Origin of the sequence: Vibrio sp. vnigr-6D03 (assembly GCF_002835515.1) — a bacterium.
GTDB lineage: Bacteria > Pseudomonadota > Gammaproteobacteria > Enterobacterales > Vibrionaceae > Vibrio > Vibrio penaeicida.
In genome coordinates this window covers 1-57,671 of record NZ_PIZL01000003.1, presented here as the reverse complement: position 1 = coordinate 57,671, position 57,671 = coordinate 1, and the positions used below count along the sequence as shown (strand labels likewise).

The 57,671-nt window shown below is 43.7% G+C and carries 56 protein-coding genes (1 of these 56 running past the window's edge); 21 read left to right on the top strand and 35 right to left on the bottom strand.

Annotation, left to right across the window (positions count from 1 at the left end; translation table 11 throughout):
* The 3 genes from CW749_RS04945 to CW749_RS04935 all read right to left on the bottom strand — a co-directional run.
* Positions 1-705: the 5' portion of an alpha/beta hydrolase gene (locus tag CW749_RS04945; protein WP_101110937.1), read on the bottom strand. It extends 132 nt beyond the left edge of the window; only the first 705 of its 837 coding nucleotides appear in the window; the start codon lies at positions 703-705; its stop codon lies beyond the left edge, outside the window.
* A gap of 110 nt (positions 706-815) precedes the next feature.
* On the bottom strand, positions 816-1,286 hold the full coding sequence (locus tag CW749_RS04940) for a DM13 domain-containing protein (RefSeq protein ID WP_201796992.1): 471 nt from the start codon (positions 1,284-1,286) through the stop codon (positions 816-818).
* A 26-nt stretch (positions 1,287-1,312) separates the two neighbouring features.
* Positions 1,313-2,074 (bottom strand): 1-acylglycerol-3-phosphate O-acyltransferase, encoded by a 762-nt coding sequence (locus tag CW749_RS04935; protein ID WP_101110935.1) that lies wholly within the window; start codon positions 2,072-2,074, stop codon positions 1,313-1,315.
* Between the two features lie 315 nt (positions 2,075-2,389).
* On the opposite strand from CW749_RS04935, the gene CW749_RS04930 reads away from it, so the two are divergent.
* Positions 2,390-4,483, top strand: coding sequence for a hypothetical protein (locus CW749_RS04930; RefSeq protein WP_101110934.1), 2,094 nt, complete (start codon positions 2,390-2,392; stop codon positions 4,481-4,483).
* A gap of 53 nt (positions 4,484-4,536) precedes the next feature.
* Here CW749_RS04930 and CW749_RS04925 read toward each other — a convergent pair whose 3' ends face one another.
* Complete coding sequence (locus CW749_RS04925; RefSeq protein WP_101110933.1) at positions 4,537-4,953, bottom strand: VOC family protein; 417 nt, start codon at positions 4,951-4,953, stop codon at positions 4,537-4,539.
* Between the two features lie 351 nt (positions 4,954-5,304).
* Between CW749_RS04925 and CW749_RS04920 the strand changes: the two genes are divergently transcribed.
* The 4 genes from CW749_RS04920 to CW749_RS04905 all read left to right on the top strand — a co-directional run bounded on the left by CW749_RS04920 (position 5,305) and on the right by CW749_RS04905 (position 8,303).
* On the top strand, positions 5,305-5,613 hold the full coding sequence (locus CW749_RS04920; RefSeq protein WP_101110932.1) for a ribbon-helix-helix domain-containing protein: 309 nt from the start codon (positions 5,305-5,307) through the stop codon (positions 5,611-5,613).
* Positions 5,614-5,788: 175 nt separating this feature from the next.
* The gene (locus CW749_RS04915; RefSeq protein ID WP_101110931.1) at positions 5,789-6,184 is read left to right on the top strand and encodes a VOC family protein; all 396 of its coding nucleotides are present in this window, start codon (positions 5,789-5,791) and stop codon (positions 6,182-6,184) included.
* A 24-nt stretch (positions 6,185-6,208) separates the two neighbouring features.
* A complete protein-coding gene (locus CW749_RS04910) occupies positions 6,209-6,739 on the top strand; it encodes a twin-arginine translocation signal domain-containing protein (RefSeq protein ID WP_101110930.1) in 531 nt (176 codons plus the stop codon).
* Entirely contained in the window at positions 6,732-8,303 is a 1,572-nt protein-coding gene (locus CW749_RS04905; RefSeq protein WP_101110929.1) for a GMC family oxidoreductase, read from the top strand. Before CW749_RS04910 ends, CW749_RS04905 begins: the two co-directional genes overlap by 8 nt.
* Before the next feature lie 50 nt (positions 8,304-8,353).
* Here the strand turns inward: CW749_RS04905 and CW749_RS04900 are convergent, their stop codons facing one another.
* From CW749_RS04900 to CW749_RS04840, 13 genes are all read right to left on the bottom strand, one after another.
* A complete protein-coding gene (locus tag CW749_RS04900) occupies positions 8,354-9,157 on the bottom strand; it encodes a phosphodiesterase (RefSeq protein WP_101110928.1) in 804 nt (267 codons plus the stop codon).
* Entirely contained in the window at positions 9,135-10,223 is a 1,089-nt protein-coding gene (locus CW749_RS04895) for an ABC transporter ATP-binding protein (RefSeq protein WP_101110927.1), read from the bottom strand. Before CW749_RS04895 ends, CW749_RS04900 begins: the two co-directional genes overlap by 23 nt.
* The gene (locus CW749_RS04890; RefSeq protein ID WP_101110926.1) at positions 10,224-11,015 is read right to left on the bottom strand and encodes an ABC transporter permease subunit; all 792 of its coding nucleotides are present in this window, start codon (positions 11,013-11,015) and stop codon (positions 10,224-10,226) included.
* A gap of 2 nt (positions 11,016-11,017) precedes the next feature.
* Positions 11,018-11,809, bottom strand: coding sequence for an ABC transporter permease (locus CW749_RS04885; RefSeq protein ID WP_101110925.1), 792 nt, complete (start codon positions 11,807-11,809; stop codon positions 11,018-11,020).
* Between the two features lie 73 nt (positions 11,810-11,882).
* Positions 11,883-12,908 (bottom strand): ABC transporter substrate-binding protein, encoded by a 1,026-nt coding sequence (locus CW749_RS04880; protein WP_101110924.1) that lies wholly within the window; start codon positions 12,906-12,908, stop codon positions 11,883-11,885.
* A gap of 69 nt (positions 12,909-12,977) precedes the next feature.
* Positions 12,978-13,991, bottom strand: coding sequence for a substrate-binding domain-containing protein (locus CW749_RS04875; RefSeq protein ID WP_101110923.1), 1,014 nt, complete (start codon positions 13,989-13,991; stop codon positions 12,978-12,980).
* Between the two features lie 449 nt (positions 13,992-14,440).
* Entirely contained in the window at positions 14,441-15,307 is an 867-nt protein-coding gene (locus tag CW749_RS04870; RefSeq protein ID WP_101110922.1) for a hypothetical protein, read from the bottom strand.
* A 12-nt stretch (positions 15,308-15,319) separates the two neighbouring features.
* Positions 15,320-15,970, bottom strand: coding sequence for a polysaccharide deacetylase family protein (locus CW749_RS04865; protein ID WP_180958329.1), 651 nt, complete (start codon positions 15,968-15,970; stop codon positions 15,320-15,322).
* Positions 15,971-15,983: 13 nt separating this feature from the next.
* Positions 15,984-17,309: an MFS transporter gene (locus CW749_RS04860; protein WP_180958328.1), complete on the bottom strand. Its 1,326-nt coding sequence runs from the start codon at positions 17,307-17,309 to the stop codon at positions 15,984-15,986.
* A 15-nt stretch (positions 17,310-17,324) separates the two neighbouring features.
* Positions 17,325-18,194: a glycosyltransferase gene (locus CW749_RS04855; protein ID WP_180958327.1), complete on the bottom strand. Its 870-nt coding sequence runs from the start codon at positions 18,192-18,194 to the stop codon at positions 17,325-17,327.
* Positions 18,195-18,207: 13 nt separating this feature from the next.
* On the bottom strand, positions 18,208-22,944 hold the full coding sequence (locus CW749_RS04850) for a non-ribosomal peptide synthetase (RefSeq protein ID WP_180958326.1): 4,737 nt from the start codon (positions 22,942-22,944) through the stop codon (positions 18,208-18,210).
* Positions 22,945-22,946: 2 nt separating this feature from the next.
* Positions 22,947-31,058 carry a non-ribosomal peptide synthetase gene (locus CW749_RS04845; protein WP_101110917.1) on the bottom strand — a complete coding sequence of 2,704 codons (8,112 nt, stop codon included), beginning with the start codon at positions 31,056-31,058 and terminating at the stop codon, positions 22,947-22,949.
* A 666-nt stretch (positions 31,059-31,724) separates the two neighbouring features.
* Positions 31,725-32,738, bottom strand: a complete 1,014-nt coding sequence (locus CW749_RS04840; RefSeq protein WP_101110916.1) for an AraC family transcriptional regulator — start codon at positions 32,736-32,738, stop codon at positions 31,725-31,727.
* Between the two features lie 594 nt (positions 32,739-33,332).
* Here CW749_RS04840 and CW749_RS04835 point away from each other — a divergent pair.
* From CW749_RS04835 to CW749_RS04810, 6 genes are all read left to right on the top strand, one after another.
* Positions 33,333-34,904, top strand: coding sequence for an NAD(P)/FAD-dependent oxidoreductase (locus CW749_RS04835; protein ID WP_101110915.1), 1,572 nt, complete (start codon positions 33,333-33,335; stop codon positions 34,902-34,904).
* Positions 34,905-34,990: 86 nt separating this feature from the next.
* Positions 34,991-36,523, top strand: a complete 1,533-nt coding sequence (locus tag CW749_RS04830; protein WP_101110914.1) for an ABC transporter substrate-binding protein — start codon at positions 34,991-34,993, stop codon at positions 36,521-36,523.
* A gap of 49 nt (positions 36,524-36,572) precedes the next feature.
* Positions 36,573-37,580, top strand: a complete 1,008-nt coding sequence (locus CW749_RS04825) for an ABC transporter permease (protein ID WP_101110913.1) — start codon at positions 36,573-36,575, stop codon at positions 37,578-37,580.
* A complete protein-coding gene (locus CW749_RS04820; protein WP_101110912.1) occupies positions 37,573-38,424 on the top strand; it encodes an ABC transporter permease in 852 nt (283 codons plus the stop codon). Before CW749_RS04825 ends, CW749_RS04820 begins: the two co-directional genes overlap by 8 nt.
* Positions 38,421-39,296, top strand: a complete 876-nt coding sequence (locus CW749_RS04815; protein ID WP_101110911.1) for an ABC transporter ATP-binding protein — start codon at positions 38,421-38,423, stop codon at positions 39,294-39,296. Before CW749_RS04820 ends, CW749_RS04815 begins: the two co-directional genes overlap by 4 nt.
* Complete coding sequence (locus CW749_RS04810; RefSeq protein ID WP_101110910.1) at positions 39,286-40,101, top strand: ABC transporter ATP-binding protein; 816 nt, start codon at positions 39,286-39,288, stop codon at positions 40,099-40,101. The genes CW749_RS04815 and CW749_RS04810 overlap by 11 nt, the downstream gene beginning before the upstream one ends.
* Before the next feature lie 85 nt (positions 40,102-40,186).
* On the opposite strand, the gene CW749_RS04805 is transcribed toward CW749_RS04810, so the two are convergent.
* The 5 genes from CW749_RS04805 to CW749_RS04785 all read right to left on the bottom strand — a co-directional run bounded on the left by CW749_RS04805 (position 40,187) and on the right by CW749_RS04785 (position 43,659).
* Complete coding sequence (locus CW749_RS04805) at positions 40,187-41,092, bottom strand: dienelactone hydrolase family protein (protein WP_180958325.1); 906 nt, start codon at positions 41,090-41,092, stop codon at positions 40,187-40,189.
* A 166-nt stretch (positions 41,093-41,258) separates the two neighbouring features.
* Entirely contained in the window at positions 41,259-42,041 is a 783-nt protein-coding gene (locus CW749_RS04800) for an SAM-dependent methyltransferase (protein ID WP_101110908.1), read from the bottom strand.
* A gap of 103 nt (positions 42,042-42,144) precedes the next feature.
* Entirely contained in the window at positions 42,145-42,495 is a 351-nt protein-coding gene (locus CW749_RS04795) for a hypothetical protein (RefSeq protein WP_101110907.1), read from the bottom strand.
* 104 nt (positions 42,496-42,599) lie between these two features.
* The gene (locus CW749_RS04790) at positions 42,600-43,037 is read right to left on the bottom strand and encodes a GNAT family N-acetyltransferase (protein WP_180958324.1); all 438 of its coding nucleotides are present in this window, start codon (positions 43,035-43,037) and stop codon (positions 42,600-42,602) included.
* 58 nt (positions 43,038-43,095) lie between these two features.
* Positions 43,096-43,659: an AAA family ATPase gene (locus CW749_RS04785; protein WP_145997823.1), complete on the bottom strand. Its 564-nt coding sequence runs from the start codon at positions 43,657-43,659 to the stop codon at positions 43,096-43,098.
* 232 nt (positions 43,660-43,891) lie between these two features.
* On the opposite strand from CW749_RS04785, the gene CW749_RS04780 reads away from it, so the two are divergent.
* Positions 43,892-44,293 carry a YkgJ family cysteine cluster protein gene (locus CW749_RS04780; RefSeq protein ID WP_101110904.1) on the top strand — a complete coding sequence of 134 codons (402 nt, stop codon included), beginning with the start codon at positions 43,892-43,894 and terminating at the stop codon, positions 44,291-44,293.
* Between the two features lie 95 nt (positions 44,294-44,388).
* Here the strand turns inward: CW749_RS04780 and CW749_RS04775 are convergent, their stop codons facing one another.
* Positions 44,389-44,886: a GNAT family N-acetyltransferase gene (locus tag CW749_RS04775; RefSeq protein ID WP_101110903.1), complete on the bottom strand. Its 498-nt coding sequence runs from the start codon at positions 44,884-44,886 to the stop codon at positions 44,389-44,391.
* A gap of 161 nt (positions 44,887-45,047) precedes the next feature.
* Positions 45,048-45,857, bottom strand: coding sequence for a sulfite exporter TauE/SafE family protein (locus tag CW749_RS04770; protein ID WP_101110902.1), 810 nt, complete (start codon positions 45,855-45,857; stop codon positions 45,048-45,050).
* 356 nt (positions 45,858-46,213) lie between these two features.
* Between CW749_RS04770 and CW749_RS04765 the strand changes: the two genes are divergently transcribed.
* The gene (locus tag CW749_RS04765; protein ID WP_101110901.1) at positions 46,214-47,191 is read left to right on the top strand and encodes a DUF1852 domain-containing protein; all 978 of its coding nucleotides are present in this window, start codon (positions 46,214-46,216) and stop codon (positions 47,189-47,191) included.
* A gap of 28 nt (positions 47,192-47,219) precedes the next feature.
* Positions 47,220-48,248 carry a methionine synthase gene (locus tag CW749_RS04760; RefSeq protein ID WP_101110900.1) on the top strand — a complete coding sequence of 343 codons (1,029 nt, stop codon included), beginning with the start codon at positions 47,220-47,222 and terminating at the stop codon, positions 48,246-48,248.
* A 206-nt stretch (positions 48,249-48,454) separates the two neighbouring features.
* Here CW749_RS04760 and CW749_RS04755 read toward each other — a convergent pair whose 3' ends face one another.
* The 10 genes from CW749_RS04755 to CW749_RS04705 all read right to left on the bottom strand — a co-directional run bounded on the left by CW749_RS04755 (position 48,455) and on the right by CW749_RS04705 (position 54,340).
* Positions 48,455-48,718: a hypothetical protein gene (locus CW749_RS04755; protein ID WP_101110899.1), complete on the bottom strand. Its 264-nt coding sequence runs from the start codon at positions 48,716-48,718 to the stop codon at positions 48,455-48,457.
* Positions 48,719-48,821: 103 nt separating this feature from the next.
* Positions 48,822-49,217: a hypothetical protein gene (locus CW749_RS04750; protein ID WP_101110898.1), complete on the bottom strand. Its 396-nt coding sequence runs from the start codon at positions 49,215-49,217 to the stop codon at positions 48,822-48,824.
* A gap of 310 nt (positions 49,218-49,527) precedes the next feature.
* Positions 49,528-49,779, bottom strand: coding sequence for a TIGR03643 family protein (locus CW749_RS04745; RefSeq protein WP_101110897.1), 252 nt, complete (start codon positions 49,777-49,779; stop codon positions 49,528-49,530).
* Between the two features lie 96 nt (positions 49,780-49,875).
* Entirely contained in the window at positions 49,876-50,283 is a 408-nt protein-coding gene (locus CW749_RS04740) for a GFA family protein (protein WP_101110896.1), read from the bottom strand.
* 540 nt (positions 50,284-50,823) lie between these two features.
* The gene (locus CW749_RS04735; protein WP_101110895.1) at positions 50,824-51,435 is read right to left on the bottom strand and encodes a pyridoxamine 5'-phosphate oxidase family protein; all 612 of its coding nucleotides are present in this window, start codon (positions 51,433-51,435) and stop codon (positions 50,824-50,826) included.
* A gap of 157 nt (positions 51,436-51,592) precedes the next feature.
* Entirely contained in the window at positions 51,593-52,060 is a 468-nt protein-coding gene (locus CW749_RS04730; protein WP_101110894.1) for a GNAT family N-acetyltransferase, read from the bottom strand.
* Between the two features lie 165 nt (positions 52,061-52,225).
* Positions 52,226-52,528, bottom strand: coding sequence for a type II toxin-antitoxin system RelE/ParE family toxin (locus tag CW749_RS04725; protein ID WP_101110893.1), 303 nt, complete (start codon positions 52,526-52,528; stop codon positions 52,226-52,228).
* Entirely contained in the window at positions 52,516-52,773 is a 258-nt protein-coding gene (locus CW749_RS04720) for a type II toxin-antitoxin system Phd/YefM family antitoxin (protein ID WP_101110892.1), read from the bottom strand. Before CW749_RS04720 ends, CW749_RS04725 begins: the two co-directional genes overlap by 13 nt.
* 453 nt (positions 52,774-53,226) lie before the next feature.
* Positions 53,227-53,508 carry a hypothetical protein gene (locus CW749_RS04715; RefSeq protein ID WP_101110891.1) on the bottom strand — a complete coding sequence of 94 codons (282 nt, stop codon included), beginning with the start codon at positions 53,506-53,508 and terminating at the stop codon, positions 53,227-53,229.
* Between the two features lie 469 nt (positions 53,509-53,977).
* Positions 53,978-54,340 (bottom strand): helix-turn-helix domain-containing protein, encoded by a 363-nt coding sequence (locus CW749_RS04705; protein WP_101110889.1) that lies wholly within the window; start codon positions 54,338-54,340, stop codon positions 53,978-53,980.
* A gap of 125 nt (positions 54,341-54,465) precedes the next feature.
* Between CW749_RS04705 and CW749_RS04700 the strand changes: the two genes are divergently transcribed.
* The 5 genes from CW749_RS04700 to CW749_RS04685 are packed head-to-tail and all read left to right on the top strand — an operon-like array spanning position 54,466 to position 56,078.
* Entirely contained in the window at positions 54,466-55,098 is a 633-nt protein-coding gene (locus CW749_RS04700; RefSeq protein ID WP_101110888.1) for a glutathione binding-like protein, read from the top strand.
* On the top strand, positions 55,095-55,466 hold the full coding sequence (locus CW749_RS04695) for a nuclear transport factor 2 family protein (protein WP_101110887.1): 372 nt from the start codon (positions 55,095-55,097) through the stop codon (positions 55,464-55,466). Before CW749_RS04700 ends, CW749_RS04695 begins: the two co-directional genes overlap by 4 nt.
* A 7-nt stretch (positions 55,467-55,473) precedes the next feature.
* Positions 55,474-55,674 carry a 4-oxalocrotonate tautomerase family protein gene (locus CW749_RS04690; RefSeq protein WP_101110886.1) on the top strand — a complete coding sequence of 67 codons (201 nt, stop codon included), beginning with the start codon at positions 55,474-55,476 and terminating at the stop codon, positions 55,672-55,674.
* A gap of 32 nt (positions 55,675-55,706) precedes the next feature.
* A complete protein-coding gene (locus CW749_RS28055) occupies positions 55,707-55,850 on the top strand; it encodes a DMT family transporter (protein ID WP_145997821.1) in 144 nt (47 codons plus the stop codon).
* A complete protein-coding gene (locus CW749_RS04685) occupies positions 55,851-56,078 on the top strand; it encodes a DMT family transporter (RefSeq protein WP_101110885.1) in 228 nt (75 codons plus the stop codon). It abuts the gene before it with no gap.
* Between the two features lie 269 nt (positions 56,079-56,347).
* On the opposite strand, the gene CW749_RS04680 is transcribed toward CW749_RS04685, so the two are convergent.
* The gene (locus CW749_RS04680; RefSeq protein WP_101110884.1) at positions 56,348-56,710 is read right to left on the bottom strand and encodes a VOC family protein; all 363 of its coding nucleotides are present in this window, start codon (positions 56,708-56,710) and stop codon (positions 56,348-56,350) included.
* A 220-nt stretch (positions 56,711-56,930) separates the two neighbouring features.
* Between CW749_RS04680 and CW749_RS04675 the strand changes: the two genes are divergently transcribed.
* Together CW749_RS04675 and CW749_RS04670 are read left to right on the top strand one after the other, a co-directional pair.
* Complete coding sequence (locus CW749_RS04675) at positions 56,931-57,212, top strand: type II toxin-antitoxin system RelB/DinJ family antitoxin (protein WP_101111040.1); 282 nt, start codon at positions 56,931-56,933, stop codon at positions 57,210-57,212.
* A complete protein-coding gene (locus tag CW749_RS04670) occupies positions 57,212-57,490 on the top strand; it encodes a type II toxin-antitoxin system RelE/ParE family toxin (protein WP_101110883.1) in 279 nt (92 codons plus the stop codon). The genes CW749_RS04675 and CW749_RS04670 overlap by 1 nt, the downstream gene beginning before the upstream one ends.
* Positions 57,491-57,671 lie beyond the last annotated feature (181 nt).

Here is a 57,671-nt window from a genome sequence, read left to right as displayed (position 1 = left end):
AAGGGCTCGCTCGCACCCCTCAAGGCTCTGGGTTCCCCAAAAATAAGTAGTGGGTATTGATAGGTTTTCGAATATTTGCCCCCAACTTACAACACCACGGCTATCCTGAGTATCATGTTGAGCATAGATCTCACTCGCCGTTGCTCCCAACACTAATGGGTCACAACGCCTAAGCGAAGATAAATACTTAACCCCGGCACCATGATGCCATTTAAGGGTAAACCGTTTTGCGAACCCTTCACCTTTCACCCACTCTGAGAATTCCGCTTTTGTTAATCCCGAATACTGTTCCGCAATGATTTGAGAAAGAATGATGCTCTCTTCATGAAGCCCGCCTTCGGCATTAATGAACCCCTCAACGATACGATTCGTATCAAACTGGCAGACCAGCGTGGAAATGTCGCCTCCCCATGAATGCCCGAGTAGGTAGCATCCATCAATGCCCATTTGATCTAACGCTTTTAGAATACGCTTTGCTTGCGTTTCCGTGGAATGGGAAGAGCAAGAAGCAGGTGAATAGCCATAACCACACATGTCAAACATGATTAGGTTGTAGTTGGGCAGCCAATCAATGGCATCAGCGAAACATTGATGAGACTCCCCTAAACCATGGATAAGGACGAGTGTTTCTTGAGTTTCTACCTTTTGCGTGGATAAGCAATACAGGCTATCCCCATCAATTTGTAACCATTTTTCGACTAACACTTATTTTCATGCTCCCTTTTGATATTGCTTAATCTTAACCAAACCAACGCCTATTGAAACAAAAAAAAGTGCGCGATAAGCACACTTTTATAAAATATTCATGGGATAAATTATTGGTATTTTGCTGCTGTAATAAATTGCCCAAAAGACTCACACCAAACTATAACGCTATTAAAGTTTTCTGGCTTGATGCCTGCTGGTACTTCAACAACGAAATTCTCAAAAGTTTTCACGTCTCCCACTTGAACCATTTGCGATTTTATCCGATTGAAATCCGATTCCGTCTCTACAAATTCTGGCGAAAGATAGAGCTTGTAGTCTGGCCCTGGAGCAAGTTCTCCTTCCAGAGTGATAAATTCTGAACCGATAGAAACGGCTCCTTCCCCCCAATGAAGTGCATCACTGTCTTCGAGTTCTTTTATAAATTGAGCAGTAAACAGTGTTTCAAGGGATTTCTCTTCAATCACAGATGTACTTGGGGCTGGCGGCGCAGTAAGAATAGGAAGTGCATAGATACCGGCACCAAAACCCAACGCCCCAACAACGCCGTGAGTAGCAATAAGTAGGGCCAACGTACGTATTTTCATTATATTCACCTGAGTAAAGATTAAACCTGTGGTTTTGAACTAAGCTGATTATTGCTAGACGCCTCTAAGCGCTCTACCTCTTTGTTAAGTTCTGCAATTTTTTCACTCATTAGCTTATGACATCTATCCGCCAGTTTTCTAGCATCCGCTAGCTGATAATCCGACACATCAATGGGTTCCAGCATTTCAGTAATCACTATGCCATTGTTGATCCGGTTAAGTGAAAACTTATTATGAGCATTGCTGACACACATTGGCGTAATAGGCACACCCGCTTCGATTGCTGTGCGAAACGCCCCTGTTTTAAAAGGCAACAAACCACGCCCTTTGCTTCGGGTTCCTTCTGGATAAATCCATACAGATAAATCACGTTGATGAATGGCTTCCGACACTTGTTTAATTGTGTTTCGGGCTTTGGACTTATCTTCACGATTAATCAAGATATTGCCGGTAATCCAGTAAAGCTGACCAAAGAATGGAAGCCACAACAAATCCCGTTTTCCCAAAGTCACCGTTCTTGGGCGCAACATGCCGGGAGAAGTGACAAAATCAAACACGTTCTGATGATTGGAAATGTAGACACTATTATCAGGTGTTGGTGCATTCTCTAACCCACGTTGTACCAGCTTTATGCCAAAGAGCTTATGAAGCTGATTAAACCAACGGCAAAATGTATAAACATGCTTAGGGTTTCTGGGGTTAAAAGCGCAGTATAGACAGGCACATATAGTAATAACGACCAAAAACACCCCAACTAACAATAATCGTAGAACAGCAAGCAAAACTCTCTCCTTATCGAGTATGGCGGCTAAAACCGCACTAATTCAGATTGTTATACTCAAGCTAACTCAATATGAAAAGTTCGGTAACCGTTAATTGAGTGCAGAGTTAGAGTTTTCACTCAATTTCAATCAAATGCAACTTCTGTACAGCCACCCTCTTTATGCCTAAGTAACCTCATTGATTGCAAAAAGCGCCTCAAAAGGTCAACAGACCCTAATTACGATCATATTAATACCCAACATATTATTCTCCGCTTACTTCTACTCTAACAATCTCTAATTATTAACAATTCCTCGAATAGGTAAACTCGGCTTATGTTAAATAAAACAGTATTGGCGCTGGCAGTGACCGTTCTGCTTAGTGCCTGCGGCGGCGGCAGTTCTTCTACCAATGAACCCGTACAAAAACCAACACCGACACCAACAAGCAAAACGATAACCGTCATCGACGGCTACCTTAGTAATGCCGCCGTATGTATTGATAGAAACAAAAATGGTCAATGTGATAACGGCGAGCAACTGAGCACAACGACGGATGCTTCTGGAAAGATAACCATTGATAAAGCGGATTTTGCCTACCCAATCATTGCACAAGTGATTGCAGGTCAAACTCAGGACTCAGACACTCCGGGTTACCTAAGCCATTCCTATGAAATGATTGCTGCCGCAGGTGAAGAGACCATTACGCCATTTACGACGTTAGCTAAGATCCACAAAATGGACATGTCGGCGTTAGCTGCAAGCTTAAACCTTCCTTTAGATGCTTTCACCGGAGATTATGTCGCTAAAAAGACGTCAAACAACGACTCCGCCAAAGCACATTTGTTTGCACGCGCCATCACTCAACAATTTAGTGAAAACCTTTCAGATGCGGATGCCAACGAACTGCTCACAATGTCTGGCAAGTTAACGGCAGAAATAGCAAAGCTTGTTAACGAAGGTAAAGATCTGGATAGCGTGGATCTGGGCTTCGATTCTGATGGTAAGGTCAAAAGAAAAGACAAATACCAAGGCTTAACGAAATATCTCGAATCTGGAAAGTTTTGGGTATCAACACTCAACAACAATGATTACCTGCTGCAAACAGCGAATTTTGCAGATGGCAAAATGAATGGATCTCTATTTGGCGCAACAGACAAACCTTATGAAATAGCAGGTAAGTCTTTAACGTTCACTGACTCGAATACGTCTATGGACTTCTTCTATGTCACGCCAGAATTTGCATTAAGCTTTTCTTCCATCAACCATTTACCACTGATTTGGAGTAAGCAAGATTTTGTTTCCGGTGTTGAAGCTGATGTAAAGGCATCGGATTTAATAGGTAAACGCTGGTACCACATCCGCGATATCATCGACGTTGACCAACACGCACAACTTCAATTGGTTGAACTTCACTTTAAAGATGCTCAAACCGTTTCAGTGAAGCCTTATAAGGAAGAAGCGTTTGATGCAAGTTGGACGTTCACAGAAGGCACGCATAGTAATGGTGCAGCGAAGCAAACAATAGCGATCTCCTTTACTAACAATGCGCAGCACGACAGCTTGAATAGAGAGGCTGCACTCACACTCGTCACCCAGCTCCAAAGTAAAGGGGTTATTCTTGTCGACAACACTTCGAGTCAGTTGAACTCGGATAACCTGCTTATAAAAAGTAAAAAGTTTGCACACTTTATCTATGAAGAATGGGCACGAAATACTGCACAACCTATTTCAAATTTGCATGCTTATCTTACAAAAAGACGAATGTATATTAGTGAATTTCGTAATAGCGCGGGCAGTCATTTCGACACCATTTTCTTTAGCTCTGGTAACCAACTTTCAACCAGTTATTGTGGCGGGTCTTCTGGGTGTAAAAATACCCCGTACACAATAGCAAACCAAACTCTCGATTTTGACCAATATCAGTTTGAATTTATCGATACGAATACGGCCTACATGTTAAGTTTCGATAAAAACGATGAACTGGCAATTTGGACAACGCCAAAATTTTGGAGAGCATCCAAGAATATCGATGATTCATTTGTTAGGGGAAATACTTTCTATCACCTTCGAGATATTACCTCTTCCACCCAACATGCTATCCCTGTTTTAACCACACTAGCGTTTGGCGATGATAACACCGTCACCGTTACTCCAGAGGGCGAAACAGGGTTTACGGCAACATGGGAAGTCAAAGATTGGAAAGATCACAATCAAAGAGAGTACCGCATAATTGACATTGTTTTCCCTGAAGGAGAAAAGGATAGACCGAGTTTGCGCAAAGAAAACGGAATGAGACTAGAGGTTTACTTCTCAACACCTAACCTGTCTTTAACCGACAACCACGCAAGCATCGCTATGAATCGGGATAACATGCTCTTCTCTAACGAAGCCCTAGCGAGATCAATTTATACTCGTTGGAAAAAGTAAATTCTTTGAGAATGTCTTTATTTATAAAGGCTGCGTTTTGCAGCCTTTTTAGATTAACGCTGCGCCATCGGATGATCGGGATTCATTTGAAGCAAATCCCAAAGGTTTCCGTACAAATCTTCAAATACGGCAACGGTGCCATAATCTTGTTCGCTGGGTTCACGAACAAAATGAATGCCTTTTTCTTTCATGCTATTGAAGTCTCGCCAAAAATCATCAGTGCGTAAAAACAAAAATACCCTACCGCCCGCTTGGTTTCCAATAAACGGTCTTTGCTCAGGCTTTGATGCTTTCGCCAGTAGTAATGCTACGCCATCAGACCCCGGAGGAGATACCACAACCCAACGTTTATCCTGTTCTGGTTGATAGGTATCTTCTACTAATTCGAAGTTGAGTTTATTGATATAAAAGTCGAGCGCGTCATCGTAATCATCAACGACGAGAGAAATATGGATGATACTTTGTTTCATGTGACTGCCCCTGATATTAAGAGGCTACATGTTATCAAACCGTATTCGAGAACAAAGAGAATATTAGGACTAACCAGGATTCCATTCAGTCATGACCGAGCTAACTTGAATCAAATATGAGACTTGAGGTGACTCTTCATCCCATAACCTCATCGCCACATTTGATTGAAGTAGTGTTTACGCTCTATTTTTCAGAGGATTAACAACCAACGGACTTTGGTTTCGGCTTTTAAGGTAGTGGTTGTAATTGCACCATTATTGAACAAATATTAACCTACCTTCTAGGGCTTTTTTATTTGGCTCTGGTTGATGATCCAATTTCTCGAATGCTGGTATGAGAGGGAGGAACCCATGTGCTATATATTTGCTGGTCAATCGCCAGAGAATTACCAATTTGTCTCGCGCTCTGTTCGATTAGGTGGTCATTCCACCAGTGTTCGGCTTGAGTCTAAGTTTTGGACGGTTATTGATGAAATAGCCACAGTTCAACATATGACAACGGGTCAGTTTCTTTCATTACTTTATGATGAAGCCACCGACTTACATGGCGACATATCCAATTTTGCCTCATTGCTCCGATGCTCCTGCGTGATGTACCTTTCTCAGCCAGAAAAAGTACTCAAAACCGCCAAGCAGCAACTTCACGCTCAGGCTCATTGATCGAGTGAAGCACTATACTTAAGCTACCTAATACTGCTCCCCTAATATCGGTATAGGTGCGAGCACACGTCAATAAAGTTACATTTTTTTAACATGTGGTAGCATACTACCACCACCACTCAATGGTTCGCGTTTATATTGATTTAAGAATCAATAACAGCAAAGTGAGCCACAAATGACAAAAGCCATTCACACCATGATTCGAGTACTTAACTTGGATCGCTCCATTCAATTTTACTCGACCGCCCTTGGGTTAGAACTCGCGGATCAATATGAATTTGAAGGGTTTACCTTAACCTATTTGCGCGATCCGAATTCCGGATTTGAAGTCGAGCTGACCCTGAATCACGGTCGAGATTCTCCCTATGAACATGGCGATGCCTATGGTCACTTAGCGGTATGCATCGACAATATCGAGCAAACTCATCACTCGTTAACTGAAGCGGGATTTACCCCTACTCCCGTTAAGTCGATGCAACATAACAACAAAACCATGGCGACGTTCTTTTTCTTAACCGATCCCGACGGTTACAAAATTGAATTTTTGCAAAAACATGGACGATTCCAATAACGGATTACACTGGAGGTCGTAAGGATGAACGATCAAAACCTAAGTAGAAGAAAGTTTCTAAAACTCTCTTCGGTTAGTGCAGCAACAGCGCTAACACTCAGCCTTTCTGGATATTCGCTTGCTGGACAAAAATGGCAAATGAAGGTCTCGAAACTCAATACCGAAGAAGCCAACTTACTATTGGCATTATGTCGACGTATCTACCCTCACCCGCACCTTGCCGATTTCTTTTATGGCGCGTGTGTGGAAAGCCTCGACGGGCAATTGTCTGGCGACAGCCTTGCTTCCTTCAAACAAGGATTGTCGACGCTCAACAAGAGTGGATTTTCTACGATGTCCGTAACGGCTCAAGACGCCGTTTTAAACAAGCTTTCCTCTGAACCTTTCTTTCAAACAGTGCGAGGCAACATGGTGGTTTCTTTGTACAACAACCCAAAAATTTGGGCGAAGTTTGGCTATGAGGGACCTTCCTTTTCAAAAGGAGGATATTTGCATCGCGGTTTTGATGACATTGATTGGCTGCCAATGGAAAACAAGGAGGTGTCCAATGGCTAAATTTGAACTTGCTGACAGCAGCGTCGTGGTCGTGATTGGGTCCGGCGCAGGCGGGGGGACGCTCGCCAATGAGCTGTGTCAAAAAGGAGTAAAGGTGGTGTGTTTGGAAGCTGGCACGCATTTAAACTACGCCAAAGACTTTAAAAACGATGAATGGCACATGTTTGGCAAAGAAGCGTGGTTGGATAAAAGAACGACCTCTGGCACATGGGAAGTTGCGCGCGATTTCCCTAACTTACCCGCCTGGATTTGTAAAACCGTTGGCGGCTCAACCCTCCATTGGGCAGGCGCCAGTTTAAGAATTCAAGAACACGAGTTTAAGGCTCTCACTCACTACGGAGAAGTGAAAGACGCGGCGTTACTCGATTGGCCAATTACCCTTGCCGAACTCGAACCTTACTACGACAAGGCCGAAGACAAAATGGGGGTCACGCGCACTCACGATATACCTGGCTTGCCAGGGAACAATAACTACAAAGTCATGGAAGCGGGTGCCCGTAAACTCGGCTATAAGCAAGTGCATACGGGTAGAATGGCGATTAACTCTCAGCCTCGTGATGGTCGCCCTGGCTGCATGCAACTTGGGTTTTGTTTTCAAGGGTGCCGTATGTCGGCTAAATGGTCGACACTGTATACAGAAATCCCTAAAGCAGAAGCCACAGGGAATTTCGAACTGCGTTCAAGCAGCACAGTGCTGAAAGTCACCCATAACGATAAAGGGCTCGTCGATGGTGTGCTCTATGCAGACAAAGATGGTAACCAACAGCACCAGAAAGCTCGAATCGTCTGTATTGCAGGTAACTCCATTGAGAGCCCAAGAATATTGCTCAACTCTGCTTCTAACATGTTCCCAGATGGCTTAGCGAACAGCTCCGGTGAAGTCGGCCGAAACTACATGCGCCACATGACCGGATCGGTTTACGCGGAGTTCAGTAAGCCGGTTAATATGTACCGAGGCACCACCATGGCGGGAATCATTCAAGACGAATCGATTCACGATCCTAGCCGAGGGTTTGTGGGTGGATTTGAGATGGAAACCTTGTCTCTTGGCTTGCCCTTCATGGCCGCTTTCCTTAAACCCGGAGCATGGGGTACCGATTTTGCCAACTCAATGGAGCAATATGAACACATGGCAGGCATGTGGCTAGTCGGTGAAGACATGCCACGTTCCTCGAATCGTGTTTCACTGAATTCCGATGAATTGGACGCTAACGGTTTGCCCATACCTAACGTTCATTACGACGATCACCCCAATGATGTGGCGATGCGGGAGTACGCTTATGAAAAAGGCGAACAAGTGTATGAAGCCGTCGGGGCAATCAAAACCCATCGCGTTGTGCCTTATCCTTCCACTCATAACTTAGGGACAAACCGAATGAGTGAGAAAGCGAAAGATGGTGTGGTTAACCGTTGGGGGCAAACCCACGATATCAAAAATCTCTTTGTATCGGACGGTAGTCAGTTCACCACAGGTGCGGCGGAAAACCCGACGCTAACCATCGTGGCACTCGCCATAAGGCAAGCGGATTACATTGCTGAGCAATTGGCAGCTCGAGCTCTATAACTTAGAACTCAACACCGCAGTACTGTACTGCGGTGTATATTTATGTATGGTTAGTCCACCAGCCCCTCTTTATCAAAGAATGGGAATGGCCCTTCATAGTCTCCAATGTAGCTAACATGGCTCAACACTCCCTTGTCATCTACCTTGAATAACTGAATTGCCTTAGGTTCCATTTGAAACGCTGGGATCCCTTCTTTATCAAAGTCTAATGCGACGCTATGACTGTGCGAAGGCCCAACCCAAACTGGCACGCCCTTCCAAATGGCAGTAATAGTACGATGCAAATGCCCCGTTACAATCCCAACCACTGAATCAAACGGTGCAATAACGTCCCATAACGCCTCAGCATTATGCAAGTTCTGTACATCCATATGGTTTATTCCAACTTCCATCGGAGGGTGATGCACAAACAAAAGTACGGGTTTGGACGTCTCCTTCAATTTCGATTGCAACCAATTTAAGCTGGTGCTAGCAATACACCCATGCGGCTTTTCTGGAATCGATGAATCCAGCCCAATCAGCAGGCAATGCTCTGTTTCCAGTGAGAAGTTACACTCAACAGAATCTTCAAAATCCACCAACCCTCTTAGCCCTTCACGTAAACGAATCTTGTGATCGTGATTGCCAGGAATAACGCGGACTGGCGCATTCAACTGGCTTAGCTCGTGCAGAACAATGGCATATTCTTCATCTAATCCAAAATCGCCTAAGTCGCCTGTAATAACAACCAAGTCGACATTCAAACGGTTGATGTGTTGGACCGCATCTTTAAGGCACTGCAATGTATCAACTTTTTGATACGCGAGTTTACCTTCCTTTTTAATATGTAAATCAGTCAACTGAGCAATCAGCATCTTTGCTCCCTAATAAAATAATGTGTTGGCTGTTTACGGACAAATTAACAACCTGCCCCAATTCAAAGTTTTGGCGATCAAAACAGTCAACCGCAACCGGATTCTCTAAATCACACTCTACGGTCAGCCTCGTCCTATCACCCAAGAATGCGAGGTGGGTAATGTGCCCGCTAAGAGAGTGGTCTCCTGAATCTGAAACGTACATGTCTTCCGGTCGGACCATGACGGTCATGACTTCACCCTCTTCATTATCATTCGGTTGCGATAATGGAAGGGTTTGTGCATTAGAGAGTTTAAGCGCTGCACCGTTTTTCCAACCATCGAATCGGTTGGCCTCTCCGATAAAATCGGCCACAAATGGAGAATCGGGCTGACGATAAATTGCTTCTGGCGATCCAATCTGTGCAATCTCACCATGATCAAGAACAGCAATACGATCGCCAATCACCATGGCTTCTTCCTGATCGTGTGTAACATAAACGGCGGTGATACCTAATTTTTTTAGCAGTACTTGAATATCATCTCGAAGACGTTTGCGTAATAGAGCATCCAATGCAGAAAGTGGCTCATCAAGCAGTAACACCGCAGGCTCTACGATAATGGCTCTTGCTAAAGCCACACGTTGCTTTTGCCCACCAGACAGTTGCGATATGTCTCGCTGAGAATAGGGTTCTAGATCAAACATAACCAGCATCTCTTGCAGCTTTCTCTTTCGCACTTCCTCTGATACACCTCGGATTTTTAAGCCATATTCAATATTTTGAGAGACGTTCATATTGGGAAAAAGGGCATACGACTGAAATACCATTCCAACGTTGCGCTTTTCAATTGGTAATGGCGTTACGTCTTGTTCTCCAAACGAAATGGAACCGCCACTGTCACACTGCTCCAAGCCTGCGATCATTCTTAGCGTGGTGGTTTTTCCACATCCAGAAGGCCCTAGCAAAACAAGGATTTCTCCTGGTGCGATATCTAGGCTTGTCTCCTTCAGCGCCACAGAACCATTGGGAAATGTCTTTTTAACATTATTGAGGGTAATACCCTGTATTTGATGTGCTTGATTCACTTACATTGCTCCTTTATTTGAATTTCGTTTTATCAGCTGAGTCGCCACTAACAGTGGAAGCAACAAAAGCAAAAATATAAGCGTATAGGCTGATCCGATTTCAAGTCGCATCGAGGCATAGGCATCAGCAAGCCCAACTGGCAGTGTTTTCGTTAATGGTGTGTGCAGCATCCAAGTAAGGTTAAATTCCCCTATTGATAACGTTAGTGTCATCAATGTACCGCTCACAATACCGGTAATGCAGTTAGGGACGATAATGTCGACAAATCGCCGCCAAAACCCCGCGCCCAAACTTGCTGCACCTTCTTCTAACACTTTGAAGTTAATACTGTTCAGCGCTGCAAGAATCGCATTCACCATAAATGGAAGCGTAAACACCACATGCCCAACTAAGATGAAAGCCCAACTGGATCTAAAGGTAGAAAAGTGTCCATAAGTGGTGATCAATCCGATGGATATTGCCAATCCAGGAACGGCGATGGGTAACGTAATCAGCTCTTGCAGCATTTCTGTCAGCCGGCTTCGCTGCGCCGCCAAATAATAAGCAAGCGGCACCCCTACCACTAAGTTCACGACCACCGCAGCTAAGGCAATAAATAATGTTAACCACAGCGTTTGCGAATACAGTTCCCAAACTTCAATGACCCAACGAAACGTAAGCCCGCTTTTTACGCCCACAAAGTAATTATTTGTTAGCCCAGCAAGAACCGACATAGCAACAGGAATGACCAAAAATGCACAAACTAAAATGGTGAATAAAAGAGGAATATAAAAGGTGTAATCACGCTTCATTTTTACGCTCCCATATTGATCGATGCCATGCCATATCGCTTGGCGATACTCAGGCAAACCCAAGTGACACCGCCGAGCACAATGCTTAACGCTGCAGCCATAGGTAAATTGGCACTTAACGTAAACTCGGTATAAATCGTCATTGGAATTACATTAAGATCGGTCGCTAGCGCAAAAGCAGTACCAAATGCCCCCATTGATGTTGCAAAACACAGAGAGCCGGAAGAGATCAAACCCGGAACTAACGCAGGTAACGTGACATCTTTAAATGTTCTCAAAGGGCTAGCTCCTAGAGAACGAGCTGCCTCCATTAAGCTGTAGTCCAACTTTTCAGCCGCCACCATGACCGTTAAAACGACTCTTGGAATGGAAAAGTAAAGATAACCGATAAACAATCCAGCAATGGAATACGCAAACGTCCAGCGCTCTCCAACCAGCAATAGCCCCAACTCGGCCGAAGCACCTTGTCTTCCCGCCAACATGATGACAAAAAAGCCAATAACAACACCTGGGAACGCCAGTGGAAAGCTGATCATTGCAATCAACCAACGCTTCCCAAAGAAGTCATAACGAGTTAAAAACAAACCACATACGATTGCGATTACCAACGTCAGCAGTGTCACCGTTACGGAGAGCACAACTGTCGACCACAAGCTTTGATAATATTGTTCATTTGCAAGAATGTCGTAATAGTTCCCTGCCTCTGAAAGCAAGATAAGCTGCACGACAGGTATGAGAAAGAATGCAATGCTCACCACCAAGGCAGGCAAGATTAATATTAGGTATTTATTCATTTGAGTACTTATCTATTAGCGAATTTTATTTGCAGGAAAGTGTTTAGGGCGACGATTTATCGCCCTACTTTTCTTATTTCACTTCTTTTAAATAACGCTGTGCAAAGTTCGTTTGCGCACTCGCCATTTTTGCAAAATCCACTGCAGACGCTCGCTCATAGTCACTATCTGGAAGGAATTTCTTCTTCGTTTCGGCGTCCATTGCGGACGTTATGACAGGTCGTAAAAACGCTTCTGCCCACACTTTTTGCCCTTTGCTAGAAAGAACAAAATCTAGAATTTTCTTTCCATTTTCAGGGTTGGGGGAATTTTTCACTTGGCTCATTACATAAGGAACGACGAGCGATCCTTCTTGAGGGATAACAAATTCAATGTTGCCATGATCTTTATACTTAGCGCGGTAAGCATTAAAGTCGAAATCTAACAGAATTGGGATCTCTCCAGACAGCACACGCGCGTAAGACGTTTGCTTAGGCACAATTGGCTTGTTCTTTTTCAACTTAGAAAAGAACTCAATCGCTGGATCAAAATTTGAAAGGTCGCCGCCCATCGCACGATTTACCGCCACCGCTCCCGCATAGCCGACAAAAGCACTGGTTGGATCAAGATACCCCACCATACCTCGGTAATCCGAACTTAGAAGATCGGCCCAAGATTTAGGGACAGGTTTCCCCTCTAGTGCATCCACATTGACGAAAAAGCCTAACGTCCCTGAATGGATCGCAAACCATTTGCCTTCAGAATCTTTCAAGCCTTCTGGGATTTGTTCCCAGTTTTTCGGTTTATAACCAGTAACAACACCCTGCTCTGCCGCTTTAATACCAAAAGACACACCGTAATAGGCGACATCAGCCACTGGGCTATTTTTCTCAGTAATCAGTTGAGACAAGGTTTGACCTGAATTTTTGTTGTCCATAGGAATAGAAATATTCAATTCCTTTTTAATTAACTTGAGTTGCCCGCCCCAGTTTGCCCATTCAGGTGGGCAGTTATAACAAGTCGCATCAGAGGCAAGAACAGGTTGTAGCGCTGTTGCCAACGTCACTACCGTAGTGGAGATTACGGCCAAGCCTAGCTTGGAATATGACTTACGTAACATGGTTTTCACTCCTTGTTGATATTCATGCTTAAATAACTTTACTCTTTGATTTTCATAATCATTATGGATTCAGTTAGGCATTACATTGGCTACTGTGCCAAGTAACTTTAGCTGATGTCCCACTTCAATCTGCCTGCAAACGCTCCTTGTTTGCCTATTGGCAACACGTTCATTTAGAAGTAGATCGACCGCTACTTCGCCCATTTTTTGGTACGGAACAGAAACTGTCGCCAATTCTGGGTGAAACAAATCACCAAACGCCATTCCATCAAACCCAACAACACTGGTTTCTTCAGGCACATTAATACCCAGCTTCTTCAATGCTTTTAAGGTTCTCAATGCCAGTAAATCGTTAGTGCAAAACCATGCCGTTGTTGTCATCTCTGCGAATAAGTCTTCGACTTCAGCATCTTGATCTTGGGTCTCATAAGGCAGCTCGACATGAGCCAACGTTGAAAGATCGCACCCCAATTCCTTTAGCGCGTCCGTAAACCCCGCATAACGAGCACGACCTCGATCAGAGGCGGAAAAGTTCATGGTAACGACGCCAAATTCTCGATGCCCTTTCTCGTAAAGAGCAAAGGCCACATCACGGCTTGCTTGATAGTTGTCTACATACACACACGCTTCATCTGAGAGACTTTGGTTGTGAAGCAGGCAATAAGGAAATTCAAACTCTCTCAGCAAGGAGAGCGCTTCATTGTTTTGATGAGAGGACACCGTAAGCAGAACACCAGCAACTCGCTGACGGAGCAAAGTTATTATGCCCTGCTTTTCAAATTCACCATTGTATTGAGTATCGATGATCAGTACTGAATAGCCGTAGAAACGCGCTTTGGACTGAATAGCGGAAGCAATTTCAGCAAAGACGGGATTATTAATGCTCGGAATCATCAAACCGATTGTAGGGTTCGTGTTCAGCGCCACACCAGAGAAAGGTGTGCGCGGAGAGTAGCCCGTCACCTCTATCACTTTTGCAATTCGTTCTGATGCGTTGTTCGCTACCAGCTCTGGCGCATTTAAATAGCGAGAGACTGTTGCTGGCGACACATTCGCAAGTTGCGCCACATCCTTGATGTTCATACTGCTTTATATCCATTTATGCCCATGCGTTCCCTATGGATAAAGAATAGGAGTTAAACATGACAATTACATTAAAATTTATTTCACTTACGCGCCATTTAGCTTCACGTTATTGAATTTTGACAGCACATTTAGAACAATTAGCAAATGAAACCAATTTGTTTCATCTGATTTTGATTAAAATATTAATTAGGTGGAATTTTGACCAACATCTCATTTCGTATTCAGGAGACGTACGTAATAGGGACTTGAAACACTTGTTTTGACGCTGTGTCTTGCAGAATTGTTCAATCAGATGGCGCCCAAAAGGCTCCAAAGCGATAGCCAAGAATATATTGAATGGGAGTGGGTACTAGGCGGCTTAAATAAATCAAAGGTTCTAAATAGCTTTTTGCCCCTTGGAGAACCTTATGTGCGATACGTTCAGTACCGCACTTGTAGCTTAGGCTTTACATGCCCATTTTGGTTATTTCAGAATAAAGTGATATGAAAGGGACGGACAACGGACCTTCACCAAACCTAACCACTAGATTAGGTTCTTTCATCGCAAGTTGTTTCGTTGGATCCAATAGTACATTAGGCGTATCTGCAACATCCAAAACAACGCCTTTCACATCATAAGAAGAAACAAGCTTGGACGATATTTTATCCGCCCAGCGACTAAAGAAGCCCAAATCTGAGTAAAACAATACTTCTACATACCGCTCCTCTTGCAAGGTGCGCTCTGTCAGTAAAAGCAGGCATTCACTCTGTTCGCACTCAACAAGCACAAAAAAACACGCTTCTTGAGAATGCTCGTCAAACAAACCTGTCCACTGGCTATCTATTCGTTGTTGTATTTGATCATGGTCGCTAACAACAGTAACCGTGGAGGGATCCTGAGAGCTTTCTGAAAGCACCTGATACTTATCGGAATGAACGCTGGCACCCAGCGTCTTTATCGATACTTTCTCTGTGACAGGACTAGGCGTAAGACATGTAAACAGAGCTGTTTTAAGCGTTTTCAATGCTCTAAATAGCCTTAAGCTCTGCGTTCTGTATTCGGGTAGAACGGTCATCGTAGACATGTTATTCACTTCCGTCTCGATACCTTGAATTTCCCGAAAAGACCGAACCATGCCGAGAAAACCGACCCATTTATCCCCCACTTTAAGCCCAAGACCAATGTAGGGGTCCTCAAACTTTTCAGGTTTTGTCAGCGTAAATGTTCTCACATATCGTTCCCATGGAACGTAACCTAAATTTGGCGGCATGAATAAATGTTTAAGGTCAGGTAAATCTTCTGTATACGCTTTTACCAACTCGACATTGCTCATATTTTTTCCTATTTAACCCAAATTCATTGGAACAATTGGGATCTGTTTCTTCTTACATAACCGTATTAACGCAACTAGTGACTTGAGAGTAGAAAACGGCGAACCGCCTATCACGCCATCGTGAAATAGAGTCAATTGATGGAGGTCACGTTGCTGTTCAAAATGCGCCTGTATTTGCTTTGAATTGAATTCCCAGTCAAAGGAGTCGAGCGACCAGAGCACCGTTTGGAATCCTTCCGCTTTCAATACTTCGACATATTCGGGGGCGATCTCGCCATTCGGTGGACGATAGATTTTCTTATAAGGAAGATTGTGCTCACGCATTACATCATCAAATCGATGTAAAGACCGCTGAAAAGCATCTGGCGTCATATCCGTAATAATGGTGTGATCGTAACCGTGCACGCACAATTCATGCTCTTCTTCTAACAAACATCTCGCGATCTCAGGGTTTTGTTGCACCTTCGTTGCCAAAACAAAAAAACTGGCAGAAATGTTTTCGCGTTTGAACAATTTGATCATGGCGTGAGCGTATGGATTAGGTCCATCATCAATCGAAATAGATAAGCCTTTAGGCTTCGGGGTATTGAGTAATATCTCCGAGCCCAAAAGTGCTTTAATGTGCTCAAAATGATGTAGCCTAGAAATGCTTTTGCAGATCATTGTCGATCCCCATTTATGAAAGCGAACTGGCTTCAGTTGAAATGAACTTTCCATCATTCCTATACGCAGAAAGCTTCCACCAAACTAAAATAGCAATGGAAAACACCACGGCAATTCCACCAACAGCGGCATACATTAACCCTAGCTCTCGCCCTTTTTGATCACCGAACCATGTTGGTAGAAGATCACCAGATTGACTCAAATACGACAGTATTGGCGCAAAGACACCGTCGGCTAAGCCCCCACCAACTAAGGTCGCAACTGGGAAAACGGTCATGTACATTGCACCTTGCAGTGCAAAGAATCTGCCTCGAATGGATTCTTTGATTCTCTGTTGCCAGAATGTGCGGTCGCATACGCTCATTAACGGTGAAATGAACATCATGACAAACACCGTAATGTACATAAGGGGTAAATGAGTGGTAATGCCGGCCAGTATGATCAAAATACCGCTGACAATATTGATTGAGAACATCCACAAAACGAGTCGTTTAGGCGTTTTCGCTGACAAGATTACTGCCCCGACTAACGCACCTACCGCGCCTACCGACATTAATACACCAATACTTTCCACCGTGAAGCTGGCAAGTAACATAGGTGCCATCAGCCCAGTGACCAGCGATGTGATGAAATTTGCCGCCAACAAATACGTCAGCACCATAAGAAGGAACGGTGATGCTTTAAGCTCGTTCAAAACCGGCATCACGTTATCGCTAAAACGCCAAGACGCGGAATCACCGTCTGCTTTTTTAACGGGTTCACACACTTCTTTAGGCAGCCTCACCAAGAGCAAGCTCAATACCGCCACCAGCAGAGTTAACAAGTCAATCAACATGACGCCGGCTAAACCAACGACGGACAACAAACTTGTCGCAAGTAAAGCCGAAACAACTCTCGACCCAGCATCAATAATGGTAAAGCGCGCATTGGCTTTTCCTATTAATTCACTCCCCACCAGTTTAGGAATCAACACCGTAAATGTGGTTCTTTGCAAAAGGCTAGGAACTGAACTAAACACTGCCATGATGTATATATGCCACATTTCTAGAACATCGAAATGCGCTAAAAGCAGCATAACAACGGTAAAGACACCCGCGAGTAGATCGGACACTATCGCCAGTTTTTTCAGGTTAAAGCGGTCGACAATACCGCCTATCCATGGCGAAAGAATGGCGCTTGGCAAGAAAAACCAGACGAGCCCTAAAGCAAATGCCGTGGTCGACTGACCATTTTGTGCCATCCAAACCAACAAGGCGAAACTGGTCGTCGCGGTACCTAGTTGGCTGACCAGTTGCCCAAACCAAATGATATGGAAAGCTTTACCTAATTTTTTGTTCAAGACAGCTTCCATCAGTTAGACCGCTTCCGCTTCTCTTAATGTCATTTTAAATATGGCTTCCCATCCATGCTCCGAGAGTAAACTCACATCTGGCTGTTTATACTTATTTACGATGTATTTGATGTTCTCCATTGAAGAGGCTTTATTGCTTTCACCACACCGGTAATGGGGTTTGTGTATCGCGTGTAACGACTTCAACACCGTGAACTGGCAGCCATGTTCAAATAATCGAATAGCCATATCGACATCTTCACCCCCCCAACTTCTAAAGGCTTCATCGCAGCCTCCGATTTGCTTGAGCGTCTGAGTGGAACAAGACACATGCCCTCCCCAGCACATCACCCAAGGGGCGCGTGTTTTCGACAGATCAAAATCAATTTCTTGGCAAGTTTCATATCGGCAATCATACAAATTCTTGCGTTGAGACAGCTCGCTAAACAACTCGGTACGATCAAGTGTATTGATAAGTTGAGTAAGTTCTTTGGCGTTCTCGGTTGAATACTCTTCCACGCCATACGACAGCCCGATCAACACGGAATCGGGTTGGTCTCTATGCGCCATTAAGTGTTTTTCTACCAAATCCTCGGTAGCGATCATTCCGCAGTCAAAAAACAAAACCAGAGGGTATTTGGCATGTTCGAGCCCAAGGTTTCTTGCCGCGGCTAATCGAAAGCCATCATCCTCTTGGTAGTAATAGTGAATATCTAACAGAGAAGAAAAATCTTGTACTACTTCTTTTGTGTTATCCGATGAGCCATCGTCGGCAATAATGACTTCATATAAATCCGTGCTTACCGTTTGATCAACCAGACAATCCAGGGTTTCGCGCAGCAGATCTTGAGCGTTATATGTCGGTATTATGATACTTAATTTTGAATGTTCCATTTCATAGTTTCCGTTAGTCGATTTTGGCAGATTGGATGGTCTCTTCTGCGGTATGACCCGACAGCAAAGTGGAGACAACTTCATTGATATAGTGGTGGAATGTGGTGTTCATTTTCTCTACATATTCACGCGTAAACTGGGTTGGGGAGTAGCCCCAATGCATATGTAGGCGATCACCAACAGGGTAGGTTTTGATGAGTGGCGGTGTGTCCTTGTACATTACATCATCAAGGTAACCTTGGGATTCTTGTGCCAGTTTCATTAACTTTCCGAATTCGGGCTCATCACCTTTGATGGAGTTACTTGGTATGTAGCCAAATTCAAAATGAAAACGAGGGATCTCAGCCATCGTTTGACGAACTTCCTGATCCTCACACATGTATTTTAAAGCGCTAAATGACAGCCCAACATCGTTCAATTTTTCGAGTGTCTCAGCCACATTTTTAACCGCATCTTGAAGGGTTTGAGCCTCCGTTAGATCGAACATCAAATTGTAATAGTTTGGCAACCAAGCCAATGTTCTGGTCAAATCCAAATGGCGAGCACCTGAAATAGAGCGCCCATTATTCATAAAGACCAAAAAGACAGCGTCGCTGCCACTGAACGCACCATAGGTTTTCACCATGGCTGTAATTAGAATGACATCGTGAGCGTAACCAGAAAGCGTACTTGCCGTATTGAGATTGGTCGTTTCTTCTACGCTCAGTTGGCTCAAAAGTAATTCCGGTGCCAGCACCTCAGGAACTTCTTCTGGCAACGATAAATTGGGGTCTTCCGATAGAGGCAGACACTTTTCCCAAGACAAATTTTTCCAATATGGGAAATAGTCTTTTGCTTTACCCTGAGCATACTCATATTGCCACCGACTCCATTCCGCCACTGACAGCGTTTTTTCAGGCAATGTAATAGGCTTACCTTGTCTGGCTGACTCATACCCTTGATAGAGGTCGTCCATAAAGAACATGTAACAATATGGGTCTATCAATAATCTATGCATAACGAGCAGCAGTCGTTGTCCTCGTTCTCGCCCAAGATCAAACAGCACGGCTTTAAAAAGGCACTCTTCAATATGCAGAGACACTTGGTAGCCTTGGCAGGTTTCTGCTAGTGCTTGCGGTAATGCTTCCTCATCGACACCTGAAAGATCTTCTGTAAACCACCAAGGGGCTAATTTGGAAAATGGCTGAACTTTTTGCTGACGCTCTCCCGATTCATCGGAAATCAATACCCTTCTCATGCCATCATGATGTTTTAGAATTTGAGCAATAGATTGATTCAAATACTCGCCTTCTATCGATACTTCAAAATCAATAAGTGCAGACGAGTTACAGTGGTTAACGTTGTACCGATTGAGTAGCCAATGATGGTTGGCTAGCAACGGAAAGGTTTCTTCCACTTCCTGAGTATCTTCCACCACTATTGAGCTATGCGGTTTGATAATCGAAGCCAGCGCTGAAGGAGTGGCATTTTGATAAATTTGCTCCGCAGTCACGACCCAATTTTGGCGTTTAAGATAAGACGCCAAACTCAGTACTGAAAGGGAGTGCCCGCCAAGCATAAAGAAGTCATCAAAGATACTGATGTCTTCCACTTGAAGCACTTTTGAAAAGGCTTCTATAACCACACTCTCTTGTGGAGTACGAGGTAACCCAATGTCTGTTCTTAACTTTCTAGACTTCGCTCTCTCTTGCAAAAACGATTTATCGACTTTGCCGTTCTGAGTTAAAGGTAACGTGTCTACGACTTCAACCGTAGGAACCATATAGCTAGGGAACCAAGCAGTCAGTTGCAATAGCAGATCCCGAGATAAATCAGTGTGATTTTGTTCATCATTTTTTGCTGTGACAAAGGCGAACAACCGCTGCTGCCCCCCTTCTCCTACTATTGCAATCGCGACACTTGCCACTAAACCAGAGGCGGTTATTCTGTGCGTCAACTCCCCAAATTCAATTCGATACCCATGCAATTGAACTTGGTCGTCAGCGCGTCGTACAAACTCCAATTCGCCTTCAAAGTTCATGCGTACTAAGTCACCAGTGCGATACAGCCTATCCGACCTTAATTGCTCAAAAGGATTGGCAATAAACTTATTTTTTGTCTGTTCTGGCTGATTCAAATACCCACGCGATACACCATTCCCTCCTAGGAATAGCTCACCGAGAACGCCAACTGGCGCTAATTGATTCCCTTTAACCACGCACAATTCGACGCCTTTAACTGGCGTGCCAATCGGAGGGCTTTGCGTTTCGGTGCCTTGTACTAGATAACGCGTTGCAACAACCGAGTTTTCACTTGGTCCATAGGCGTTCACCACTTGTACATTGTCTGAGAAAGGGAACGATACAGAGTGCAGTGCTTCACCTGCCGTGATGATGTAACGAAGGTCAGGCATATCACAATAGTCAGACTCCGAAGCAATGGCTTCCATCAATGCAGTAGGAATGAAACTGTGCGAAATACTAAGCTCGCGCATCTTTTGTAATAAAGCATTTGGGCAACGCTTGGCGTCTTCGTCAATGATGGCAACACACGCACCAGACAATAAGAAAGCCCATACTTCGCCAACCGACGCATCAAATGCAACAGAAGCCATTTGAGTCGTCACCGATTGCTCTGAAATATCAAAGTCCAACATTTGCCACTGGCTAACTTGCAATAGCCCAATGTCTTTCACTAACACGCCTTTTGGCATACCAGTGGAACCAGAGGTATAAATCACATAGGCAAGGGAATCGAGCGACCTATCCTCTGCTGGTAATATTATCGACTCATCAGAGGCCAACTGATTCCAAAAATTGGGATTGAGCAAAACCGTATCACCAGAAAATGCCAAGTGTATGGGCTCATTAGATATCACTATCGACGCCTCACAATCCGATAATATGAATTCAAGGCGCGAAGTCGGGCATTTGGAATCGATCGGTAAAAACGCGGCTCCAGCTTTTAGAATCGCTAACTCGGATACAAATACGTCCATACCACGGGGAAGGAAAACAGGAATAATGGATTCTGGCTTGGCGCCAAGTCGCTTTAAATGACTGGCTAGTAAATCGGTTTTTTCGTCGAGTTCTCTATAGGTCAGAGTGTGCCCATTTTCTTGCAGCGCAACACGGCTAGGAAAACGTGAAACGACCTCTTTCCACACCTCAAGAACAGGTCTATGTTCATTTGGATCTTGCCAGTGGCTCAATACCGACGGCGTAAGATCTGTCCCTTTAAACCAATCAAAACACTCTACTGGGGTGCTTAACTGATGAACGAATGATTGAGCAAGTAACGAGTAACGCTCCATAAACTCGGAGATAAAGCGAGGATCAAACTTGTTGCTGTCGTACTCGAAATTCACGCTCATATCAGCGCCACTGTCTTTCACACTGACCGTGAGATCAAACTTCCTCTTTTGCTCACAAGGATCCATTAATTTCATCGGAATATCAGCAATGTAAACATTACTTGGACCAACTGAGTCCAGCAAAAACATGATTTGGAATAGTGGATTTTGAGAAGCATTTCTAACGGGGTTAATCTCATCAACGATGTAATCGAATGGCACGTCTTGATGGTCTTGCGCATTCCTCACCACTTGAATGGCTTTCAGTAATGTTTTCTCCACTGAATCTGTCGGCGAGACTTGTAATCGCAATACCAAGGTGTTGACACAAAATCCAACCAGATCCATTAATTCAGGTCGATTACGCCCTGCAACGGCTGTCCCCATCAACACATCATTTGATTCACTGCTTGCACTTGTAGTAATAGCAAACAACCCGTACATCAACTCGAACAAGCTGCAATTTAATCGAGCAGCCGTCATCCTTAAAGAATGACTCAACTCAGCACTAAAAGGGGCAGTAGCGACACTCGCAACCTGTTTGTTATTGGCATGAATTGGAGGGTTGCCCTGCTCTGTACGAAAAAGATTTACGGGAAGCGAATGTGTTGCTGGCGCATCTTTTAATGTCTCTTTCCAGAAAGACAGTTGGCTGCCGTAGGCGCCAGACTGGTATAACTCTTTTTGCCACGATGCGTAATCGAAGTAATCAGGTTTGTTTGCTTTATTGGTAACCTGGATATTTCCTGACTCATATCTCTCGATAATCTCGTTGATTAATATCTCCATAGACCAACCATCTGCTGCGATGTGGTGGATATTAATAACCAATACACTGACGCTATTTGGCAACTTTAGGTATGCCGCTCTGAGCATGCAGTCTTGGCTCAGATCAAACGGAGTGCAAGCATCAGACAAACGGTATTCATGCACCGCCTTTTCGGCTTGATGCTCTGGCATATCAGAAAGATCAACGATGTTGAGTGTAAACGCAGGGCGCTCCGCTAGAAATTGCGCCTCTTCTTGCTCGGAATAGACGGTTTTGAGCATCGGATGGTTATGGATAAGCGCTTCAAATGTTGCTTCGAGCTTTTGCTCATCTAAAAGACCAGAAACTTGGTATGCACACGGCATATTGTAGTGTTCGTTGCTGCCTTCAATTTTGTCGATCGTCCACAAACGTTTTTGGGAAAACGACAACGGGAACGTTTCTGGTTCAATTTTTCTCGGTAAGATCGGTTTTTTTAACAAATCTTGGTGCTGGAACCAACTGAGAATTTCTGCCTTATTCTCTTTTATTTGGTGTCCAATTTCGGTGGTTATCAACCCGCTTGCTGCGCGGCTTTTTAATTTGCCCTCTTCCACATACAAGTGGATGTGTTTGTCTTTGAGTTGATTAATTAACTGGGTAATGTTCACGTTTACCACTCCATCTCTTCCGTTGAGTCGTCTTTTGTTTGGCTACTGTAGTTAGCCTCTTCAATGGCTACAGCCATTTGAACAATCGTATTGTTTTCATAGGCAAAGGATGTCGACATCGACATTCCATACCTCACTTCAATTTCATTTATTAACTTGATCAAAAGCAGGGAATGTCCACCCACGCTGAAGAAACTTTCGTCCGTACTGATCTGTTCAGGGGGCAGAGATAAAAGCTCGGACCATAGAGACAAAAGGCTGGTTTCTATTTCGTTGGTCGGTAATTGAATAGCTGTGGCTTTAACTCCCATGTCTGGACTGGGGAGCTGGCTTTTATCGAGCTTGCCCGACGCCGTAAAAGGTAGATATTCCAGTGCAATGACATGGTTAGGCCACATATAGGACGGCAATTCATTTTCTGTTACGGACTTTATCTCGTCGAGCGAAGCAGCATTAAGATCCTCTCTGCCGGATAACACAATGTAAGCCACCAACTGTTGAACCCCATCGTGCGCTTCGTAGGTCACAGCACAAGCTCGTACTGAATCGACTCGGCTAATTGCGGATTCTATTTCGGTAAGTTCAACGCGCTGCCCTCGAATTTTGACTTGATGATCATCACGGCCGTGGAATTCGATGGTTCCATCACCCAAAACACGCACTAAATCTCCGCTTCGGTAGTAGGTAAAGCCGTCTTCCCATTCGAAAAACCGTTGGTTAGTCAGTTCTGGTCGGTTTAAGTAGCCTTTTGCTAAACCCACTCCAGATATACAAAGCTCACCTATCGCTCCGGGAATAACAGGTTGATCATAATCGTCCAACACACGGGCTTGCATGTTTGGCACAATGTTTCCAATGCTATAAATCGACGTGTTTGGGTCATATTCTTGAGTGAAACAGCAAATACTGCATTCTGTTGGTCCATAAGCCACAAAATAGCGGCAGAACGGCAGCCAACGTTCAATTAGGGCTTTCGACGTCACTTCTCCCCCAACAATTAATGACTCCAAAGCCATGTCTTTATGAGGCTCTATAACATCTAACGCTGTTGGTACAATCGATAAGTGCGTGATTTTATGTGTTATCAACATTTGGCTTAGTGGCTTGCCCGGTACTAGTGCATCTTTACCAACGATATGCAGCGACGCACCAGAGCATAACGCCTGCCAGACCTCAGAAATCGACACATCGAACCCTAGAGGAACATTTTGTAATACCCGAGCGTCGTCATGAAGATGATACTCCGAAACCAGTGAGCGGATGGTATTGGCTAAACCACCATGCCCAACCAATACACCTTTCGGTTTTCCTGTAGAGCCGGAGGTATAGATCGCGTAGGCAGAAGTTTCTGCGCTTAACGTATTCGACGTAAAATCCAACACCTTCATGGCAGAGAGTTGAGGCAAACTGATGAATTTTGTCTTAACGCCTTTCACAGCTATGTTGTTGGCTGAAAATTTGATCTGCCACTGAGCGCGGCTTTCTTCAATAATGACGGCTTGCCGCTCCGTAGGGGTAGACTCTTCCACTGGCAGATATACCGCCCCAATCTTAAACAAGGCCAGCTGAACGATCACTGTCAGCGGGTCTCGCTGAACATGAACAACCACCATGTCACCCGCTTTCATACCATCCGCACTAAGTACACTTGCCAAGGTATCGGAAAGCTCATTCAACCGAATGTAACTTATTGAAAATAAATGATTGTCAATTTCATAACTCAAAGCAACGGCTTGCCCTCTCAGCCTGACTTGCTCTTTAAAGTCACACAAAACTGTTTGGCTCGGCGCCTTAGAAATGTTCAATTCTGGTGCATTGAGGCGCTTTGATTGTGGGTGCTGTCCAATTAGGCTTCCTTCCACTAAAGGAAGGTCATACAGTGGAATGGTTTCTTGCTTTTGGCTGACCATTAACGCCATAATTTCCAGCATATCCACCCAACTCTGCGCTAGACGTACCATGCTCGATTGAGTAAACAACGCTTTTTGGTAGGTAAAGTGGCCGTGGCAGTGCTGCTCGTCTTCAACTAAGTTAACGATAAGATCCAACACACTGTGTTGCTCTGCCATCGCCTCTGTCATCAGTTCAAAAGGCGACTCTTTTGAAGCATGGTTTACAGAATTCATGCTGAACAACACTTGAAAGATAGGGCTATAAGATCGGCTTCTAACGGGGTTGCATGCTTCCACCACCTTATCGAAAGGCACACTTTGATACTGCTGAACCAGCGAAGCATTGCTTCGTATTTGAGTCCAAAAATCGTTTAATGTTTGTTCGCGATTGCAGTCTGTACGAACGGCAATCGTGTTTGCAAAAAAGCCAATGACATCATTTAGAGCTTCGGACTCTCGATTCGCAACAGGGATACCTAACACCACATCCGTAACGCCCGCGTACATTGATAGCGTGAGCGACAACGTTCCATGGATAAGCATATGCGAAGTCAAATCGTGTATCGCCGCTGCTTCTCGCAGCTTCACAAGTAACTGAGGGTTGATCTCGATTGGCACCGATTCTGCGCTAAAACATGGGTTGTTTGGCCGAGCGAAATCCAGAGGCAAATGAAGCAAGTCAGGAATGCCTTTTAAGTGCTGCTTCCAAAACGTTAGCCCTGCCTCTTCTACAGGCTGACTAATGAGCTGAACCCACTGTGCATAATCAAAGTAGTCCTTGTCTTTCGACAGGTGTTTATCTTGGGCGAGCAGTGAGATGTCTTCGAGCAATACCGCTGCACTCGCACCATCAAATATCAAATGTGAAAGCGTCAAAATCCAAATATTATTGGCTTCCGAAGTCTCTAAAACCTTTACTTTCAACCCGATTTGTTTGGTGAGATCAAACTCCGTCTCTTTTTCACTCAAGCACATGGCGTTGAGATCTTTCGGCAGAACGGTCGATACACTCTCCCAATCCAGCTCTAAAGAAACGGAACTTATTGCCTCCTGAAACCACTCCCCTTTTTCTTGATAGAACTGTGTTCTTAAAGCGGGGTTCGCCATCACGAACTGGTTAAATAGGGATTCTACTGCCTTACGATTAAGGCATTGAGGATCGCGAATAACCAATTGCTGGTTATACTCTTTCAGCCCACCCTCTAGCTTCCAAACAAACCACAATTTTTCTTGCTGCGGAGTTAAAGGGATCGGCAATTGGGTATTTCGTTTAGGTATTGTCGAACCCGCTAAAGCCGATTCCGACCTATCTTCCAAAAACCTCGAAAGTTTTTCGACTGAGCTGTTTTGGAAAAAGTCTCGCAAAGATACGTCTTTCTTGTATTCCCGAACAACTCGATTCACTAACCGAACGGCTTGCAAAGAATGCCCACCTAAGCTGAAAAAAGGATCAATAATGCTGAAGTTGCTCGGGCTAATTTCTAATATTTCTGCCCATATGGCTTTCATTCGAATCAGTGCTGGGGTGAGCTCGCCCTCTTCTGCTGCGCTTAAAAGTGCCTCTTTCGGATCAGGCAATTTAGCGATGTCCAATTTCCCATTGGTGGTCAGCGGAAACGACGGTACTGAAATAATCGAATGAGGCAGCATATAGCTGGGTAACTGCTCACTCAGTTCTGCATGAAGAGACGGTATAATGAGTGATTCATCAGATTCTGAATTCGAGAGCACCACATAAGCGATAAGCTGCTTGTCGTGCGCAGCACGGGGCTGAGCGATAATACGAGCCTCAGACACATGGGCCAAATTCAGTAATGTGGATTCCACCCCTGATAATTCAATGCGGTAACCGCGAATTTTGACCTGAGTATCTTGCCGCCCTATGTATTCAAGCGCGCCGCAGCTAGATTGGCGAACCAAATCTCCTGTTCTATACAGGCGTTGACCCGCATAGTCATGATGTTGAAAACGCGCCTGTGTTTCTTCATCACGTTGATGATACCCTTTTGCTAAACAATCCCCACCGACCCAAAGCTCACCAGTTTCGCCCTTTGAACAAGGCAGCCCCGAGGCGTTTAGAACAAACAGCGAAGAATGAGATATAGGGCTTCCAATTGGTGGAAATTCACCATCGCTATTGGTGTTTACTCGATAAGTCGTGACTACATGCGTTTCGGTTGGTCCGTAGTGGTTCCACAGTTGGCAACTATCTAGTTTCAAAAACATCCGACGTATCGCTGGGGTTAATATTAATGCTTCCCCCGCAACAATGACCTCTTTTAAAGAGAGTCGGTTATTCGAGTCGTCATGTTGTTCCGCGAGCACAGCTAGCACAGCCGGAGGACAGAATAGTCGCTCGATGTTTTTCTCGGCCAAACACTGAGCAAATGTATTAAGTTCGTCTTTCTCTGATTGCTCAATAAGAACCAATGGGCTCAATGTTTTCCAGCTTGTCGCCAATTCCTGAATCGATACGTCAAATCCTATTGGCGTGAATTGCAGCGTTCTCAAGCTTTCATTTATCCCATCTTCGAGGCTTTGGTGCTCAACCAAATTCCGAATGGTTCGATGTGTTTGAACCACACCTTTAGGTTTACCGGTCGAACCCGATGTGTAGATAAGGGAAAGAGGATCATCATCGAAACGTTCTACAGGATGAAGACGTTGAGTGTCACCATGGTGTATGGCGGTATCCATATTTACTTGAGAAATAGCCGACGGTGCCCATTTTTTTTGGATTCCATCAGTAATCAGAATGCGTATATCTGCATCTTCTGCAATAGTACTTAAACGTGCATCTGGGTGGCTTTCTTCAAATGGAACATAAACACCACCCGCTTTGATAACGCCCAGAATCGCAATAATAAGCTCAAACGACCTTGGTAATGCAATACCAACGTGCTGGTCTTTTTCCACCCCTGCATTTTGTAACCATGCGCCGAGTTGATTGGAGTAAAGATCAAGCTCTGCATAGCTCATACTGGCAGAATTGAACTCCAAAGCCACCGAGTTAGGAGAATACTTTGCTGCGTCAGAAAAAAGCGTAAACAGGTTTTGCGTTTGAGTGTGAGGTTGTTTTTTGGGTAGCGCTTTCCATTCCGATAATGGTGCAAATGGCAAGGCGTGTAGCTCTGAGTTTTGATTTTCCGTGAAGCCTTTAAGCAGCGTACAGACCCCATCCACCAATTGCTGTGCCGTGTCTTCTCTGAATAGTTTGCTGTCGTACTCCAAATCCAGTGATATCTGCCCATCATTCATTTTCATGATTCTTAGGTGCAAATCGTATTTTGCCCCTTGGGTCAGATAGTGTTGCGGTACGAATATGGCACCTTCGGTTTCGAGCTTCGTCAGCTGGTCTTCCACACTGAGCATCACTTGAAATAACGGATTGAAAGACGGATTGGCCGAGTAATCTAGCTCCTCCATCACGCATTCAAATGGGTAGTTTTGATGCTTTAAGGCATCGAAATTACGCTGTTTTATTTGTTCACAATAGGCGTCCACGCGCATTCGCGGGTTGTATTCTGTTCTTAAAAGAACAAGGTTTGATAAATACCCAACCACTTGTGAAAAGTCCGAATTCGTGCGCCCACCAGCAGGTACACCTACCACTAATTCTTCCGCCTGGCTTAAACGGCTCAACAAAAGAGAAAATGCAGCATGCACCGTCATAAACAAAGTCATGCCACGCGTTGAAGACCATTGCTCAATTTCGCTGACAAGAGAAGGTTGCAACAAAACTGAAGCTTGATTCCCTTCAAACGTTCGAATGGTTGGCCGCGGGTAATCCAATGGGATTTGATGAACCGTAGGCAGCGAAGCCAACGCTGTTTTCCAGTACTGTCTTGACGGTTCCAGCAACCCTTTCTTAACCCATTCTTTTTGGCTAAGGGCAAACTCTTGAAAACCAAATTTAGGGCTGATGGGGGCTAATTCTGAATTGGTGTAAAGTGCGACAAGCTCTTTATACACAAGCTCCATCGACCAACCGTCTGCAATAATATGAGGGACAGACAATAGAAGCACTGCGCTGTCCGCGTTCTGTTGTATCGCGCTCACCCTAAGAAGCGGCCCAGCTTCTAAGTCAAACACATGGGCCTGCTCTCTCTCGGTAATGGTTTGTAGATCATCCGAAGTGCTGCGGAATTCGAAAGATTGCCGTAACGGCGTGGGAACAAGGTTACCCGTACTATTGAGCGTAAAGCCAGTTTGGAACACATCAAACTTGGTGACCAAAAGCTCGAGGGCCACTTCTAATTGGATCACATCCAATGACCCACCAACATCTATTGGAAGTAAAATGTTGTAGCTCTTAGATTGTCCCGATTGATTCAAAAACCAAAAGCTGGATTGCGCGAACGACACCTGATCTTCGGAAACCGTTTGGTCCGAGGAAATAAACACGGGTAACTGAGCAATGGGGTTTGAAGAAGAATCAATATGGGTCGCCAAATCTTTGAGGGTTGAGTGCAGGAATATTGATTCGAGACTGATGCTTTTATCGAATTCCATTTGTATTTTATCGAGCAACTTAACCGCTAGAATGGATTCCCCGCCAATACTAAAAAACGAGCTGTCACGACCAATTCCGTCTTCGCTTGAACCAGTCAAACTAGCCCATATCGCTCGAAGTTTCTGCTCGGTTTCTGTCGCCAAAAATTGTGTGGAGCCGCTAGATTCAAAATGACGGGCTACTAGGGCTTTCTTATCCACTTTGCCGTTCTGATTTAAAGGAAAGTCGGATACCTCTACCAAGCTCTCTGGCACCATATAGTTTGGTAACTGCTCCTCAAGAATGGCGCGAACGGTATCTAAATCTCGCTTCGGGGCAGTTTGTTTTATGAAGGCACATAACCCAAAGGATTCTTCCTTACCCCCATACACCACTGCCGCTTGGCTAATCGAATTTATCGACGTCAGCGCTTGTTCAATTTCTCCTAGCTCGACTCGAAACCCTCGAATTTGTACTTGATCGTCTTTACGACCATGAAAAACGAGGTTTCCATCAGGATCTTTGCTCACCCTATCGCCTGTGCGATACATCGGTTGCCCATCTTCTGCCGTCGAAAAGCGGCTCATGGTTTGCTCGTCAGCATTTATGTAGCCAAGAGCAATCCCAGCTCCTTTTACCCAAAGTTCCCCTTGTTCTCCATCTGCACACGCATTTTGGTGGTCATCGAGAATGAAGCATTGGGTATTGAGAACCGGTTTTCCTATCGGTGGACAGTGCCCAGACGCGTACGTAGCAACTTTAAACGTAGTGGCAACATGGGTTTCAGTCGGCCCATAATGGTTCCACAATTCACACGATGGGTGTGCGGAGAGGAACTGGCACATATTGACCGACATCTGCAAAGCTTCACCTGCCACAATCACTTGCTTTAGTTCGGGTATTAACTTATTGAATGCCACTACGTGGTCAGCTATCCAGCCAAAAACGGCTGGGGGCAAAAACACTCTTTCTACATTTTGCTGAATGATGATCTCCGGAAGCTGAGATAGGTCCTCTTTTTGCTCATCACTCATCATGACTAACGTTGAACCCGTCGCCCAAGCGGTGGTCATTTCTTGTATGGAAACGTCGAAGGTTGCAGGCGTAAATTGAAGCGTTCGGTAAGGCTGCGTTATTTGATCTTGCTGAATCTGAGAACGCACTAAATTAACTAGCGTTCTGTGAGTTTGCATGACCCCTTTAGGTACCCCCGTAGATCCGGAAGTGTAAAGAAGGTAAGCCGCTGTCTTATCTGATAATTCTAAGTTTAAATTATGGCTACCTAAATGTGGGGCACTGATAATATTTTTTATATTTTCTTTCGAGGAGAACTGAGAGGAAAACTCTCCTTCATACTTATCGCCATATAAACACAAAACCGTATTACTGGAATTCAATATATATTGATTACGAGACCTAGGTATTCCTTGATTTATAGGTAGATAGCAATGCCCAGACTTCAAACAACCTAATATTGAATATATTAATTCTTCAGATCGCTCTACCATTATGGCGATGACACTACCCTTTGGTAAATTCATTAACTTGAGGTAGTGCGCGATTTTGTTTGATCGCGCATTCAAATCGAAATACGTTGTTTTTCTTCCATTAAACTCAATGGCAACATTATCTTTTGAAGTTTTCGCTTTTTCTTCCAAAAAATCATGAATTAAGAAAGGCGTACTGAACTTACCTAATGATTCTGGTGTATTTAAAGCCTGAGTTTCCATCTACTATTCCTAGAATTTCAGGTGCAATAACCCTATGCATTTACTCCAAAACAGGAATAGCTAAATGCACAAAGATATAGCCAAATGGTTCTAAATATTAGTTATTACCTAGCGATTTTATTATCATCACACTATGACGTATTAATTCGACATTAATTTCACACTCTTATTTTTTAATTATTCAAAGCTAACGAGACATTTATTAATAATGTTTTTTACATCTCGTTAACTATTAATAATATTTAGATTAATTTTCATAAGCAAAATTATAATATTTGATAATGAACCTAAAAAAAAACATCAATCAACATTATATTACTCACATTACGTGACTCAAAGCCACTTATACCCACTTTTTATTAGCGGGTACTGGTTAATTCTATTACTACAGTGAATAATTCAGCATTTAATATTTTGATTGGATATGTGAAATGAAACACCAATTAGGGAAAAATAATGACGATTTTTGCATATTTATGCTTAAACATAGATCACAAAAATTATTCAATTAAGCAGAGAGTAGATTGTAAGTCGAACTAAAATATGAATCAGATCTAATATATTCATGAGTATGAAATATAACAATATTATAAATTTAAGCCTCATTCATAATATTGTATTTCTCCCTCTCTTGTAGGACAGAAGAAGCACCAAAACTGAGGCTGATTAGCGCTTTCTAAACGTTTGGCTGGGGCTTTCGCCGAAACGAGCTTTGTATTCCGCACTGAAACGCCCCATATGAGAAAATCCCCACCTCATCGCAACCGATGTTACGCTGGTAGCCTCGCTGGTTAGCAAATCATTCCTTACATGATCCAACCTTAAATTCCTCAAATATTGCATTGGTGTGGTTCCAACGAAATCTTTAAACCCGCTGTAAAGGCTACGAATACTGATGCCACACACCTGAGCGAGTAATTCGACGGAAATAGGCTCGTGGGCATGCGCTTCCATATACTCTTGAGCTCGCTTAATGTGGCGAGGACGAATAGACGTACGTTGAGTCACTTTCTCTTCACTTTGTGAATGTTTGTGGTTTAAAAACAAAGTGGTTGCAGTCAGTTGATTCAGTTGGCTGGTAATCAGCTTATTTTCTCGCAGTGACGGATCCGAGTTAGCGTAAAAGTCGAGCAAATAGGAGAGCAAGCAATACCACGCGGGGCAATCTTGCCAGCGAAACCCGACGTCAAATCGTATCGGGTCATCAATATCATGCCCCAAAATACCGATTGCAGTTCGCTCCATTAATGAACGAGATATTCGGACCATAAACTGGTCGTTATCGTAGTCCCAAACCATATCTGTTTGCACTTCAGGGTTCAGTACAGATGCCGTACTTTCGGTCGATTCAATCTTCTCTGAACCATTGGTTACACAAGCATGCCCATGAATAGGAATTTGGATGCAGTAATAATCTTTTATCGTAGGGATATGGATAGACACACTAGAACCATACTTTAAGCGATACAAAGAGATATCACCCAATGGCATGTAATGCATGCTGGCATCAAGCCTACCGTTATTGTTAATAACATTAAGCTCGTGAGGCGTCATGACACGCCCGACACTTGCTTTGGCTTCATCTACGTTACTTGAGCTAAACAACAAATGGCTTGATTCGTCTAATCTCTGGCGAAATGAGCGAACGCTAAAACGAGGAGACTCAGTGGCGTACTTCATCTTTGCTCTCCATCTTTTAATTGTGCCTACTCGGAAAATTTCTAAGCGCGTAATCTCATTCACATACAAGCTTTACTCATACCGAATTGCGCTTTAGTCACTCTCTTCAGAGGCTGCTTCCATTGCATTGAGTCTTTCTTGCGGCGAGCTGTGCGTTACACCACGGTGTGACCCTTAACATAATATTAACATACTACTCAATACGGTCTGCATCTGTTATCCGTATTTTGCTCAAACTATCCATATAGTGCAGTTTTTGACCACATCGCCTTTTTGCTTGCCTTATTTTCACACAGCACTTTTTCGCTTAATCGACTCACTACACCAATGTGTCTTTTTGCTTCTTCTGCACTTGCCTTCTTCTTTAGAGAGCTTCTAGGTGCACATACCCAAAAGGTGCATATACCCAAAATTGAACCAGAATATATCGCTCTGAATCCTGCATCTTGAGATCACTTGGGTATATTCATATCCGCTTTTTGCCAAGCCTATCCCTGCCCTGCAATAACCCCCATTTTCGATAGAGTTGTCGCATTGTCGCGGTCAGATCACTGGCTAATACTGAAATCACACAAACAAGTTCAAGGATGAGCAATGAGTGAACCAAGGGCGGATGCAATAATCATTGGAAGCGGTATAAACAGCTTAGTATGTGCCGTTTTACTTCAGTCAAAAGGCTGGACGGTCCACATTATAGAGCAATGTGAAACCGCTGGCGGAGCCGTTAAGTCAGGTGAATATACGCTGGATGGCTTTCGACACGACTGGGCAGCAATGAACCTTTCACTTTTTGCAGGGTCGCCTTTTTTTCAACAATTTGGTGAGCAGCTAAAAGAGCACGGCTTAGAATTCGTTGAAGCGCACCATTGTTTTGCAAGCGTATTTCCAGACGGTAATTGGCTAGGCATTAGCAAAGACCAATTAGAGAATGCCAGCAGAATCCAAACCTACTCGCAGAAAGACGAAGCGAGCTGGAATCACCTTACCGAGCGATTTTCCGCACAAGCCCCTCTTATTGTTCCTTTTTTGCAATCCCCTTTTAAGCTCGCCCCATTATCCAAACATATTTGGCAGCTTTACCGTAGGGAAGGCACCCAAGGAATGGCTGATCTTTTACGTTTGATGGTCAGTTCGCCACGAGAATGGCTAGATACCCATTTCGAATCGGAACACGTAAAAGCAACGCTCGCGGCTTGGGGAATGCACCTAGATTTCGCACCGGACATTGCGGGCGGGGCTATTTTTCCTTTTCTTGAATCGTTCGCTAACCAAGCTTTTGGCATGGTGATAGGAAAAGGCGGCGCAGACACCATGACACGTGCCATGGTGAGCCTCATTGAGTCAAAAGGTGGCACATTAGAATATGGCACGCGCGCTTCAAAGATCATCACATCGCAAGGTGAAGTCATTGGTATAGAAAAAGAAGACGGAAGCGTGCTCCTTGCGAACAAAGCCGTGATCGCCAATGTGTCCCCTTCAGGGCTTCAGCGTTTGGTTGCGAACGACAGCCACCAAGAATCATTGAAATGCTACGATACCTTTCAACACGCGCCAGGCACCATGATGATTCATGTCGCCACCAATAAATTACCCAACTGGACCGCATCCCAAACCCTAAAAGAATTCGCTTACGTGCACATTGCCCCTTCGATGGATCAAATGGCGCAAACCTATCAACAAGCCATGGCTGGAGTATTACCAGAGCAACCAGTTATTGTTGTGGGGCAGCCGACAACGATTGACCCAAGCCGAGCACCTAGCGGAAAACATACGCTGTGGATTCAGGTTCGGATGCTTCCTTCCAAAGTCCTTGTTGATTCAATTTCAACTGAGCCATCCAAAAGCTGGCATAAGTTAGCTGAACCCTACAGCCAGCATGTATTGGGCATCATTGAACAATACGCGCCGGGATTTAAAGAAAGCATTCTCTCTAAGCGCGTTGTATCCCCTGCCGATTTAGAAGCCGATAACCCCAATTTAGTCGGTGGCGATCAGCTGTGTGGCAGCCACCACCTCAATCAAAATTTTTGGTTCCGCCCTGTGTTTGGCAAAGCCGATGGCTCTACGCCGATATCCGGTCTTTACCACACTGGTGCCGCAGTTTGGCCTGGAGCCGGAACGGGCGCTGGTGCCGGATATCTGCTTGCCCAAAAGCTGACGACGTAACCAAACCCACTGAGCCATAAAAGAGTCAAATCAAAACCCGTGAAATAAACAAAAGCTCAGTCATTGAAAAACACTAGGAGTGTAAAATGAAAATATGGAAGTTGAGCAATAGGATAGCCGGCGCACTAACGATGGTGTGTCTCGCGTTTATTCAACCCTTATCCGTACAGGCAAAACCCATTGATGAGTTGGTAATTGCCTCGAATGTAAACTTACCCAGTTGGGATCCAACAACGGGTCCTTCTTCAGTAAACCCGACAATTCAAGGTATCTATCAATCGGTATTTGACCAGTTCATCGCACAAAAAACGGATCTGAGCCAATCCCCGGGCTTAGTCACTAACTGGGGCTGGCTAGAAAACAAAACTAAGATTTACCTCACGATTAGAAGTGGCGTGCAGTGGCATGACGGCACGCCATTAACGCCGGAAGATGTGGTTTGGTCTTTGCAGCGAGCAGGGAACGAAAACAGCGGTAACCCCATTCAATTTATCTGGTCTACGCTTGGCAATTTTCAAGTTGAAGGAAACACAATCATCGCGGATGTGGTTCGATTTGAGCCCACTATTTTCAAATGGATGAGTTTTCTCACAGGGTATGTACTGCCTAAACATTACATTGAAAAAGTCGGGCAGGAAGGGTTTGAAGCAAAACCAATCGGCACCGGTCCTTACATGGTGGAAAAATTCGAACGCAATGCCTATATCCGCTTAAAGGCAAACCCAAACTACTGGGGAGGCAAACCAGAGTTCGAATACGTGACCATTAAGTTTGTTACCGATGCGTCTGCACGCGTTGCGGAAGTCGAATCTGGTAATGCTCACGTTACACTCGAAATCCCCTACGAAGAATACAATCGCTTAACACGTAAAGATCAACTCAAAGGGGTGGCTTCCCCCGTGTCGGACATTGGAATGATTTTCTTTAACGATATCGACGCAATGAAAGATCCTAACGTTCGCAAAGCGGCGGTTCATGCGGTTAGCAAATCCGCCATTGTTGAACGACTGCTCAAAGGCTACGGCATTGCTATCGATACCTTACAAACATCACTCTATAGCGCCTACAACAAAGAGATAAAAACGCCCTACGATCCTGAAAAAGCCATCGCTCTGCTCGCAGAATCGGGCTATTCCAAATCCAATCCTGTGACGTTTACCATTCAAACCACTAAAGGGTTCAAGCCTAAAGATTACGAAATTATCCAAGCGATCGTGGGATTGTGGCGCAAAGTGGGCATCAATGCAGAGATCGAAGTGTATGAAGTAGCAAAGCATTACGAATTGCGCGCCGCAGACAAACTGGCACCTGCCGCGTTCTATAACTGGGGCAACTCCATTGGTGACCCAACAACCTCAACAGGATTTGCCATGTTTGGTCCTTCACCTCACTCGGTTTGGGATGGTGAAGATCTCACCGCGATGATAGGTCCGCTTTGGGGCGAGAAAGATGAAGCGAAACGGATTGAAGGCTGGAAACAAGTCGACAAAAAGATTGCAGAAGACGCGTTGGTTCTACCACTTTTCCAATACGTCCAACCCATCGTACATGACCCCAGAGTTGCGGTAATACCCCATGCTTCTGGTGCATTACTTCCTCACTTAATGACACGTAACTAAGATCGATTGATCGAATATGGAGAAGAGGCATTCGTGCCTCTAAAACCCTATGAATTTTCGAACACTACTATTAAAGCTTGGCGCGATACTCATTACCTTGTTCGGAGCCGCGATCATCGTATTTTTTGTCATACGTGTCGTGCCGGGTAACCCCATTGCGATGATGTTACCCCCCGGAGCAAGCGAAGAAGATATTGCTCGGCTTACTGCTATGTATGGGTTGGATAAATCCATATTAGAGCAGTTTGTTATTTGGATTTCAGGTGTCACAAAAGGCGATTTTGGTACCTCCATCACTACCCGCCAGCCTGTACTTGAATTGGTGCTCGGCAGGTTACCCGCCACACTTGAACTGTCGGTTATGGCCTTGGTGTTCGCCGTATTATTGGGCGGTGCGTTGGCATTATCAGGTACGCTATGGCGAGGCACAAAAGTGGAATCCACCATTGATGTGACGAATGGCGTCGCGCTCTCGGTGCCCGATTTCTTATGGGGTTTGCTTTTGATTCTTCTATTCGGAGTTCTTTGGCCGCTATTCCATATTTCGGGACGAATTACCCCTTCAATGGATGCTGACTTCTATACCTCATTCTTGTTGCTAGAAAGCATGGTGACATTGCGTTGGGCAGAATTTTCTGACTTGCTTTCCCATATGTTTATGCCCGCACTTGCACTGGCAATTCCACTTGCCGCGATTATTGCTCAGCTCCTTAAACAATCGTTAAAAGAAACCATGCACCTCGACTACATCACTCTGGCTCGAACAAGGGGCTACAGTGAAGCTTACGTCATCGTTCGGGAAGCCTTACCCAATGCCCTACTGCCAACTTTGGCGCTGGTGGGTGTGCAGTTCACTTTTCTCATTGGCGGAACAGTGATTGTAGAACGGCTTTTTTCCTACGAAGGGCTCGGTAATCTCGCGATAGATGCGGTCATCAATCGAGATCTTCCGCTTATTCAAGGAATCGTGATTTTGTTTGCGCTGATATTTACGCTGGTCAACTTTGTTGTGGACTTGACCTACTCATTACTTAACCCGAGGTTACGACATGCTTGATGGACGCAGTAAAATAAAGCAAAGAGCTGGGCTGAGGTTATGGCTATCAAGCGGTTGGTTGTTACTGCTGGTATTTGCCGCATTGTTTGCCCCTTTGATTAGCCCACATAACCCGTTAGAACAAGATTTGTTCACCTCTCAACTTCCACCAGCTTGGCTCCCAAGTGGAGAACAAGGGTATTGGTTGGGTTCTGACTCGTTAGGGCGAGACGTAATGTCCAGAATCATTTATGGCACAAGAGTCTCCCTTACTATTGCTATTACAGCCGGAATTTTGACCTGTGTTATTGGGTCACTACTTGGGTTAATTGCAGGTTACTACCGAGGCTGGGCAGACGCCATTATTTCGCGTGCAACGGATATTTGGATGTCCTTTCCGCCCGTGTTATTTGCCATTTTGCTGATTGCCGTCATCGGTACAGGAGTAGGCTCCGTCATCGTTGCCATAGTGGTGATTGACTGGACGCGCTTTACGCGTGTAGTGAGAGCGGAAACCTTAAATCAATGCTCGATGGATTACGTCTTATCCGCTCGCGTCGCAGCAAGACCGAAATTCAATACCTTGATTAAAGAGATCTTGCCGAATCTTCTCCCCGCCATCAGCGTGCTATTAACGTTAGAAATGGGCATAGCGGTCATTGTGGAAGCAATACTCAGCTTTGTTAATTTGTCTTTGTCTTCCGATTTCCCAACATGGGGCGGCATGATTTCTGAAGGGCGTTCGGCTATTCATCAAACTTGGTGGGTATTGGTGTTTCCTTTGATTGTGTTGTTTCTAACAGTATTGAGCTTTAGCCAACTCGGCGAAGGTTTAAAAGAAAGGTTTGATCCGGTGCTACGATGAATACTTACTTAAAAATAGAGGGCTTGTGTGCCGCACTGCCAGATTCAACACCCGTTTTACGCAACGTCTCTTTTTCGGTAGAAGAAGGGCAAGTGCACGGCTTGGTCGGCGAAAGTGGCGCAGGGAAAAGCATGATTGGTCGGGCGATTTTCGGCACGCTACCACGAGCGGTGTCGGTAAATCAGGGCAACATCATACTGGATGGTAAATCGCTGCAAGATTTTACCCCAAAAGCCCGAAGGCAATGGATTGGGCAGAACACTGCACTCATTCCCCAAGATCCATTAACCGCACTCAACCCTTCAAAGCGTATTGGTAGGCAAATAACAGGGCGATTAGTCGATATTCTTGGCTGGTCAAAACGAAATGCTCATATGAGAGCTATTGAATTACTTGAAGAAGTGGGCATCCCTAACCCTGAAAGAGTAATGAAAAGCTATCCTCATGAACTATCTGGCGGTATGAGGCAACGTGTATTGATCGCCGCTGCCTTTGCGGCACAGCCCAAACTCATTGTTGCCGACGAGCCCACGACAGCATTGGATGTCACGGTTCAAAAACAAATATTGCGATTGATAAAAGAGATGCAAAGCCACCACAACACCACGATTTTGTTTGTAACGCACGATCTTGGCGTGGTCGCGAAAGTGTGCCAATCGCTGTCGGTGCTTTACGGTGGAAAGGTACTTGAAAACTCATCAATCAAAGACTTCTTTGTTGAGCCTTCACACCCCTATTCCAAAGCACTGCTCGACGCAACACCAAAATACACTAACCCAGATCAGAGCTTAAAACCCGTGCCAGAGAGTGTTATTCAGTTAACCAAACTGGAAGTTATCAAAGGCAGTAAGGAAAGCCGCTATGCCTCGTAATTTGTATGAAATTAGAAACTTAAGGGTCAGTTACCCTGATATGGTGAATAAGCCATTATTTGGACATGCCCCCCGAATCGACATCATAAAAGGGGTCAATTTCGATGTTCGAGAAGGGGAGATTTTAGGCATCGTTGGTGGCTCTGGTTCAGGAAAGTCGACTCTTGGGCGTGCAATGCTGCGCCTACTAGACAGCGATTCTGGCAGTATTCAATACAACGGTGAGGACATCACACACTGGTCTGAAATTGCGTTACGAACGTTGCGCCAGCAATTTCAAATGATTTTTCAAGATCCCATGTCGTCACTTAACCCGCGACACAAAGTCTCCACCATTATTGGGGGACCACTGAAGTTGCATGGCTTTGATCAGGTAGAAAAGCGAGTGGAAAACGCGTTAGAAATGGTTGGCTTGCCCACCTCGTTCAAATTCCGATACCCCCATGAGCTTTCAGGCGGGCAAAGGCAACGAGTGGGCATTGCGCGAGCAATCGCTTTGGAACCCAAATTTGTACTCGCGGATGAGATATTGTCGGGATTGGATGTTTCCTCTCAAGCTCAAGTGCTGGCGTTGCTAGAAAGGTTGCGAGAAGAGCTTAATTTCACCATGGCGTTTGTCAGCCACGATTTGTCTGTTGTGCGCCGGTTATGCGACAGGACAATGGTGTTGAAGTATGGAGAAATCATGGAGCTTGCCGATAGCGCATCCTTGTTTTCTTCACCTCAAACGGCATACACAAAAGAATTGCTGGATGCGATTCCTCTTCCTGAAATTGAACCAGATTGGTTGGAAAAGCGAGCTTAAAAAGGCTTTATCCAGCAGAGGAAACAACGTTAACTTGCTGAGGAAAACTGCCTCAAATCATAAGTTAACGTTGTAACCCATGAAGTTACATCACTTCCTTTAAATAGTCGGCAAAACGCTTACCAAGAGTCTGCTGGAATGCCTTACGATCAAAGCCATCAGGATCGTTTGCTATCGGACCCAGTTCGGATTTTAAATATTCTGGGTACGTCGTTAAAAACGAATAGTGACCTGCATTAGGTACCTTTATGTAGGTTAACTTCCCTTTACTCTCTAACCCCTGCCTGATTACATCAGCATTATGTGCCTCTGTTAATTCATCATCTTTTTCTGGCACCATTAACATGGTTGGAATATTCACGTTATTTAACGCCTTAGAAGAGATAAAGGGAGCACCAACCGGCGCCATCAGTATTTGCGCTTTTATTCGTATATCCTGACCACTTATCACAACGTTTTGCGTTAGAGCGTTGCTACGCACTGGCATGCAATAAGGATCGGAAATGGTTGGTGTATTTTTACATAATTCCACTAAGTCTTGGGTGCGAGCGACTGCCCCAGAAACCACAAGAGCCGTATAGCCCCCCATAGAGTGCCCTAACACCGCGATTTTTTGCGTGTTTGTATGAGCAGCTAAACTTGGGATAGACAGAATTTTATCAATGGTTTCCGATATTTGCTTAGGTCGGTTGATATAGTTTTCAGCTTTCCCTTGATTGGAGTTATCCAGATAATTGTTTTTGGGATGTAGGGGCATTGCCACGATAAACCCATTCTTAACGAGAGACATAGCAATATCTTTGTAGGATAGGTTGCTTCCTCCAGATCCATGTGACAAAACCGCAAGTGGGAAACGACCTTCTGCTATTTCTCCACCTATCGCAACATTCAAAGAAAAGGGACCAAAAGCCACGGATTTGGCTGGCGATGAGGTTGGATAAAAAACTGCAACAGGCAGCTTTTCAGTTGCGTCTTTTAGGACGACACTCATCTTGCGAAAACCAACATCATTCGCATACGAGGATGTCGATATGAATAGAAATAGAGCTATCACTAACCTGAAATAATGTCGCATTCCAATCCTTTTAAATGACGATTAACAGAGTGTGTATAACATACGCTTGTATAAAATCGAGCGTGTATAAAATCGAGTATAACTAAGGTTTCACTTTCTTATAAATCACAACGTGAGAAAGAAACAGATAGGAGTACCTTTCGTTAACTCGAAGTTTATACTCCACCTCATCTTCCGATAACTTTTCCCACGATTCACCGAAGTATTCATTGATGTCATCCACCGCTTCATTTTCATCTTTTAGATGTTTTTTGTTCCACTGATAGGTGCAAGACAATGCCAAAATGCCATCTAACTTAGTGGCATCCATTAACGCACTGACTATATTTTTCGGTGATTCACATTGGTCCAATACGTTTAGACAGACGCAAAGATCAAACTTGTCTTGTACTGTATCCCTTTCAAATGGCGATTCTATTAAAGTAAAGTCGATATGAGAACACGTATTGGCTATAGGTGTGGCATCAAATTGCAATTCCGCCCGCTCACCTAACCCTTTGATATAAGGGAAATCACAAGGTCCGCCATCGATAAGCAGATGTTTAAAATTAGAAATAAACCGCTGCGAAGGTTCCACCGCAGTGACAGAGCGAATGCTTGGAAGGCGTTGGGCGAGTTCATAACAATTTCGCCCTAGAGCTACCCCTACTTCTAAAAACGTTTCAGGGGAATTACTTGCTTTTGAAACCGCATCAGCAATAAGCGATGAAGTCTTTCTTGAGTGCTCTGAAAAAACAAATTTGTCGGGAACACTTTTGGATTGGCTTTCAAGTGGCGTGTCTAAACCTAGTTCACGAAGTTTATCCAACCATTCGATTTCAAAATAGCCAGCTAGCCACTTTTTTTCTAGATAAAAGTCATCCATTAATACCGCTCCTTAGTATATCCAAGTAACCTCAAGGTGCGACGTGCTGAAGCACTCAAGAACAAATGATGATGAAAAATTAGTGACAAGAAAGGTCAGTGCGTTACAAACCAAATCCAACTTTTGGTTGTTTGCGTACCGAACGGACTCCCCAAGGTGATAAATCCGGTTTTGGCTGACCGACAAAATCACCCAAACATATGTACCCTTTTGCCAAGTAACGATATAGGAAATCCCCACCATCCAATGCACCCGTTTTATCATCACCCTGAGGTAGGCGAATGCGGGCGACACGAAGATCGGATGCGGTTTTGAATGCCGGGTAGGCTGATGAGTTTATTTTGTGGGAATCAAGATCGTTCAATAGTGCTTTATCTGACATTTTTGCCGTAGTTCGACTAAAAATCATGATGAGACGCTTCTGCCGCTCAGACGACACGATGAGCATTTCCATTTAAGTATTCCGTTTGAAACAAAAAAGTATATAGGAAGCACTTATCCAAAACTATATATCATTGAAAATGTTTATGAAATAAACCACTTGAATCGAATGATTTGCTAATCAATGAGGTGAGAATTCAGTTCAAGGCTCATGATCTTGTACTTTGACTGAGCTTTGCTATTCAGTGAAGTCCAACCTAAACGCTGATAGATAGAAGGGATATGGGTATAAGCAAATAACTGTTTATACCCTCGACGCGCCACTTCCAACGTAGCGCTTTCAATCAACTTATCGGCAATTCTACGACCACGGTATTCAGGAAGTATGAATAATGCATTAATCCAAACAACGTCACCATTGGAATTTGGATGCCTGTAGAAGGTAAAGCTTAAGCCGCCAATCACCTTTTCTCCATGCAAAGCCACTATGGGGGCAGGCAGTTCAAGGTGATAGTGACAAAATGAAAAATCTGACCATTCAGACTTAAATAAAGATTCAAGCTCATTCAAACTAGGGGAACTTGGGCGCATTTGGACGAATTTTAGATCTGGCATAACTTCCCTTTTTGACTCACGCGAACGTACCGTTACACCCATACTCTAACAGCCGTTCTCACTGTGTTTTCTTCGTGTTGTTTAGATCCGTTGTTAGCCAATGGCTGATGCGATCCACCGTGCTTTTTACTGGCTCTACGTCATGAAGAATAAAATCACTGCTTTTTCGAACCTGCTCATTCACGTTTATGTATACATCTCTGAAATGATCATTATATCTTGTCAGATAGTGAGATATTGAACTTAGTGAATCATTAGATGAGCTTGAAATATTTCTTAGGATCACACGTGCAAGGCACACTTCCATCGGCAAATCCAATAAGATGCAGTGGTCAATGAGAGGTGACATTGAATCTCTGCATCGACCAAACGGCTCTTCGATAAAAACAAATGGGTCTGTACATTCTTCTTTCAATGATTGAAGTGCACTAAGGAACAGAGGTGTTTTGATTTCCGATGTATCTGCACCAACTTGAAGCCAATGTTTAATATTTTTTGGATAAGTATTTGAATCTACATAATCATCAAACAACAGATACGGACAAGAAAAGTGCTGAGATAATTGTTTTACGACGGTCGTTTTGCCACTTCCGGAAACTCCGCATATTGCTACTACTTTCATGCCACCCACAGTTACTTAAAATGAGTACTAAAAAACACTTATACCCTATGAAATTACAGATTGCATAAGACGTAACATAAACCTATGCTTTCGCAGTACGCACGTTGTCCATCGATTCAATCTGACGTTTCCAATCACAATAACACAAGCGGTCATAAAATTAGCCTTGATGACACCATCTTGAGATCACTTGAACCCATGAAGATGCAACTATCAAACGATATGGTGAACTATGAAAAATTGTAACCAGTGCGGTAAGTGCTGCATCAAATACGGTGATGGAGACTTAGCAGCAACTCAGGAAGAAATCGACCTATGGGAGCAATTTAACCCTGAGATATTCGAATACGTTAAAGGCAGCGAAATATGGTTCGATCCTAAGTCTGGCGAAAGGCTCAAACAATGCCCATTTCTCGAAATTGCCCCAAAGCGTATACCTCAAGAACCAAACAGATACACATGCAGTATTTACTTGGACAGACCCGAAGATTGCCGTCATTACCCCAGCTTAATCAACGAAATGGTCCGAGATGAATGTGAAATGATAGAAAGCACTGACTTAGCCAATCCAAAAAAAGCACAAAGAGACCTAGACATAATGATGCGAGATAGCCGACCTTCTAGCTTTTCATAGGCTGCCATCAATATATCAACCCATATAGTAGCTACGAAAAGAGCCCCGCCAATAGAGATTTGTTTGAGTATGCTTCAATCTTTGGGGTGACGCGCTTACAAGTTCATTCCCTTTTCTAACCACATTGAACTGATGTACTGACCTTTTTTCTTAGCATATTCATTGAAAACGCCAACTTCTCTGAACCCAAAACGTTTATGTAGCTCGATAGAAGCCTCATTGGGTAGGGCTATGGCGGAGAGCAACCTGTGAACACCTTGCTCTTCAATCGCAGAAAACAATCGAGAATATAGCTTTGAACCAACGCCACGTCCTTTGGCGTCTGGTGCCAAATAAATCGTAACTTCTACGGTTTCGTCAAAAGCCGACATTGCTCTGTAGGGCTGTGAGCAGGCAAAACCTAAAACCTTGCCACTCTCCACCGCAACGTAAATTTGATGCTTAGAAGCACGAGAAAATTGGGAAAACCATTTTTGCCGATCTTCTACCGTGAAAAGAGTCTCTTCAAAACGAGCATTCGTGTGTTCAATATAGAAGTTGAAGATATCAGTAATACACGGAACATCTGAGGATTCCCCGAATCGAATTTCCACAGTCACCTCCTGATTGTGCCCTGCCATCGATTTAGCCACCAAAATGAAGTGCCGAATAAATACTATGCATGTGCTCTACTTGTATTTTAACCGCTATTGAAGCATAAAAAACCCGCTCATGTTCAACAAAAAGCGGGTCAAAAAACTCAATGGTATTTTCTTTAATTCATGATCATTTTGACCGCTACTACGAGCAATAATCCTGCGAAAATTTTCTTAATGGTAGAAACAGGTAAGTGATGAGTCGCTTTCGCGCCTAAAGGTGCGGTAAACCAAGACGTACATACGATGCCGAACAACGCGGGTAGATACACAAATCCAGCAAAGCCATCTTCTAAGGAAAAATGAACACTCCCTGAGCTGATATAACCTATTGAGCCAAATAACGCGATGACAATTCCACAAGCCGATGCGCTGCCAATCGCTTTTTTCATGTCCAGCGAAAAGAACGTTAATAAAGGAACCAAAAGGGCCCCACCACCAATACCAATCATGGCAGACAATCCGCCAGTAATCGTAGTCAGAATCGTTAACAGGCTTTTCCCTGGCATTTGGCGATCGGAAGGTGCGCTATTTTTACTGCTTAAAAACATCTTCAAAGCAATTAGCGTTACACTCACGGCAAACACTAGGCGAACGATTTGTTCTGGCAGTAGCGATGCCATAAACCCACTTATCAACGCACCGAAAGCTACGCCTGTCATTATCCAAGGCGCTAGGTCCCAAGGTACATTTCCGTTTTTATGGTGAGCAATGGCTGAAGAAGTTGAAGTGAATAAGATGGAAGCCAGTGACGTTGCAATCGCAGTTACGACCACCTGATCAGGTGGTAAAACTTCAAATTGAAACAAAATAACACTCAGTATTGGCACAATCACCAACCCACCGCCAATGCCTAACAAGCCAGCCAAAAATCCAACAACACTGCCTAGTAACGCGCAGCATACAATCAACAACACCAATTCACTCACCCAGTTCACCTCTAAAATATGATAAGGAGCTATTTAACTGCAGGTATGCAGCCATTTCGCATCAGGCCAATTAATATAACTGACACCTGTTAAAATTTACAAACACAATAGATCATGAATATTTCTCATGTTGAGTTTGAAATAAATACATTTTTATTAGTGAGCTGAAGCACGTATAAAACACTCTCAGCTCTAAATTATAGAAATATTACAGTTGATTTCTTCATAGAACTTTTTGGTATAAATAATAAAAACTATGAAGACAACTCTTTCGATATAAAAAAGAAAACTTAAACCCTAGAAAGAGTACGGAATAAACTCAGCGTTCACCTCAGGAAATAGGTTACTAGATCAACATGAAAACAGATTTTACTTTTACTATAAATAGCATTTGTCTCGATGAAAACTATCACCCATCTAACAGCACGCGGATCACGACCAACTTTGCTAACTTAGCGAGAGGCAACAGCCGCAAAGAAAACTTGCGTAACGCATTAAAGATGATTGACAATAGTTTTAATGCCTTAGCGCATTGGGACAACCCAAAAGGGGATCGTTACTCTGTCGAGCTAGAAATCGTTTCTGTCGATATGGATATCGAAGGCAGTGGGCAAGCTTTCCCTTCCATTGAAGTATTAAAGACGTTTATTGTCGATCATAATACCAACGAACGTATTGAAGGTATTGTTGGGAATAACTTCTCCTCTTATGTGCGAGATTATGATTTTAGCGTATTGCTGCTAGACCATAATAAAGATCAGCCTCAATTTAGTATTCCTAGAGATTTTGGTGAACTGCACGGGAAGCTATTTAAATATTTCGTTAATTCGAATGTTTACAAAGAAAACTTTAAGAAGCTGCCTGTAATTTGCCTTAGCGTTTCTGATAATAAAACTTACCAACGTACTGAAAATCAGCATCCTGTTTTGGGCTTTGAATATCAGCCAAACGAGTCATCGTTGACTGAGCAATACTTCCAAAAAATGGGATTACAAGTTCGCTACTTTATGCCGCCAAATAGTGTTGCACCTTTAGCCTTTTATTTCTTTGGCGATTTACTTAACGATTACACCAATCTCGAGTTGATTAGCACAATCAGCACGATGGAAACATTCCAAAAGATTTACCGACCTGAAATATACAATGCAAATGCTGTTGCAGGGAATTGCTACAAGCCAAACCTAAAGAACCAAGATCACTCGCTGACTCAGATTGTTTACGACCGTGAAGAACGCAGTAAGTTGGCTATTGAGCAAGGTAAGTTTGCTGAAGAACACTTCATCAAACCTTACCAGAACGTTCTAGAGCAATGGTCTGCGAATTACGCGCTTTAATTCAACACAAGATACAGCAGCATTTATTATGAAAAAATTATTACCTACTTCAACTTCTGGTAGCTTGCCAAAACCGTCTTGGCTCGCTCAACCTGAGAAACTATGGTCTCCTTGGAAACTGGAAGGTCAAGAACTGACTGATGGCAAGCACGATGCACTTCGCGTCTCTTTACAAGAGCAACAATTAGAAGGTATCGACATTGTCAGTGACGGCGAGCAAACGCGCCAACATTTTGTGACCACTTTTATTGAACACTTGAGTGGTGTTGATTTCGAGAAACGCGAAACGGTTAAAATTCGCGATCGCTATGATGCAAGCGTCCCAACCGTTGTTGGTCCTGTTTCTCGCCCAAAACCGGTGTTTGTTGAAGACGCTAAGTTTTTACGCCAACAAACGGATCAACCGATTAAGTGGGCACTTCCTGGCCCTATGACGATGATCGACACGCTTTATGACGCACACTACAAAAGCCGTGAAAAGCTGGCTTGGGAATTTGCTAAGATCCTTAATCAAGAAGCGAAAGAACTTGAAGCAGCTGGTGTTGATATTATCCAATTTGACGAGCCAGCGTTTAACGTATTTTTCGACGAAGTGAACGAATGGGGCATCGCGACATTAGAAAGAGCCATTGAAGGGCTGAAGTGTGAGACCGCTGTGCATATTTGCTACGGTTATGGCATTAAAGCTAATACAGATTGGAAAAAAACGTTGGGTACCGAGTGGAGACAATATGAAGAAGTCTTCCCTAAGCTACAGAAATCAAATATCGATATTATCTCACTAGAGTGTCATAACTCTCGCGTACCCATTGACCTGCTTGAACTCATTCGTGGAAAGAAAGTAATGGTAGGGGCTATTGATGTAGCGACCAACGAAATTGAAACACCTGAAGAAGTCGCTGACACCTTGAGAAAAGCGCTAAAATTTGTTGATGCCGACAAGCTTTATCCGTGCACCAACTGTGGTATGGCACCTTTATCCCGTGAAATTGCGAGAGGCAAACTCAATGCCTTGAGTGAGGGTGCAGAGATTGTTCGAAAAGAACTCTCCGCCTAAAGCTGAAATGATCCTTTAAACCAGCTAAATCAATAAATGCTCAAAGCTCTTCATTGCTTTGAGCATTTTCGTTTAGAGAATAACTTTGACTACTTAGGGCTCAATGATACAACGACCGAAACGATACAACGGCTACCACTCTATAACCTCACCACCTTCTACAACACAGCTAGATTCAATAAGTGAAGTCATAACGATAACCTTACTTATCTCAAGATCATAGTATTCTGAAATAGCATTCGACAGACCAACTTGAAGCAAATTTCTCGACTAGGCGACCACATCGTTGGTAAATTTAATGTACTCACAGCTAAGTACTCTTTGCCTAGTTGTTCATTACCTCTCTGTACCATGATCGTCATTTCAGATGTATCTAACCCAGAGTGTTTTCCCCACAACTCGATTAAACCGGTAACACTACCTAATTTTCCAGAGACACTAGGCGCTAGAATACAGGTTGCGATTGGCATATCGTTCTCCATTTTTACAGCGGCGATGTAACGCTCAATTAAGTTGCTATCACTTTACAAAATAGCCACGCGTTGCTTTGGGCTGATTGAGCTGTTGTTGTGTTTATTTTTCCAAGTATGCCTGAATAGTTACTGTATTAACGTGGCATACGTTTGACGAGACAGAAATATCTTCCACGCGCCAGTCAAGATAGCCTTCTTTAAATACAGAGACTTCGTAAGTTCCTTCACGCTCATATGCGCCGAGTAAAGCTGTTGAATCGTCACATCCAGAGCCAGATGGATTCTTTACTTTATCGAAAAATTCACCATCACGAATTACACTCGAAGCTCCACATGAGATAGGGAGACCTGTTTCTTTATCGATAACTTCAACCTTAATACCCGGCTCAACAGAGCCGCTGCATGCTACAACTTCACCATCAGAGGTAGTTTTAAAACCACAACCTGATAAAAATATGCAGCTACATACCAATACCTTAAACAAAGTATTATTCATAATCTCTCTCAATAAATTGATGTATCCAGCTCTATAAAGCCTAAAAATGCCACCTCTAGAGGATCCCCCTAAACACCTAACTCAAAGCCCAAAATACTATTCCACGGGATTAAAGCGCTTGTTAGCGTGGAAAAATAATTTATTTATCAATCTCTTAAATCACACCGAATAAACAACATCTTAGCCAACAAGACCTTCAGTAAACAGACCACAGAGCTTAAAACACCAACTCGCTCGGAGAATTTAGAAAAATAAACAAATAGTGCCAAGCGCTGTGAATCTATTTAGATTGATCGTCAGATATCGCCCACTATCTCTGCTTATACTGAGTTGGACAATAGCCTCTAATGATGCCTGAGCTTCGTAATTTCTTGTGCTTTGTGTTTCGTCCTGAAACGCGTTCACGCCACAATTTAAAGCTGCTCAATTTGAGCCGTCTACGCATAAACTGAATAACTTCAGATTCATTCAAACCAAATTGAAACTCAATCGCCTCAAATGGAGTGCGATCTTCCCATGCCATTTCTATTATTCTGGACTCTATTTCCGAGGTAAGTTCCATTTCAAATACCCTATTTTTGAAATGAATTCTTCTACGATAAAATTTGAGTCTTAGTTCATAGGACTGTTTACTATGCAATTACTCAACGGCTTTCGACTAGCTTGTTCTCCCATCAGAATAGGCAGGTAAATCAGGCGGTAATTCGCACCAATTAGGCTTATAGGCGGTGTAAATTTGAGCATCAACCTTTACAGGAATATCAACATCAAAAGTCGATATAGCCAACTCAATACTTTCTAGAGGCTCACCTTTTACTCTGAACCCTATGCTTGAGCCACAGTTAGAACAGAATGTTCGAGTTGTTCCATTTGATGCCACAAAGTCCTTGAGGAAACCTTTACCTGAAAGCCAGCTTAACCCCTTAACACCAACAAGCGTTCCAAATGCAGCACCGTGAAACTTACGACACATTGAGCAATAACAATTAGCTACTTTATCACTGAATCCATCAACGGAAAATTGTACATTTCCGCACAAACATGAACCTTCAAATCTCGTATCCATCTTGAGTTCCTCTCAACATTGTTGGTGTACCCCATAAAAAGTAGCTCGAAATACATTACAGAAGTTTCTGTATAGTACTGAAATCACTTAAGCTCACTGCAAACTAGAAATGCCACGCGTTGTCTGTTTGAGGCTTTTGTTATAGCGATACAAACAAACTCGCTTGGTAATGAAGCACTTAGCTTGCATTCAATAGATGGCATCTTAGCCAACAAAATTTTCTGTAACCAGATCACAAAGCTCAAAACACCGATTCAGTCGAGAAATTTGGGAAGCGAACAGAAAGCAAAGCTTCAAAAATTCAGCTAACCGGTTTGATTTTTAAAGCTTGCAGTAACTTGGTTTACGATGGCTTTCCACCTTGGATTTAGTTGAGGAAGTAAACTCAAAAACACTGAAGCCAGCAATTTTCGAGAACCTGACAACCCTTGGATTTTCATAGCGCTATAACGCCTAGTTAAGTTGTGAACAACGCTACCACCTTACTTGAACACTTAACCGTAATCACAATACAGATTGAATCATTTGTTAGTTTTATTTCTACAGGTCTGTTTTATAACGCCCTTCCACTGCTCTATCAGTTTCGCGTATAAACTCTTGGCCTGCATCTGTATTCTCAGCAATCTCTTTACCAAAAGACACTTTCATTGGTTCCATATAAGTGGCTGAATCCCATGCTTTACTACGTAACAACGGCTTACCACAATGGAAGTAAGCGTTTTCTACCGATATTTCAAGAATCATCAACGCTCGATGTGTTTCGCCTGAAACTTCATCGCATATACCCCCTTCCACCAAGCGACAATGCCCATGAACTCGTAGTGTTTCCACTGTACCTGGTCGGATAAAGATTAAGCCGACTTTATTGTTCGTCTCTACGATATTTGTCAGCGAAAAAGCCAATTTGTTTCCACGCAATTCTGGTAACAACAGAGTGTGCTCGTCACGGACTCGTACAAAGCCTGCTTTGTCACCTTTTGGTGAGATAGTAGGGAAGCCAAACTCATCAACAGTAGACAGCATAACGAGAGAAGCAGTCTGGATGAACGCCTGCATTCTGCTATTTAACTTCTTGTAGATCTTTTTGCTAGCTAGAGGGTTGGGCTCGCCAATAACTTCTCTAATTTCTTCCAGTGAAGCCAATTCATTCATAATTCTTCCTTGATAAAACTAACACCCGCTTAAACTACTGCCAATGCACTACAAAAGTGACTGCTGATGTACCCCACAAAAAGTAGACATCACATAACGACATACTTTGTGGGGCACGAACAAAAACCAACTGTTTTTGTTCCGTTTAATTGCCTTGTTATGTACTGATTACCTTGTACATATTGTGGCTAACCACTTGATACCCTAGCCTATTATATAAGTCCTGTGCACCAGAGTTTTGATGGAAAACATGAAGCCCTATGCTAGTTACTCCAAGCTTAGAAACTACGCCCTCAATCAAATTAAGTGCAGACTTGGCATAGCCTTTTCTACGGTAATCTTCAGATATTCCTATGTCATATATAAAGGCAGTTTTTGAATCTACTTTAACCCAAATATAGCCAACATTATTGTTGTTATTATGCTCTATAACGTTAAATAAATAATTATTCTTGCTTTCTAAACCCTCAGGTAAAAGATGATCGTATTCTTTTTTAGACCTCTCTAATGACCCATTCTCATCCCAACGTCCTGATTCAATATTCTCATTTGCATAAGAAGGGATTGCTAAGTTTAAATACTCCCTGAATGTTTCTTCATTCATTGGTTTTAATGATACTTGCATATATATGGTGACCTCTCGAATTAGGCAAAAAACGCCCGTTTAAACCGCAAACAGCGCGCAAAACACGCCGCTGCATACGCCTTAAACACTAAAATTACTGCAAACCAAAAGTACCACGCGTTTTTGGTCTGCTTAAACTGTTTGTTAGCCGCTCAAATTCAAATGTTATTGATTATTCAACAAGAACTTACGCAAATCTCTTTCGGCAGGCATAACAAACAGGATAAATACTTTACCACCGTCTTGTTTATAGAAAACACGGCATGGATTAACAACAACTTCGCGATAACTGAGATGCTCTAGTTCAGGAGGAATACGCCCAGATTCAGGAAAAGCCTCTAGGCTCTCGACTTTAGAGAAGATCGTTTGAACCAATTGCTTTGCGGCTAAAGCGTTTTCAAGTTCGATGTATTCAGCGATATCATTAAGGTCAGATAACGCTGGTTCCGTCCAGATTATTTCAGCCATTTTGACATTTTGTCCTTGGCTTCATCGTGACTTACCATTTTACCGTCAGCTATTGCGCGTTCGCCTCGCGCAATACCCTCCAGAATCGCCAAACGATTTTGCATAAACTCGTAATCATCAACATCAACCAGATATGCCGACGGCTTGCCGTGCTCTGTAATTAAGACTGGTTCCTTAGTGTCATGGAGATCGGCAAGGATCTTCGTTGCTTGACGCTTGAGTGATGTGACTAGTTCTACTTTCATAAGTACGGCTCCAAAGGATTACTAAAGTGATACTATTCTGTCACTTTGAGTATAGCAAGCACCGTGATGGCTAACGCCGCTGTAATAGGCATTTTTTGCGTAGTAGAGTTTTGGGGTAAAGTGGCGAAGCCACCCCAAAACGGAACGAAGAAAAAAATGTCCGATTGACAACTTTGTTATAACTTTTCATTTCTTTGCCAAATGCCAAAATTACCTCCGCAAGCTGCCACTATGTAATTACCACACTAAGAAAAACCAAAACCTCGCAAGTGACCAGTATAGATAATATTGCAATAGCTCTGATGACCATCGATTAATGACACTTGTGGTCTCTTCATAATACAAGGTCATACTCTGGCCAACTAGGTGAAACCACTTCTAGCAATTCACCTGTCGAATTACTTTGAGGTAATCCACCACCATTAAGCCCACAAATGGTAATTGTTTCTTCCTTTAACTTACCAATTCCTTTGCATGTAGATTCCAGTCATCTAGACCTTCATACTCTTCGTAGTCTCGTTCGATTTTATTTCCAGTATCGCAGTCAACCAAGCTACGGCCGGAACTAGAAACAACCAATAAGAGATTGGTTTCAACCCTTAAGAAGCCGACGCTAAGAAGCCCCCCTACTGCAACAGAACTAACATGAGTCCAGCCTTCGGGATTTTTGTCAGCTTTCACATATCCAAGTAGATTAATGAGCCATTTTCTATTTTCTTCTTTGTAAGAACTCATGAGTCTCTCGAGTTATAACAGTTATCATAAGGCGATCCGAATAAATAAATGACAAATCCATCATTAACAACCCTCGAGCACGTATTTATCGAGACTTTTGAGCGTCTAGAAACACGAAAATAATGCAATAGAAACAGTAATGTACGAAAGTTCACCTAACAACACTCTTTTGGTTATACCGTGACAAAGAGAGGAAAGTTACACTTCGTTCATTTATAACTGTATATAGACATTACTAGAGCGTCGCAACGTCAACCCTGTAGAGCTGAGTTGCAAACGCGTATTGGGGCAGCGTTGAGTCAGCTAGTGGGTTGCCGACTCGATGGTGGACAAAGTTGATCTTGAAGTAAGTCGAAAGCTTGCAGAACAATTGATGATTCACGCTTTGTTCACCAGTAAATTGCAAGTGCAGCGAGTAATTTATCTTTGTGTAACAACTTGTTAAGCAGCTTGGGTTTCTGAGTAGCACCTAACCTTCCATTCGGAGGTATCCCTTCCTCTTCAATTTATGACCCACCTTCACAATCTCATCCAGTGCAGGAATCAACTCATGGCCCAGCTCAGTCAGTTCGTACTCTACAGAAGGCGGTGAAGTATCTCGGACATGACGTTTAACGACACCGCGCTCTGTTAGTTCTACCAGCCGTGTCGAGAGCACTTTTGCTGAAATAGGGGGGATATCAATTCGCAGCTCGTTGAATCGCCGCGGCCCTGCGCGCAAACACCAAATGACATTAGGAGCCCAAGCCCCCGAAATTACCGCCATACATTCAGTGAGCATACATGGCTTAGGTGGCTCAGGGCCTTTATTGCGACGAACTTTCAATGACATAAAAGTAACCAGGTTTCCTTAAGGTAACCCAATTCTATCCTCAAACGGGTAGTTACGTCTAGTAATCTACTTTCTTCTGGATATCATAATCAGCCCAACCACCTAAACAAAAGGATTAACCGCTTATGAAGCTTTACTACAAACCTGGTGCCTGCTCCATGACCTCGCATATAGTGCTCAATGAGCTAGGCATCCAGTTTTCCCTTGAGCTAACTGACACTACTAAAGGTATTACGGAGACTAGGAGGAATTACGACGAAATTAATCCAAATGGTTACGTGCCTGCCCTTGAGCTGGAGCCTGGGCTTGTACTTACCGAGAATCCCGCCATCTTAGAATACTTGGCCGACCTCAAACCAGAGAAAGGCTTAGCACCCGATGAAACTACGTTCGAACGCACGAAGTTACGTGAATTACTCGCATTCTTGTCTTCGGAGTTGCACAAGGCGTTTAGTCCCTTTTTTACTGGCACCGAGCTAACAACAGACGAACGACATGTTGCAGAGACCAAGATAGCCAAGAGGATCACTCCCATCGAAGTTCAGCTGTCAGATAATAGACCTTATCTACTGGGGAGCCAGTTCAGTGTGGCGGACGCGTATGCATTCGTGATTCTTAACTGGTCTCAATTTATAGGGTTCTCGTTAAACGATTGGCCGTGCACTCACGCGTTTTGGGAGAGACTTCGCTCGCACCCAAGCGTGGTCAAGGCTCTTGTGACCGAGGGTCTTCTGCCTGAACAGGAGGAAACAGCATGAACAATTTCTCTGCGGTTCATGCCCTGCTCGATAAGTACTTCGACACACTGTATTACTGTGATCTGGAGAAGTTTGATACCGTTTTTCATCCCCAGGCTTTATATACCACGGCTGACGAGACGCCATTGCTCTACCGGGATATGTCCACATACCGCGAGGTAATTGCTCAGCGCAGTTCACCAGCCTCGCGCAGTGAGCAGCGTCGAGACTTTGTAGACGCGATTGAATTTGCTGGAGACAACACAGCACTTGCTCGCGTTCGCTGTTCCATCGGCGAGCGCGACTTCGTGGACCTGCTGTCGCTTGTCAAAACCGAAGGACAATGGCGCATCATCGCTAAAATATTCCAAATCATTCAAGAAAAGTGAAATAACAATGCCTTACGTTAACATTAAGGTCACGCGTGAAGGCGTGACAGAAGCGCAAAAATCGGAACTGATTAAAGGCGTAACTGATTTGCTTGTCGACGTTCTTCAAAAGTCCCCGGCAACCACAATGGTAGTTATCGACGAAGTTGACATGGAAAACTGGGGGATTGGTGGACTTCCGGTCACGGAATACAGGAACAGGAGATAGGAATCAAATGGGGACGCTGATAACAATGAGAGATGATTAATGCCCCCTTCAGCATGAGTGTCGTCATGGTCGTAGCTGGGATAGGGATACCATTCATGGCGACACTCAACAACTGGTTAGGTGTGAAGCTAGGCAACCCTGTGGCTGCCTCCGGCGTCTTCCTGAGTATGGCATAGATGGCAAGTCTGGCATTCTCGCTTAGCAGACCACTACCTGATCCGGGATTGCTGGGGAAAATTCTGTTTCATTACTTCATGGGCGGTATTTTCCTTGCCTTCTACATTTTATCCATTACGTGGGTCGCGCCAAAGATTGGTACCAGCAATACTGTATTTTTGGTGCTTCTCGGACAGATTCTCGCCTCTACATTGATCGACAATTTTGGGTGGTTCAATACGCCGTAACCCCAACTCTCTATCCGGCGCGGAGTTGGTATTGCGCTCATGGCTGCTGGTGTATACTTGGCACGCAAACCACCGATGCTCTAACGAATGACCAACATAAGGTTTTCGGGCTAAGCCCCAGAAAGCCCAGCACGAGTAGTCACGCGCTGTTTAACGTCGGCTTAAGGGGCTAAAAACACACAGTCCGTGCAAAACAACCACTTTAATCACCAAAATTTGAAAAGACTAAAAATTAACTATTGACGCCATAGTCGTTTGTTATGTAAGTACTAAAGGTACACAACAGACTCTACATTGTTACCCTCGGGGTCAATCAAAAATGCCGCGTAGTAGTTTGGAGCATAGTCTCTCCGTAAACCAGGGCTACCGTTGCATTTACCACCTACAGATAAGCCCGCTTCGTGAAACGCAGCAACTTGTAGTTTGTCCTTTGCGGAGAAAGCGATATGGCACTTTGAATTGCTGACGCCTTTTTCGATGAGAAACCTTACATTTGGCTCGCTTGAAAGACCAAAACCAGCTGCACTTTCATCTGACCACTTGAGTTCAATACCCAATGGCTTTAGTGCATTCTTGTAAAACGTACGACATTCTTCGAATGCAGCTACCTTAATTTCAAAATGATCTATCACTCTCAATCCTATAGAGTTATTTACAATTTCTCTTCAAGCACATAACGCCCAGTTAAGTAGCCAAAAACGTACAAATGCCACTTCTGTAAGCCACCGTAAACACATTACTCAACGTAAACTAAAAATGCCATGCGTTTTTGGTCTGTTTGAATTGTTTGTTAGTTGCCCATCCCAATGAGTAGTGCTAACATTTGCACACACAGAAGCAAAAGGGGATATTATGGACACTAGAATTCAATTTCGTGTTGATGAGGAAACAAAACGCCTAGCTCAACAAATGGCTGAAAGCCAAGGTCGCACACTAAGCGATGCTTGCCGTGAGCTTACTGAGCAACTTGCTGAACAACAAAGAAAAACAATATCTCACGATGCTTGGCTAACTGAACAAATAAACCTAGCATTTGATAAGTTTGACTCAGGAAAAGCGGATTTCGTTGAACATCAAACTACTAAATCTCGAATGGAAGAGCGGAAAGCAAGAATTCGTAACCGAGGTAAGTAATGATTTTATGGGAAGAAGAGTCACTTAATGATCGCGAAAAGATCTTTGAATTTCTCTATGACTTCAACCCTGATGCTGCAGAGAAAACTGACAACCTAATCGAAGCAAAAGTAGAAAATTTGTTAGAACAACCTCTTATAGGAGTTCAACGAGACGGTGTGCGTGGTCGACTACTCATCATCCCCGAGATTTCAATGATTGTTTCATATTGGGTTGAAGGCGATATCATCCGAATTATGCGCGTACTTCACCATAAGCAAAAGTTCCCAATGGATTGATTACTCCCTCAAGGAAACTAACGCTCTGTTAAGGTGATGAGATGGTCTCCCCCTACCACTTCAATTCGTGCTAAACCATGTTTGAAGTGAAGACATCAAAATGATGAAGGAGCTAACCATGGAACATCACAAAATCATCGGCATCGACTTAGCCAAAAACGTTTTCTTTCTCTTTGAAATC

Coding starts and splice junctions, on each gene's coding strand:
- CW749_RS04920 (WP_101110932.1), top strand. CDS start 5,305: ATGTGCTATATATTTGCTGGTCAATCGCCAGAGAATTACCAATTTGTC.
- CW749_RS04810 (WP_101110910.1), top strand. CDS start 39,286: ATGCCTCGTAATTTGTATGAAATTAGAAACTTAAGGGTCAGTTACCCT.
- CW749_RS04930 (WP_101110934.1), top strand. CDS start 2,390: ATGTTAAATAAAACAGTATTGGCGCTGGCAGTGACCGTTCTGCTTAGT.
- CW749_RS04790 (WP_180958324.1), bottom strand. CDS start 43,037: ATGCCAGATCTAAAATTCGTCCAAATGCGCCCAAGTTCCCCTAGTTTG.
- CW749_RS04910 (WP_101110930.1), top strand. CDS start 6,209: ATGAACGATCAAAACCTAAGTAGAAGAAAGTTTCTAAAACTCTCTTCG.
- CW749_RS04925 (WP_101110933.1), bottom strand. CDS start 4,953: ATGAAACAAAGTATCATCCATATTTCTCTCGTCGTTGATGATTACGAT.
- CW749_RS04840 (WP_101110916.1), bottom strand. CDS start 32,738: ATGAAGTACGCCACTGAGTCTCCTCGTTTTAGCGTTCGCTCATTTCGC.
- CW749_RS04795 (WP_101110907.1), bottom strand. CDS start 42,495: ATGGAAATGCTCATCGTGTCGTCTGAGCGGCAGAAGCGTCTCATCATG.
- CW749_RS04915 (WP_101110931.1), top strand. CDS start 5,789: ATGACAAAAGCCATTCACACCATGATTCGAGTACTTAACTTGGATCGC.
- CW749_RS04730 (WP_101110894.1), bottom strand. CDS start 52,060: ATGCAAGTATCATTAAAACCAATGAATGAAGAAACATTCAGGGAGTAT.
- CW749_RS04830 (WP_101110914.1), top strand. CDS start 34,991: ATGAAAATATGGAAGTTGAGCAATAGGATAGCCGGCGCACTAACGATG.
- CW749_RS04715 (WP_101110891.1), bottom strand. CDS start 53,508: ATGAGTTCTTACAAAGAAGAAAATAGAAAATGGCTCATTAATCTACTT.
- CW749_RS04735 (WP_101110895.1), bottom strand. CDS start 51,435: ATGAATGAATTGGCTTCACTGGAAGAAATTAGAGAAGTTATTGGCGAG.
- CW749_RS04820 (WP_101110912.1), top strand. CDS start 37,573: ATGCTTGATGGACGCAGTAAAATAAAGCAAAGAGCTGGGCTGAGGTTA.
- CW749_RS04725 (WP_101110893.1), bottom strand. CDS start 52,528: ATGGCTGAAATAATCTGGACGGAACCAGCGTTATCTGACCTTAATGAT.
- CW749_RS04865 (WP_180958329.1), bottom strand. CDS start 15,970: ATGATCTGCAAAAGCATTTCTAGGCTACATCATTTTGAGCACATTAAA.
- CW749_RS04745 (WP_101110897.1), bottom strand. CDS start 49,779: ATGGAACTTACCTCGGAAATAGAGTCCAGAATAATAGAAATGGCATGG.
- CW749_RS04890 (WP_101110926.1), bottom strand. CDS start 11,015: ATGAAGCGTGATTACACCTTTTATATTCCTCTTTTATTCACCATTTTA.
- CW749_RS04875 (WP_101110923.1), bottom strand. CDS start 13,991: ATGAACATCAAGGATGTGGCGCAACTTGCGAATGTGTCGCCAGCAACA.
- CW749_RS04670 (WP_101110883.1), top strand. CDS start 57,212: ATGATTTTATGGGAAGAAGAGTCACTTAATGATCGCGAAAAGATCTTT.
- CW749_RS04815 (WP_101110911.1), top strand. CDS start 38,421: ATGAATACTTACTTAAAAATAGAGGGCTTGTGTGCCGCACTGCCAGAT.
- CW749_RS04750 (WP_101110898.1), bottom strand. CDS start 49,217: ATGAATAATACTTTGTTTAAGGTATTGGTATGTAGCTGCATATTTTTA.
- CW749_RS04885 (WP_101110925.1), bottom strand. CDS start 11,809: ATGAATAAATACCTAATATTAATCTTGCCTGCCTTGGTGGTGAGCATT.
- CW749_RS04755 (WP_101110899.1), bottom strand. CDS start 48,718: ATGCCAATCGCAACCTGTATTCTAGCGCCTAGTGTCTCTGGAAAATTA.
- CW749_RS04880 (WP_101110924.1), bottom strand. CDS start 12,908: ATGTTACGTAAGTCATATTCCAAGCTAGGCTTGGCCGTAATCTCCACT.
- CW749_RS04780 (WP_101110904.1), top strand. CDS start 43,892: ATGAAAAATTGTAACCAGTGCGGTAAGTGCTGCATCAAATACGGTGAT.
- CW749_RS28055 (WP_145997821.1), top strand. CDS start 55,707: ATGATTAATGCCCCCTTCAGCATGAGTGTCGTCATGGTCGTAGCTGGG.
- CW749_RS04720 (WP_101110892.1), bottom strand. CDS start 52,773: ATGAAAGTAGAACTAGTCACATCACTCAAGCGTCAAGCAACGAAGATC.
- CW749_RS04690 (WP_101110886.1), top strand. CDS start 55,474: ATGCCTTACGTTAACATTAAGGTCACGCGTGAAGGCGTGACAGAAGCG.
- CW749_RS04900 (WP_101110928.1), bottom strand. CDS start 9,157: ATGCTGATTGCTCAGTTGACTGATTTACATATTAAAAAGGAAGGTAAA.
- CW749_RS04705 (WP_101110889.1), bottom strand. CDS start 54,340: ATGTCATTGAAAGTTCGTCGCAATAAAGGCCCTGAGCCACCTAAGCCA.
- CW749_RS04825 (WP_101110913.1), top strand. CDS start 36,573: ATGAATTTTCGAACACTACTATTAAAGCTTGGCGCGATACTCATTACC.
- CW749_RS04855 (WP_180958327.1), bottom strand. CDS start 18,194: ATGGAACATTCAAAATTAAGTATCATAATACCGACATATAACGCTCAA.
- CW749_RS04675 (WP_101111040.1), top strand. CDS start 56,931: ATGGACACTAGAATTCAATTTCGTGTTGATGAGGAAACAAAACGCCTA.
- CW749_RS04870 (WP_101110922.1), bottom strand. CDS start 15,307: ATGAGCAATGTCGAGTTGGTAAAAGCGTATACAGAAGATTTACCTGAC.
- CW749_RS04835 (WP_101110915.1), top strand. CDS start 33,333: ATGAGTGAACCAAGGGCGGATGCAATAATCATTGGAAGCGGTATAAAC.
- CW749_RS04765 (WP_101110901.1), top strand. CDS start 46,214: ATGAAAACAGATTTTACTTTTACTATAAATAGCATTTGTCTCGATGAA.
- CW749_RS04800 (WP_101110908.1), bottom strand. CDS start 42,041: ATGGATGACTTTTATCTAGAAAAAAAGTGGCTAGCTGGCTATTTTGAA.
- CW749_RS04740 (WP_101110896.1), bottom strand. CDS start 50,283: ATGGATACGAGATTTGAAGGTTCATGTTTGTGCGGAAATGTACAATTT.
- CW749_RS04905 (WP_101110929.1), top strand. CDS start 6,732: ATGGCTAAATTTGAACTTGCTGACAGCAGCGTCGTGGTCGTGATTGGG.
- CW749_RS04760 (WP_101110900.1), top strand. CDS start 47,220: ATGAAAAAATTATTACCTACTTCAACTTCTGGTAGCTTGCCAAAACCG.
- CW749_RS04785 (WP_145997823.1), bottom strand. CDS start 43,659: ATGAAAGTAGTAGCAATATGCGGAGTTTCCGGAAGTGGCAAAACGACC.
- CW749_RS04700 (WP_101110888.1), top strand. CDS start 54,466: ATGAAGCTTTACTACAAACCTGGTGCCTGCTCCATGACCTCGCATATA.
- CW749_RS04695 (WP_101110887.1), top strand. CDS start 55,095: ATGAACAATTTCTCTGCGGTTCATGCCCTGCTCGATAAGTACTTCGAC.
- CW749_RS04685 (WP_101110885.1), top strand. CDS start 55,851: ATGGCAAGTCTGGCATTCTCGCTTAGCAGACCACTACCTGATCCGGGA.
- CW749_RS04845 (WP_101110917.1), bottom strand. CDS start 31,058: ATGGAAACTCAGGCTTTAAATACACCAGAATCATTAGGTAAGTTCAGT.
- CW749_RS04805 (WP_180958325.1), bottom strand. CDS start 41,092: ATGAGTGTCGTCCTAAAAGACGCAACTGAAAAGCTGCCTGTTGCAGTT.